Source organism: Aestuariivirga litoralis (assembly GCF_015714715.1).
Classification (GTDB): Bacteria; Pseudomonadota; Alphaproteobacteria; order Rhizobiales; family Aestuariivirgaceae; genus Aestuariivirga; species Aestuariivirga litoralis_A.
The window spans coordinates 391,896-446,865 of record NZ_WAHS01000001.1 but is presented as its reverse complement, the minus strand read 5'-3'; the positions used below and the strand labels follow the sequence as shown (position 1 = coordinate 446,865).

At 58.9% G+C, this 54,970-nt stretch carries 58 protein-coding genes (2 of these 58 only partly in view); 24 read left to right on the top strand and 34 right to left on the bottom strand.

Annotated elements, in window-relative coordinates:
* Positions 1-761, bottom strand: the 5' portion of a protein-coding gene (locus F8B91_RS02340; RefSeq protein WP_196503863.1) for a phytanoyl-CoA dioxygenase family protein. Its footprint begins 172 nt before the window's first position; 761 of the gene's 933 nt are visible here — the first part of the coding sequence; it begins with the start codon at positions 759-761; its stop codon lies off the left edge, out of view.
* Between the two features lie 36 nt (positions 762-797).
* A complete protein-coding gene (locus tag F8B91_RS02335) occupies positions 798-1,748 on the bottom strand; it encodes a phytanoyl-CoA dioxygenase family protein (RefSeq protein ID WP_196502110.1) in 951 nt (316 codons plus the stop codon).
* A 122-nt stretch (positions 1,749-1,870) separates the two neighbouring features.
* Between F8B91_RS02335 and F8B91_RS02330 the strand changes: the two genes are divergently transcribed.
* Positions 1,871-2,731 carry a helix-turn-helix domain-containing protein gene (locus tag F8B91_RS02330; RefSeq protein ID WP_246714939.1) on the top strand — a complete coding sequence of 287 codons (861 nt, stop codon included), beginning with the start codon at positions 1,871-1,873 and terminating at the stop codon, positions 2,729-2,731.
* Positions 2,732-2,734: 3 nt separating this feature from the next.
* Here the strand turns inward: F8B91_RS02330 and F8B91_RS02325 are convergent, their stop codons facing one another.
* Together F8B91_RS02325 and ndk are read right to left on the bottom strand one after the other, a co-directional pair.
* On the bottom strand, positions 2,735-3,274 hold the full coding sequence (locus tag F8B91_RS02325) for a hypothetical protein (protein ID WP_196502109.1): 540 nt from the start codon (positions 3,272-3,274) through the stop codon (positions 2,735-2,737).
* Between the two features lie 3 nt (positions 3,275-3,277).
* Positions 3,278-3,700: a nucleoside-diphosphate kinase gene (ndk, locus tag F8B91_RS02320; protein WP_196502108.1), complete on the bottom strand. Its 423-nt coding sequence runs from the start codon at positions 3,698-3,700 to the stop codon at positions 3,278-3,280.
* Between the two features lie 224 nt (positions 3,701-3,924).
* Between ndk and F8B91_RS02315 the strand changes: the two genes are divergently transcribed.
* On the top strand, positions 3,925-4,155 hold the full coding sequence (locus F8B91_RS02315; RefSeq protein WP_196502107.1) for a hypothetical protein: 231 nt from the start codon (positions 3,925-3,927) through the stop codon (positions 4,153-4,155).
* Between the two features lie 443 nt (positions 4,156-4,598).
* Here F8B91_RS02315 and tcmP read toward each other — a convergent pair whose 3' ends face one another.
* The 5 genes from tcmP to F8B91_RS02290 all read right to left on the bottom strand — a co-directional run bounded on the left by tcmP (position 4,599) and on the right by F8B91_RS02290 (position 10,733).
* Complete coding sequence (gene tcmP, locus F8B91_RS02310; RefSeq protein ID WP_196502106.1) at positions 4,599-5,744, bottom strand: three-Cys-motif partner protein TcmP; 1,146 nt, start codon at positions 5,742-5,744, stop codon at positions 4,599-4,601.
* 9 nt (positions 5,745-5,753) lie between these two features.
* Positions 5,754-6,512 carry a DUF5131 family protein gene (locus tag F8B91_RS02305; protein ID WP_196502105.1) on the bottom strand — a complete coding sequence of 253 codons (759 nt, stop codon included), beginning with the start codon at positions 6,510-6,512 and terminating at the stop codon, positions 5,754-5,756.
* A 127-nt stretch (positions 6,513-6,639) separates the two neighbouring features.
* Complete coding sequence (locus F8B91_RS02300) at positions 6,640-7,038, bottom strand: OsmC family protein (protein WP_196502104.1); 399 nt, start codon at positions 7,036-7,038, stop codon at positions 6,640-6,642.
* Between the two features lie 9 nt (positions 7,039-7,047).
* Entirely contained in the window at positions 7,048-8,529 is a 1,482-nt protein-coding gene (locus F8B91_RS02295; RefSeq protein WP_196502103.1) for an MDR family MFS transporter, read from the bottom strand.
* A 101-nt stretch (positions 8,530-8,630) separates the two neighbouring features.
* Positions 8,631-10,733, bottom strand: coding sequence for a molybdopterin-containing oxidoreductase family protein (locus F8B91_RS02290; RefSeq protein WP_196502102.1), 2,103 nt, complete (start codon positions 10,731-10,733; stop codon positions 8,631-8,633).
* Between the two features lie 125 nt (positions 10,734-10,858).
* On the opposite strand from F8B91_RS02290, the gene F8B91_RS02285 reads away from it, so the two are divergent.
* Positions 10,859-11,620 (top strand): sulfite exporter TauE/SafE family protein, encoded by a 762-nt coding sequence (locus F8B91_RS02285; protein WP_196502101.1) that lies wholly within the window; start codon positions 10,859-10,861, stop codon positions 11,618-11,620.
* An 11-nt stretch (positions 11,621-11,631) separates the two neighbouring features.
* A complete protein-coding gene (locus F8B91_RS02280) occupies positions 11,632-12,567 on the top strand; it encodes an aldo/keto reductase (protein ID WP_196502100.1) in 936 nt (311 codons plus the stop codon).
* Between the two features lie 3 nt (positions 12,568-12,570).
* Here the strand turns inward: F8B91_RS02280 and F8B91_RS02275 are convergent, their stop codons facing one another.
* Positions 12,571-13,488: an RNA polymerase subunit sigma-70 gene (locus F8B91_RS02275; RefSeq protein ID WP_196502099.1), complete on the bottom strand. Its 918-nt coding sequence runs from the start codon at positions 13,486-13,488 to the stop codon at positions 12,571-12,573.
* 5 nt (positions 13,489-13,493) lie between these two features.
* Positions 13,494-14,237 carry an SDR family oxidoreductase gene (locus tag F8B91_RS02270; protein WP_196502098.1) on the bottom strand — a complete coding sequence of 248 codons (744 nt, stop codon included), beginning with the start codon at positions 14,235-14,237 and terminating at the stop codon, positions 13,494-13,496.
* A gap of 144 nt (positions 14,238-14,381) precedes the next feature.
* On the opposite strand from F8B91_RS02270, the gene fumC reads away from it, so the two are divergent.
* From fumC to F8B91_RS02255, 3 genes are read left to right on the top strand one after another with little or no spacing between them, the layout of a single operon-like run.
* Positions 14,382-15,773: a class II fumarate hydratase gene (gene fumC, locus F8B91_RS02265; RefSeq protein ID WP_196502097.1), complete on the top strand. Its 1,392-nt coding sequence runs from the start codon at positions 14,382-14,384 to the stop codon at positions 15,771-15,773.
* Positions 15,773-15,949, top strand: a complete 177-nt coding sequence (locus F8B91_RS02260; RefSeq protein WP_210324317.1) for a DUF4169 family protein — start codon at positions 15,773-15,775, stop codon at positions 15,947-15,949. The genes fumC and F8B91_RS02260 overlap by 1 nt, the downstream gene beginning before the upstream one ends.
* Positions 15,927-16,148, top strand: coding sequence for a ribbon-helix-helix domain-containing protein (locus F8B91_RS02255; protein ID WP_196502096.1), 222 nt, complete (start codon positions 15,927-15,929; stop codon positions 16,146-16,148). The genes F8B91_RS02260 and F8B91_RS02255 overlap by 23 nt, the downstream gene beginning before the upstream one ends.
* A gap of 3 nt (positions 16,149-16,151) precedes the next feature.
* Here F8B91_RS02255 and F8B91_RS02250 read toward each other — a convergent pair whose 3' ends face one another.
* From F8B91_RS02250 to F8B91_RS02240, 3 genes are read right to left on the bottom strand one after another with little or no spacing between them, the layout of a single operon-like run.
* Positions 16,152-16,367, bottom strand: coding sequence for a hypothetical protein (locus F8B91_RS02250; protein ID WP_196502095.1), 216 nt, complete (start codon positions 16,365-16,367; stop codon positions 16,152-16,154).
* Positions 16,368-16,375: 8 nt separating this feature from the next.
* Positions 16,376-19,969 (bottom strand): AsmA family protein, encoded by a 3,594-nt coding sequence (locus tag F8B91_RS02245; protein ID WP_196502094.1) that lies wholly within the window; start codon positions 19,967-19,969, stop codon positions 16,376-16,378.
* Positions 19,970-19,990: 21 nt separating this feature from the next.
* Positions 19,991-21,421 carry an FAD-binding oxidoreductase gene (locus tag F8B91_RS02240; RefSeq protein ID WP_196502093.1) on the bottom strand — a complete coding sequence of 477 codons (1,431 nt, stop codon included), beginning with the start codon at positions 21,419-21,421 and terminating at the stop codon, positions 19,991-19,993.
* Between F8B91_RS02240 and F8B91_RS02235 the strand changes: the two genes are divergently transcribed.
* The 10 genes from F8B91_RS02235 to F8B91_RS02190 all read left to right on the top strand — a co-directional run bounded on the left by F8B91_RS02235 (position 21,420) and on the right by F8B91_RS02190 (position 28,034).
* Positions 21,420-21,908: a thioesterase family protein gene (locus tag F8B91_RS02235; RefSeq protein WP_196502092.1), complete on the top strand. Its 489-nt coding sequence runs from the start codon at positions 21,420-21,422 to the stop codon at positions 21,906-21,908. The two genes, F8B91_RS02240 and F8B91_RS02235, sit on opposite strands and share 2 nt — an antisense overlap.
* Positions 21,909-21,945: 37 nt before the next feature.
* Positions 21,946-22,200: a hypothetical protein gene (locus F8B91_RS02230; protein WP_196502091.1), complete on the top strand. Its 255-nt coding sequence runs from the start codon at positions 21,946-21,948 to the stop codon at positions 22,198-22,200.
* The gene (locus F8B91_RS02225) at positions 22,197-22,601 is read left to right on the top strand and encodes a type II toxin-antitoxin system VapC family toxin (protein ID WP_196502090.1); all 405 of its coding nucleotides are present in this window, start codon (positions 22,197-22,199) and stop codon (positions 22,599-22,601) included. Before F8B91_RS02230 ends, F8B91_RS02225 begins: the two co-directional genes overlap by 4 nt.
* A 69-nt stretch (positions 22,602-22,670) precedes the next feature.
* Entirely contained in the window at positions 22,671-22,865 is a 195-nt protein-coding gene (locus F8B91_RS02220) for a hypothetical protein (RefSeq protein ID WP_196502089.1), read from the top strand.
* A gap of 45 nt (positions 22,866-22,910) precedes the next feature.
* Positions 22,911-23,384 carry a nucleoside deaminase gene (locus F8B91_RS02215; protein WP_196502088.1) on the top strand — a complete coding sequence of 158 codons (474 nt, stop codon included), beginning with the start codon at positions 22,911-22,913 and terminating at the stop codon, positions 23,382-23,384.
* Between the two features lie 59 nt (positions 23,385-23,443).
* On the top strand, positions 23,444-25,786 hold the full coding sequence (locus F8B91_RS02210) for an ATP-dependent helicase (protein WP_196502087.1): 2,343 nt from the start codon (positions 23,444-23,446) through the stop codon (positions 25,784-25,786).
* A 93-nt stretch (positions 25,787-25,879) separates the two neighbouring features.
* A complete protein-coding gene (locus F8B91_RS02205) occupies positions 25,880-26,584 on the top strand; it encodes a phosphatase PAP2 family protein (RefSeq protein ID WP_196502086.1) in 705 nt (234 codons plus the stop codon).
* Between the two features lie 136 nt (positions 26,585-26,720).
* Positions 26,721-27,005: a hypothetical protein gene (locus F8B91_RS02200; protein WP_196502085.1), complete on the top strand. Its 285-nt coding sequence runs from the start codon at positions 26,721-26,723 to the stop codon at positions 27,003-27,005.
* 176 nt (positions 27,006-27,181) lie between these two features.
* Positions 27,182-27,481, top strand: coding sequence for a DUF2934 domain-containing protein (locus F8B91_RS02195; protein ID WP_196502084.1), 300 nt, complete (start codon positions 27,182-27,184; stop codon positions 27,479-27,481).
* Positions 27,482-27,584: 103 nt separating this feature from the next.
* Positions 27,585-28,034 carry an ester cyclase gene (locus tag F8B91_RS02190; RefSeq protein ID WP_196502083.1) on the top strand — a complete coding sequence of 150 codons (450 nt, stop codon included), beginning with the start codon at positions 27,585-27,587 and terminating at the stop codon, positions 28,032-28,034.
* Here the strand turns inward: F8B91_RS02190 and F8B91_RS02185 are convergent.
* The 4 genes from F8B91_RS02185 to F8B91_RS02170 form a co-directional block, all read right to left on the bottom strand.
* Positions 28,021-28,311, bottom strand: coding sequence for a hypothetical protein (locus F8B91_RS02185; RefSeq protein ID WP_196502082.1), 291 nt, complete (start codon positions 28,309-28,311; stop codon positions 28,021-28,023). The two genes, F8B91_RS02190 and F8B91_RS02185, sit on opposite strands and share 14 nt — an antisense overlap.
* Before the next feature lie 118 nt (positions 28,312-28,429).
* Positions 28,430-28,909: a peptide-methionine (R)-S-oxide reductase MsrB gene (gene msrB, locus F8B91_RS02180; protein WP_196502081.1), complete on the bottom strand. Its 480-nt coding sequence runs from the start codon at positions 28,907-28,909 to the stop codon at positions 28,430-28,432.
* 94 nt (positions 28,910-29,003) lie between these two features.
* Complete coding sequence (locus F8B91_RS02175) at positions 29,004-30,422, bottom strand: MFS transporter (protein WP_196502080.1); 1,419 nt, start codon at positions 30,420-30,422, stop codon at positions 29,004-29,006.
* A 99-nt stretch (positions 30,423-30,521) separates the two neighbouring features.
* Positions 30,522-31,412 (bottom strand): SDR family oxidoreductase, encoded by an 891-nt coding sequence (locus tag F8B91_RS02170; RefSeq protein WP_196502079.1) that lies wholly within the window; start codon positions 31,410-31,412, stop codon positions 30,522-30,524.
* Between the two features lie 91 nt (positions 31,413-31,503).
* Here F8B91_RS02170 and F8B91_RS02165 point away from each other — a divergent pair, with 91 nt between their 5' ends.
* Entirely contained in the window at positions 31,504-32,316 is an 813-nt protein-coding gene (locus F8B91_RS02165) for a helix-turn-helix transcriptional regulator (protein WP_246714938.1), read from the top strand.
* Positions 32,309-32,620, top strand: a complete 312-nt coding sequence (locus F8B91_RS02160; RefSeq protein WP_196502077.1) for a putative quinol monooxygenase — start codon at positions 32,309-32,311, stop codon at positions 32,618-32,620. Before F8B91_RS02165 ends, F8B91_RS02160 begins: the two co-directional genes overlap by 8 nt.
* Here the strand turns inward: F8B91_RS02160 and F8B91_RS02155 are convergent.
* Positions 32,617-33,018 (bottom strand): GFA family protein, encoded by a 402-nt coding sequence (locus F8B91_RS02155; RefSeq protein ID WP_196502076.1) that lies wholly within the window; start codon positions 33,016-33,018, stop codon positions 32,617-32,619. The two genes, F8B91_RS02160 and F8B91_RS02155, sit on opposite strands and share 4 nt — an antisense overlap.
* Before the next feature lie 125 nt (positions 33,019-33,143).
* Here F8B91_RS02155 and F8B91_RS02150 point away from each other — a divergent pair, with 125 nt between their 5' ends.
* Positions 33,144-35,027, top strand: coding sequence for an ABC transporter ATP-binding protein (locus tag F8B91_RS02150; RefSeq protein ID WP_196502075.1), 1,884 nt, complete (start codon positions 33,144-33,146; stop codon positions 35,025-35,027).
* Positions 35,028-35,040: 13 nt separating this feature from the next.
* Here F8B91_RS02150 and F8B91_RS02145 read toward each other — a convergent pair whose 3' ends face one another.
* The 4 genes from F8B91_RS02145 to ettA all read right to left on the bottom strand — a co-directional run bounded on the left by F8B91_RS02145 (position 35,041) and on the right by ettA (position 39,077).
* A complete protein-coding gene (locus tag F8B91_RS02145; protein ID WP_196502074.1) occupies positions 35,041-36,087 on the bottom strand; it encodes an extensin-like domain-containing protein in 1,047 nt (348 codons plus the stop codon).
* Between the two features lie 63 nt (positions 36,088-36,150).
* Positions 36,151-36,657: a DinB family protein gene (locus F8B91_RS02140; protein ID WP_196502073.1), complete on the bottom strand. Its 507-nt coding sequence runs from the start codon at positions 36,655-36,657 to the stop codon at positions 36,151-36,153.
* Positions 36,654-37,418 carry a trans-aconitate 2-methyltransferase gene (tam, locus tag F8B91_RS02135; protein WP_196502072.1) on the bottom strand — a complete coding sequence of 255 codons (765 nt, stop codon included), beginning with the start codon at positions 37,416-37,418 and terminating at the stop codon, positions 36,654-36,656. The genes F8B91_RS02140 and tam overlap by 4 nt, the downstream gene beginning before the upstream one ends.
* 3 nt (positions 37,419-37,421) lie before the next feature.
* Entirely contained in the window at positions 37,422-39,077 is a 1,656-nt protein-coding gene (gene ettA, locus F8B91_RS02130; RefSeq protein WP_196502071.1) for an energy-dependent translational throttle protein EttA, read from the bottom strand.
* A gap of 103 nt (positions 39,078-39,180) precedes the next feature.
* Here ettA and F8B91_RS02125 point away from each other — a divergent pair, with 103 nt between their 5' ends.
* Positions 39,181-39,567 carry a VOC family protein gene (locus F8B91_RS02125; protein WP_196502070.1) on the top strand — a complete coding sequence of 129 codons (387 nt, stop codon included), beginning with the start codon at positions 39,181-39,183 and terminating at the stop codon, positions 39,565-39,567.
* A 2-nt stretch (positions 39,568-39,569) separates the two neighbouring features.
* On the opposite strand, the gene F8B91_RS02120 is transcribed toward F8B91_RS02125, so the two are convergent.
* The 6 genes from F8B91_RS02120 to F8B91_RS02095 all read right to left on the bottom strand — a co-directional run bounded on the left by F8B91_RS02120 (position 39,570) and on the right by F8B91_RS02095 (position 46,282).
* Complete coding sequence (locus tag F8B91_RS02120; protein WP_196502069.1) at positions 39,570-40,361, bottom strand: TerC family protein; 792 nt, start codon at positions 40,359-40,361, stop codon at positions 39,570-39,572.
* A 26-nt stretch (positions 40,362-40,387) separates the two neighbouring features.
* Positions 40,388-42,424 (bottom strand): hybrid sensor histidine kinase/response regulator, encoded by a 2,037-nt coding sequence (locus F8B91_RS02115; RefSeq protein ID WP_196502068.1) that lies wholly within the window; start codon positions 42,422-42,424, stop codon positions 40,388-40,390.
* Between the two features lie 100 nt (positions 42,425-42,524).
* Positions 42,525-42,893: a cyclic nucleotide-binding domain-containing protein gene (locus tag F8B91_RS02110; protein WP_196502067.1), complete on the bottom strand. Its 369-nt coding sequence runs from the start codon at positions 42,891-42,893 to the stop codon at positions 42,525-42,527.
* Positions 42,894-42,957: 64 nt separating this feature from the next.
* Complete coding sequence (locus F8B91_RS02105; protein ID WP_196502066.1) at positions 42,958-44,940, bottom strand: hydantoinase/oxoprolinase family protein; 1,983 nt, start codon at positions 44,938-44,940, stop codon at positions 42,958-42,960.
* A 67-nt stretch (positions 44,941-45,007) separates the two neighbouring features.
* The gene (locus F8B91_RS02100) at positions 45,008-45,805 is read right to left on the bottom strand and encodes a DODA-type extradiol aromatic ring-opening family dioxygenase (protein WP_196502065.1); all 798 of its coding nucleotides are present in this window, start codon (positions 45,803-45,805) and stop codon (positions 45,008-45,010) included.
* A gap of 57 nt (positions 45,806-45,862) precedes the next feature.
* Positions 45,863-46,282 carry a secondary thiamine-phosphate synthase enzyme YjbQ gene (locus F8B91_RS02095; RefSeq protein WP_196502064.1) on the bottom strand — a complete coding sequence of 140 codons (420 nt, stop codon included), beginning with the start codon at positions 46,280-46,282 and terminating at the stop codon, positions 45,863-45,865.
* 144 nt (positions 46,283-46,426) lie between these two features.
* On the opposite strand from F8B91_RS02095, the gene F8B91_RS02090 reads away from it, so the two are divergent.
* Entirely contained in the window at positions 46,427-46,732 is a 306-nt protein-coding gene (locus tag F8B91_RS02090; RefSeq protein WP_196502063.1) for a hypothetical protein, read from the top strand.
* Positions 46,733-46,805: 73 nt separating this feature from the next.
* On the opposite strand, the gene rpoD is transcribed toward F8B91_RS02090, so the two are convergent.
* Positions 46,806-48,926 (bottom strand): RNA polymerase sigma factor RpoD, encoded by a 2,121-nt coding sequence (gene rpoD / locus F8B91_RS02085; protein ID WP_196502062.1) that lies wholly within the window; start codon positions 48,924-48,926, stop codon positions 46,806-46,808.
* A gap of 110 nt (positions 48,927-49,036) precedes the next feature.
* Positions 49,037-50,968: a DNA primase gene (gene dnaG, locus F8B91_RS02080; protein ID WP_196502061.1), complete on the bottom strand. Its 1,932-nt coding sequence runs from the start codon at positions 50,966-50,968 to the stop codon at positions 49,037-49,039.
* Between the two features lie 102 nt (positions 50,969-51,070).
* On the opposite strand from dnaG, the gene F8B91_RS02075 reads away from it, so the two are divergent.
* Both F8B91_RS02075 and dps read left to right on the top strand, forming a co-directional pair.
* Positions 51,071-51,622 carry a cytochrome b gene (locus F8B91_RS02075; protein WP_196502060.1) on the top strand — a complete coding sequence of 184 codons (552 nt, stop codon included), beginning with the start codon at positions 51,071-51,073 and terminating at the stop codon, positions 51,620-51,622.
* A gap of 104 nt (positions 51,623-51,726) precedes the next feature.
* A complete protein-coding gene (gene dps, locus F8B91_RS02070) occupies positions 51,727-52,197 on the top strand; it encodes a DNA starvation/stationary phase protection protein Dps (protein ID WP_196502059.1) in 471 nt (156 codons plus the stop codon).
* 160 nt (positions 52,198-52,357) lie between these two features.
* On the opposite strand, the gene F8B91_RS02065 is transcribed toward dps, so the two are convergent.
* The 3 genes in view from F8B91_RS02065 to alr are tightly spaced (each overlapping or abutting the next) and all read right to left on the bottom strand, a layout consistent with a single transcriptional unit that may run on beyond the window.
* A complete protein-coding gene (locus F8B91_RS02065; RefSeq protein ID WP_196502058.1) occupies positions 52,358-53,131 on the bottom strand; it encodes an ABC transporter ATP-binding protein in 774 nt (257 codons plus the stop codon).
* On the bottom strand, positions 53,131-53,922 hold the full coding sequence (locus F8B91_RS02060; RefSeq protein WP_196502057.1) for an MlaE family ABC transporter permease: 792 nt from the start codon (positions 53,920-53,922) through the stop codon (positions 53,131-53,133). Before F8B91_RS02060 ends, F8B91_RS02065 begins: the two co-directional genes overlap by 1 nt.
* Positions 53,919-54,970 carry the 3' portion of an alanine racemase gene (gene alr, locus F8B91_RS02055; protein ID WP_196502056.1) on the bottom strand. 22 nt of this gene lie beyond the right edge of the window, so only the last 1,052 of its 1,074 coding nucleotides appear in the window; its start codon lies beyond the right edge, outside the window — the gene reads right to left on this strand; the stop codon is at positions 53,919-53,921. The genes F8B91_RS02060 and alr overlap by 4 nt, the downstream gene beginning before the upstream one ends.

Here is a 54,970-nt window from a genome sequence, read left to right as displayed (position 1 = left end):
GCCGGGAACATCGAGATGTATTGCGCCATGCGCACCCTGTTATCAGAATGGTTCGGCCGCACGCCATGCGCCAGCAGCGAATTGAAGATCATCAAATCGCCCGGCTCCATATCGACATTGACGCGGCTCAGCCCCGTCATGTCCGGATGCATCGGATCGCGGTCGGCTGGCTGCGTCTTCACCCATTCATTGAAATGCTCAAACAGATAAGGCACGCTCTGGAAGCCACCGACATCGCCATCCTGCTTCTTCAGGCTCAGCACGCCCTGCACGCCAATTGGCGGCGGGGTGATTGAGGTGTCCACATCCCAATGGATGAAGCCATCGGCATTGCCTTTTACCTTTTTGGGCGGGTTGAGATTGGCGCGGTCAATCGCCACCCATAAATCCTCACGGTCCCAAATATCGACGAAGGCATCATAGACGCGCTTCTCCATCCGGTTGTCCCAGAGATATTGGTGGTTATAGATTTCCAGCATGCCGGTGCCGTTCAGCTCCTTCATGATGTGGTCGCGGCGCTGCGGCGCATACCAAGTGGAGCTGTCCGCCGGGTCCTTCTCGTCAAATTTCCAGAGCAGATCGGCCAGCCGCTCGACATTGGCCGCCGGCACCGCTTGGCGCACAATCACATAGCCCTTGGTCGTCCACTGCTTCCAATCCGCTTCCGACAGCACCCGCAGCGGCAGCTTCTTCTTGATGTCCTTGAGCTGCACGGTGGATGATGAGGTCCAGTGCGCGTCGCGCTTCAAGGCGTGGCCCATAGTGGCTGTGTTGGATTGCATGTTTCTCTCCTGAAATTACCAGCGCGCCGAACCCAGCAGCTTTTCGCCCAAGGGCGTAAGCTTCGCTGTGGTGGCGTTCTTCTTTTCCCATTCGCGCGGATCACCCGGCATGGAATCCCGCTGCGGATGGTCCAGCTCGCGCCACAGGCGCACCCGCTCCAGCCGTGTTTCTTCGTCGTCCCAGTTGGCGGGGAACATCGAAATATACTGCGCCATGCGCACGCGGGTGTCGGAATGGTTGGGCCGCACGCCATGCGCCAGAAGCGAATTGAAAATCATCAAATCGCCCGGCTCCATGTCGAGATTGACGCGTGTCAGGCCGGTCATGTCAGGATGCAGCGGATCACGATCAGCCGGCTGCGTTTTCACCCAGTCTTCGAAATGTTCAAACAGATAGGGCACGCATTGAAAGCCGCCAACATCGCCGTCCTGCTTCTTGAGGCTCAGCACGCCTTGCACACCCACCGGCGGCGGCGACAGCGACGTGTCCACGTCCCAGTGAATGAAACCTTCCGGATTGCCCTTTGTTTTTTTCGGCGGGTTGAGATTGGCGCGGTCAATCGCCACCCACAAGTCTTCCTGGTCCCAGATATCCACGAACGCATCATAGACGCGGGCGTTCATCCGGTTGTCCCAGAGCAGCTGGTGGTTATAGATTTCCACCATGCCGGCATTGTTCAATTCCTTGATCGGGTTGGTGCGCCGCATCGGCGCATACCAGGTGGAAGGATCGTTCGGGTCCTTCTCGTCAAAACGCCAGAGCAGCTCGGCAAGGCGCTCCACATTTTCCACAGGCACCGCCTGCCGGACAATCACGTAGCCCTTGGTGATCCAGTGTTGCCAATCGGCCGGCGACAGAACGCGCAGCGGCAGGGTCTTCTTGATATCGCGCAGCTGGGTTGTTGTGGTGGAGATAGGATGGCTGTCCACTTTGGTGGGATTGGCCATGGTCTGAGTGGCTTGCATGTTGAACTCCCATTTTCAGCTCCTGTTGCGCGGGCTTATAGGGAGCAGATTAGCCACGCCGAAAATCGCGTGTTGTCGGCCTTGGGCGAATTCTGATACTATTCTGGCGTATTGGAGAGCATATGAGCCCCAAACGGCCATTTCTGGAGCAATTGCAGCCGCCGCCGGATGCGTCCTGGGCGATGCTGAATCGCCGGCTCGATGACGCCATCCCCTTCCAGTGGCACCACCACCCGGAATTCGAACTCACCCTCACGCTGAACTCGCGCGGCCAGAGATTCATCGGCGACCATGTGGGCCATTACGAACATGGCGACCTGGCGCTGGTGGGGCCCAACCTGCCCCACACCTGGGCCTCGCGCGAAAAGCAGGACGAGGCGAAACCGCATGTGGCCCTCGTCTTCTGGTTCCGCAAGGAGTGGATCGAAAGTCTGACCGCCAGCACGGTGGAGCTGCGCCCCATCGAGCGGCTGATCACGCGCGGGATGAGCGGGCTTTCGTTCGGCTCCAAACTCGGCCTCGAACTCGCGAGCGAGTACCAGGACATCTACACCCGTGATCCCGCACAGCGGCTGATCGGCCTGATCAATATCCTGCTGCGCGTGGCAGCGGCGGAGGCCACACCGCTTTCGATCAACACACCGCGCGAGATGGAGAGCCGCAACAGCCGCATTGACCGCGTGCTCCTGCATCTGCACCAGCATCACAATGAAGTGGTGCGGCTTGAGGAACTTGCTGAGATCGCTTCCTTGAGCGTCTCAGGCCTGCACCGCATGTTCCTCAAACACATGCAGGTGACAATTTCGGATTATCTGATCGGCTTGCGCATCGGCGAAGCCTGCGCGCGTTTATCTGGAACCAGTCAGCCCATCCAGCATATCGCGTCTGATGTGGGCTATGCCTCGCTGGCGAATTTCAACCGGCACTTCAAACGCAGACGGGGCCTATCGCCCCGCCAGTATCGATCGTCCTTTGCGCGGTAAGCCTTAATGGCCAGCCGCGGCAACCTCAGCGTTTCCCACCCGCAGCTTCAGCAGATACCACACCGCCACAACGCCAATCGCTTTCGACACAACTTCTGTCACGAAAGCCGCAGGCGTGAGGTAACCGGCCAGATGCTGGAAGGCCAGCGTATCCACCGGCACGGCAAACAGCGCCGAGATGAAAATGCGGCTCTGCAGCGGGCGCTTGGTGAAAGTGTAAACCGCCCAGTCGGTCATTTCAGACAGCATGAAGGCGATCAGCGATGCCGCCGCCAGTTCAGGCCCGGCAAAGTACCAGACCGGAATGCCGGCCAGCGCCGTGGCGATCAACACCTTGTGGCCGATCTCGCGCTGCGCATAATCACGCAGCACGAAAACGAAACCCACAATCACATTGGCAAGATACAGCGTGCCCATCCAGCTGGTGGTGGTGAACTGCGTCACACCCTCAATCAGATTCTGCGGAATGAACAGCAGGTTCACCAGCACGATGAAGGCGATGTAAGCCCCCACGGCGAGAACGACACGCGCGATCTTGTTCATGCCTTAGCCTACGATTTCTGCATCAGTGAAGTTCTGGCCGATTTCGATCTTGGCGTTGTCGGCACTGTCTGAACCATGCACCGAATTGGCTTCGATTGATTCAGCGAATTCCTTGCGGATGGTGCCCGGCGCAGCATTGGCCGGATTGGTGGCGCCCATCACGTCGCGGTATTTGGCAACGGCGTTCTCACCTTCCAGAACCTGCACGACCACCGGGCCGGAGATCATGAACGAAACGAGATCCTTGAAGAAGGGGCGTTCCTTGTGCACGCCGTAGAAGGCTTCGGCCTGGGCGTTCGACCACTTCACGCGCTTCTGCGCCACGATGCGCAGGCCAGCCTTTTCGATCACGGCATTGATGGCGCCGGTCAGGTTACGCTTGGTGGCATCCGGCTTGATGATGGAGAAAGTGCGTTCGATAGCCATGGTGTTCCTCAAAGGTTTGAATGAATGGCCGGGCTATAGCGGGGCCGATGTTGCAGCGCAAGACCTGCCCGGGAGCAGGCAATTCAGCGAAAAAGCCCAACCAAGGCAGCCGGGCACCCGATCCTGTGCATAACCTGTGGATAACTGCCAGTTCACGCTGTTCCGCAAGGCTCAATGCCATCCAGAGTTGGGGCGCAAGTTAACGGCGAATTGGAGTGGTCCCAATGAAATATGTGATGATTGCGGGTTTCGTAGTGCTGGCCGCGCATGTTGCGGATGCCAAGACTGTTTCTGCATCGGGTGGCACATCTGTGTCTGTCTCGTCGAGCAACGGTCAAACGACCACCTCGGTCACAGTAACGGCGAATGGCCAGGTCGTTTACTCGCAACCACCGACCACGACCAATTCGAACGGCGGGTCTGCCCACGCGTTCGTCTTCGTGCACAAGCCCTGATCCTGCCTGAGTTCAAATCTGTTTGAATTAAGCTGACACCTGCCCTGACATTCGCGCCACTGCGCAAGGGATGAAGGGTGGGTGCCGGCCGCGTCACCTCATGGCGCCGCCGAAGGAAAATGGAGGGGAATGCCCGCTCCTGGCTTCAAGCCCGCATATGCTGAGTGTGGAGTTGTAGATGGCCGAGAGGCCTGAAGCCCGAAGGCAAAACGCAGCGATTTTAAATCCGGGGCTGATATTGGTCAGCCATTGAAGGCGCTTGGGTCTTAGTGCCCAAGGTCCAGAACCGGAGCTCCCGGAGGCATGAAGTGAGTTAGGCTTCACCCTGCAGGCGCTGCACTCTTCTTCACAATGTTGGAACTCTGTGATCAGCATCGTCCCCTCCTTTGAAAAAGACGGGCGGAGCAGTACATAACTTATATTCCTTTGTCAAGGAATATTTTCTATGTACCCTTCTTTATGATCGTGTCTGGCTGTGCTTTGCGCATCCTCGGCGGCAAATGATAAGCAATTTTACCGGCGCCTCGAAGGTCATTCATCAATTCTTTGATCTGCGTAGATCTAATGGGAACAGCATCCATAAGCTTCAATTCAATATCTTTAAAGACTACTGAACCAAAAGTTGCCAGCTCTTCCATCACAATTGCCGTGGCTTCTAGTTTGTATTTTTTACTCCCGACACCTTCATCGTCTTGCTTAATCTTCGCGAGAAAATCGTCTGAGAAAAGAGACGTTTGACCGTCATCTGGTGTGCGAAGTCCGCTGCGCACTTCCATTTCTTCCCGTTCAATTTTATATTGGATGTCCCTGAAAAGTTCGAGGCCATGGGCGCTTTGAGTTCCCAAAATCAACCTCATTTTGACCCGCTCTTTTCGCGGAACCATTATCGGAAAGACTGGCAAAAAGCGCGCGACCCCAGCTTCAAGCATTTTGCGCTTAAGCAATAGTAGAACTCGTTCGTCGTTAGACAAGTCGGATGAAGTTTTCGCAAACTCATCGGCCCAATTGGGATCGGCCAAAAATTGCCCAAAAGATTCGACGACTTTTGAATACTCAGCATGGCGATTGATATGATCGGCCATGAAATTCAGAAGAAATTCTCCCTTGCGCTTCCTAAGAAAATCGAAAATTCTCGCATTCTGAATTTTCCATCCGGTTGGATCGATGAATGTAAAAGTAAATCCGCCCTGTGGAATGGCCGCCGAAATCGCGTCGAGATTATCCTCGAAGGCCCCCTGAAATAAGTTGATATCGAAGCTCTTCTTTTGTTCTGCGTACTCCTTCAATTTTTGAAAGCGATTGGACCGCTTTTCACAAAAGAAAAAACGGATTTTTATGTTCGATTTGCCCATCTCCAGCAATTTCACGCGAACTGCTTCTAAGGTGTTAATCGCCTGGTCAAACGAAGCGTCAGAATATTTTGCTTCATCAGAAATTTTCCACGGCCCAGCAAACGCATCAACAAAATTAAAAACGGGCGAATGACCTTGCAGTGTCTTAAACGCAGCGCTTTCCAAATATTTGGTCAAAAACCTATGCTTGATATAGGACTGTTCACGCTCCTCATATAGGCCAATGTCCAAATCCATTGAGAACTCCTAGGTTCGCAGCTTCGCCATAATTGGAGCAGGCACAATCGTCCATGGAAACCCGTTCCATTCCTTACCTTCAAGCAGCCGCCCGCCAGATTTGGGTCGCGCGCCGCCCCATTGCTTGAAGAAAAAAGCAACGCCAAATTTTTTGCACGCGTCTTTAAGCTCGGTTGCCCATTCAGGCTTCATCGATCGGGCTCTCGGCCCACTTTCTCCGCCGACGATTGCCCAGGCAATCCCAGTCAAGTCAAGTTCGCCGATAGCACCCAGCAGCGGCTCAAATGAAATGAACCGCGCTTCAGAATTTATTTGGCGCAAATGTTCGACACGACTTTTGTGAGCCGCATCTTCCACTGAAACACCCAACCAGATGTGTGATGGTACCTTGCCACCGTCATAGCGTTTCTTGACATAGTTCCTCATCAAAGAGCTTCGCTTGGTGAGAACTTGGAATACATGCCAGTTGGCGTTTTCCATCGTTTCGAAAACCTGATCAATGTACGCGCGATCAATGTCCTTATGAAAAAGATCGCTCATGGAATTCACAAAGATCATGCGTGGCTTTTTCCAAAGAGCCGGCTGTTTCAATCTTTCGGGCCAAAGGCGCAGATCAAAACCCTGCTCATAGGGATGGTTCTCAATGCCTCTCCAGCGCTCCGCAAAACGCGCCGCATAGCAATTGTCACAGCCCGGTCCAATCTTGGTGCAGCCGGTAACTGGGTTCCAAGTGGCGTCGGTCCATTCAATTTCGGTGTTCTGGGCCATGACTGTATCCTAGCATATGTTCTTGGTTTGTTCCAGAGGAAAAGTAACCCCTGCTTGTTCCATATATGAACTTCAGCTTGTGCGAGAGTCGCGCGGAAGAACGACGGGATGCCGACGGGTAGGAACTTTAGCTGAAGCTCACTCCCGCCCCCGCGAGCAGCGTATTCGCCACCATGCAATTTGCTCGTGCAACCTTCAGCAACTCCGCCGGATCGCCTCCGCCCTTAAGCGTGCACTCTGACTTCAGCCTTGCCCGCTTGGCCACCAGGGGCTCGCCTTCGAGATCAAGTTCCACATGGATTTGCAGGCGCTCAATCACCACGCCCATTTTCTCGGCGGTGAAATAGGCCGTGTTGGAAAAGCAGCCGCCCAGCGCCAAAGCCAGCAGCGGCCCGCCGCCGAAGCCCAGCCCCTGCCCGCCTGCTTTGCCTTCGGCGCGGTCGGCAATTAAAGTATGCACACCGTGGCGGCCCAGCGAAGCGGCCGTTCCTGCGATGGTATCGTAGTCGATGGAGATCGTCGGCATGCCGGTTCCCTATTCAATGCTCACAGCGTCGCTCACCCTCACACTCGTCCGCAGCGCCTTCTGCGGCATTTGCTGGAAAGCGATCAGCGCGATGGCCAGCACGAAGGCGGCCAGCGCAAACAGTGGCCGGAAAGCCATGTGGATTTCATCGGCTCCCATGGCGGCCAGCTTGGTGCCGCCGGTTTCCAGCGACGCGATGTCTGGCAATTGCGAGAACAGCACGGCGCCGAACAGCGCCACGATGAGGGCACCGCCCAATGAGCGGAAGAAGCCCATCACGCCTGTGGCCGTGCCCATCTGGTGCGGGCTCACGGCGTTCTGGATCGACACCGTGGTGATCGGGAACACCGTGCCCAGGCCGATGCTGAGGCCCGCCATCAGCACCTCCACTACGGCCAAGCCCAGATTGTGTTTGAATGCGGCGATGAGGCCCAGGCCCACCACCGAGAAAACCAAACCCACAGTGGCCGGCATTTTGTAATTCACCGCATGCGCCATGAAGCGCCCGGCGATCACCGCACCCACCACCGTGCCCGACATGAAGGGAATGAGGCTGAGGCCGGACTGGGAGGCCGAGAGGCCGAAATTCAGCTCCATGTAAATCGGCAGATAAGCGGTGATGCCGATATAAGTGCCCATGATCAGCAGTGCCGTCACCGTGCCCATCGCCACCACGCGGTTCTTCAAAATCTCCGACGGGATGAAAGGCTCGGGCGCCACGCTTAAGCGCCAGATGAAGGCCGCCCACAGCGCCACTGATCCGGCCAGCAGGCCGAGTACCTGCACCGAAATCCACGGATAATGAATGCCGCCCCAGCTGAGCGCCAGCATCAGCGCAATGCTGGCCGCCGCCATCAAAGCAGCACCCAGAAAATCCAGCTTGTGCGGCTTTTCATGGCGCGGCAGTTTCTTCAGCAGGCCATTGGTCATCGCCAGCGCCAGCAGGCCGATCGGCAGGTTGATCCAGAAGATCAGCGACCAGTGCAGATGTTGCGCCATATATCCGCCCAGCAGCGGGCCCGATATGCTGGCGAACATATAGACGCCGGAAATATAAACCATGTAACGCGCGCGTTCCTTCGGCGAGACGATGTCGGCAATGATGGTCTGCGCCAGCGAAATGAGTCCGCCGCCGCCGAGGCCTTGCACGGCGCGGGCGATGATCAGGATCAGCAGATTGGGCGACAGCGCGCAGGCCAGTGAGCCCAGGATGAAAACCGTGATCGCAAACAGCAGAGTCTTGCGGCGGCCCACAATGTCCGACACCTTGCCGTAAAGCGGTGTCACCGCAGTGGAGGACAGCAGATAGGCGGTGACCACCCAAGGCAGATATTCCGGATTGCCCAGATTGCGCCCGATGGTGGGCAGTGCGGTGACTACGATGGTCTGGTCCAGTGTGGCCAGGATCATCGCGACGATGACGCCGAAAATGATCCGCAGAACTTCAGGGTGGGAAAGCGTGGGCGAAGCGGGAGCGGGTGAGGAATCCATGGCGCGGTGATGGTCCCTTGGGCGCGCGCTTGCAAATAACCATTCCGCAAAGCTGCGTTGCGAAATTACTCATATCTCCTCCCCGGAGGGGAGAAGGAAAATTACGCGGCTTTCATCCACACCGCATTGTCATGATATGTTCCACCACCCGCAGGTGCAGGCTGGTCTGAGCCCGTCAGCGTGTTGATGCCCTTGCCGTCTTCGTAAGCGTCGTTGTGCCACACGCCTTCAGCAATCAGCACACCGCGCTGCAAGCCCTCAAAGGCCTTGGCATGCAACGTCACCTGCCCGCGCCGCGAACCGAGTTTCACTTTATCGCCATCGGCAACACCCAGCGCCGCCAGATCTTCCGGATGCACAAACACCGTGGGCCGGCCCTCGCGCTTGCGGCTGGACGGGGTTTCATTGAAGGTCGAGTTCAGGAAGGTGCGCGCTGGGCTGGTGGCGAGGCGGAACGGATAGATCTCATCCGCCTGCTCATGCGCCGGATAATAGCCCGGCCATTCGGGCATGTCGGCAATCGGGCCCAGCACGCCGATCTTCGAGGCGGCCTTTGCCGCCGCCTTCCAGTCGGCGCGGAAATGGAATTTCTTGTCCTCGTGCCCGAAGCCATTGATGAAATGCGCCGTATCGAAATCCGGCCCCACATCAATCCAGGCCTCTGCGTCAAACCTGTCGAGGCGCGGATGCGACGAAAGCCGCAGCGTCTCGTCGATCAGCTCGCGCGGCTCCTTGTGGAACGAGGCATGCTCGGCCCCCAGCCGCTTGGCCAGTTCCTTGTGCACGAAATCATTGGTGCGGCATTCGCCCGGCGCATTGACCAGCTTCGGCCCCACCGACAGATGCGTATGGCCGCTGCCGGTGTAAAGATCATCATGTTCGAGGAACATCGTGGCCGGCATCAGCACATCGGCATATTTCGCGGTCTCGGTGATGAACTGCTCATGCACGCAAGTGAACAGGTCTTCACGCGCGAAACCTTCCTTCACACGGCTCTGGTCAGGTGCAATCGAAACTGGATTGGTGTTCTGGATCAGCAGCGCCTTCACCGGCGGCCCACCCTGCAAGTCTTGCGCGTTGCCGCACAGCACCTCGCCAATGCGGCCCTGGTCCATCACGCGTCCGCGCTTGCCCGGTGCATCACGCGCTTCAATCACATTCTTGTTCAATTTCCAGATGCCACTGTTGGAATGCAGCGCCCCGCCGCCTTCATGCAGCCAGGCCCCCGTCACCACCGGAATGCAATTCACCGCATGCATGCTGGCGGCACCATTGCGCGAGCGGGTGAAGCCATAGCCGAGCCGGAAATAGCTGCGCGGCGTCTTGCCGATCAGATGAGCAAACTCGGTGATCGCTTCCACCGGGCAGCCGCAGATGGAGGATGCCCATTCCGGCGTCTTGTCGGCCAGATGCGCTTCCAGCCCTTTAGGATCATCGGAATACTTGTTAAGGTAATCCCAGTTCGCCAGCCCATCGCGGAACAGCACATGCATGATCGCCGCCGCGAGAGCACCATCAGTGCCCGGCTTGATCAGCAGCTTGATATCGGCCTGCTTCATCGTGCCGGTTTCATAGATATCGATGCAGGCCAGCTTCGCCCCGCGCGTTTTGCGGGCAATGCCCACATGCGTCATCACATTGACCTGGGTGTTCACCGGGTTGCCGCCCCACACCACGATCAGGTCAGACTTCTGCATCTCGCGTGAATCAGCGCCCGACAGGCGCCCCGCCCCCGCCAGATAGCCGGGGAAGGAAAGCGCCACGCAAACGGTGCCATACATCTGCGAATAGCCTTTGACATTGGTGAGCCGCTCGATGCCATCACGCATCACATAGCCCATCGTGCCTGCATAATAATAAGGCCACACGCTTTCCGGCCCATGCTCGGCTTCCGCCTTCAGGAAGGCCGCCGCCGTCAAATCCAGCGCCTCATTCCAACTGATCCGCTCAAACTGGCCGGAGCCTTTCGGCCCTACGCGCTTCATCGGATAAAGCAGCCGGTCCGGATGGTGGATGCGCTCAGCATAGCGCGCTACCTTTTCGCAGATCACGCCCGCTGTATAAGGCTGCGCCTTCGCCCCGCGCACCCGGCCAATCGTATTGTCATCCAGCACCTCAACTTCCAGCGCGCAGGTGGACGGGCAATCATGCGGGCACACGCTGCGCCCGATCTTGATGTTGCTCTTGTCAGTGTGGATGTTCATCGACTCTGTGTATCACCTCCCCACGCCTTCGTCATCTCAGACCCGCCATGCAAGAAACACGCGTGGCGGAATGCCGGGCGGGCGTGCTATCAGCACAAAAAGCAATCCGGAAACGCCCTCCCCCCATGTCCCTCACGTCCCTTCTCCTGCTCTTTGCCGGCGGCGTTCTGGCGGGTTGCATCAATGTCATGGCAGGCGGTGCGGGCTTCATGACTTTCCCGCTGCTGATCGCGGCGGGCCTGTCCGAAATGGAGGCCAATGCCGCCAATTTCGTGGCCCTGCTGCCCGCCAATGTGATGGGCACATTGGTCTATGCCAAAGAACTGAAAGAGGTGCGCCAGAACCTTGTGTTGCGCCTGGTCATCGCTGTGGTCGGCGGTGTGGCCGGTTCATTGTTGTTTCTGCATCTGGGCGAGGCCAATTTCCACCGCGCCATTCCCTGGCTGCTGGTCTTCGCTACGCTTTCCTTTGCATTAGGCCCCACCATTAAGACCTGGCTGGAAAGCCATGGCGATTTTGACGCCTCGCGCTGGCTCTGGCTTTCTTTCGTGCTGGAATTCCTGGTCTATCTCTATGGCGGCTATTTCGGCCTCGGCATGGGCATCATGCTGCTCGCCATCCATTCAATCTTCAGCCATATGAGCGTGCATCACGCGAACGCGCTGCGCAATATAACCATAGGCCTGATGACTTTCTTTTCAATCTTCATCTTCGCCCAAGGCGGCCTGATCCGCTGGCTGCCCTCGCTGGTGATGATGACGGGTGCAGTGGTGGGCGGCTACGGCATGGCCAAGATCGCCCGGCGCGTGCCCGCCGGCAAAGTGCGCATCGGTATTCTGTGCTGGTCCATCGCCCTCACCGCTTTTTCGTTCTGGCGCTATTCTTGAAAGGATAAATCATGAAGAAAATTGCAATTGCCCGCAGCACCCTCAACGTCTCCAGCGTCGTCCTTGGCCTCATGCGTATCGGCGCGATGAAGGACGATGAAATCCGCAAACTGATTGATGCAGCCATGGCCGCCGGCATCAACATGTTGGATCACGCCGATATCTACGGCGACTCTACCCATCAGTGTGAGAAACGCTTCGGCGAAGCAATGAAGCTTTCCGCCGCTGACCGTGAAAAAATCGTCATCCAATCCAAAGCCGGCATCGTGAAAGAAGGCCCGTATTTCGACTTCTCCGAAGCGCATATCCTGCAGGCAGTTGAAGGCTCGCTGAAGGCGCTCAAGACAGACTATCTGGACATCCTGTTGCTGCACCGGCCCGATGCTTTGGTGGAACCCGGAGAAGTCGCCGCCGCCTTCGACAAGCTGCACGCCGCCGGCAAGGTGCGCAATTTCGGCGTCTCCAACCAGACGCCCGGCCAGATCGAACTGCTGAAAACTTCCGTGCGCCAGCCGCTGATCGTCAACCAGGTGCAGCTGTCGATCACCCATGCGCCGCTGATCGCGCAAGGTGTTGCCATCAACATGGCCGGCCTCGAACAGTCAGTGGACCGCACGCTCGGCCTGCTCGATTACAGCCGCAAGGAAGCCATGACGCTGCAAGCCTGGTCGCCCTATCAGAAGGCCTGGTTCGACGGGTCCTTCGTCGGTGACCGCAAGGCCTATCCGGACCTCAACAAAGCGCTGGATGAAATCGCCAGTGCCCATGGCATCACCCCCACTGGCGTGGCCACCGCGTGGATCACCAGGCATCCCGCCAAGATGCAGGTCGTCCTCGGCACCACCAAGCCGGAGCGCGTGCGCGAAGCCGTGGCGGGTGCAGGCGTCACCCTGTCGCGCGAGGAATGGTACCGCCTGTTCCGCACGGCGGGTTATACAATTCCGTGATCCCTATTCGTAAACCGGTGGCAATCCAAACGTGGCCATGAGCTGCGCACCCAATGGCGGCGCGTAGAGCACGATCTCCGAAACCGGGCCGCGCCCGCCCAGCACATGCAGGGAATGCGGCAGGAATTTGCCGCCATCGCGCTTGGCGTAGAGCGCCACGGTTGGTTGACCATTGGCAACGAGCGCGATCGTTCGGAACGCTTCGTAGCGCGGCCACACGCCGGTCATGAAGCGCGCAACCTCATCGCGGCCACGGAATGTGCGCTGCCACGGCGGCATGGTCATCACGATATCCTGATGCAGCAAGCCGATGAGCGCGTTCACGTCTCCGGCGTTCCACGCCTTGATGTAGGACTCTACTGCAACATCATCAGTGGGCGACGCGTCTTGCAACGGCAGCGCCGCACGCGCCCTTTGCAATGCGCTGCGCGCCGCATCCGTGCTGATGCTTAGCGCAGTGCCAACTTCGGCCGCCGTCATGCCCACCAGATCATGCAGCAGCAGAGCGGCCCGCGCACGTGCCGACAGGCCGTGCAACATGGAGACAAAAGCCAGCCGCAAGTTCTGCCCGCGCTCCGGGCCTTCGCTCGGAACGCCACCGGGAAACGGCTCGATCCAAGGTTCAAGCCCAGGTTCGATCTCATCAAGGCTAGGCCCAAACAGCGCCTGCCGCCGCTTGCGCTTGCGCAGCGCATCGAGGCAGACGCGCGTGGCGATGCTGTAGAGCCACGGCCGCGCCATCGCCTCGTCACGCAAACTGGCCAGCTCCCGCCAGCCGCGCAGCAAGGCTTCCTGCACGCAATCCTCGGCATCCTGCACGCCGCCCATCATGCGGTAGCAATGGCGCTTCAACTCGCCGCGCATGGCATCGGCCAAGGCGGAGAATGTTGCTGAAGCGGGTGGTGCTGCGGGCTTATCCATCAGGCTCAAGCTAACGCAGTCACACCATCGAGGGAAACCGCGAAATTCCCACCGGGAGACGCATCCTTCAGCAGGCCCAGCACTGCATCAGCGGCGTTTTGCGTGGTAAGCTTCGGCCCCATCGCCGCGAGGAATTCCGCTTCGGTGGTACCGTTATATTTGGAATAGCTGGACACAGCGATGTTGCCCACATCCGTGCCGGGGATCAGCCGCGCCGGAGAAAGCGTGAGGAACCGCAGATCAAGCCCGGCACGCCCCGCCTCCTTCTGCGCATAGCCCGATAGAAAATGCTGCATCTTCTTGGCACCTGCATAGCCGCCGGAAATCGGCGAGCCATTCAGCATCGCGCCGCTTGTGACCGTCAGCACAGTGGCACCTGCGGGCAATGGCGCTTTCAATGCGGCCTGCAGAAACTGGAAGCTCATGCGCGTGTCAGCATTCCAGTTTGCGCTGAAATCTTCCCAACTCATTTCAGGCAAAGGCGCGCAAGGCGGCACCGTGCCACCGCAAAGGATGAGCACGCGCGGCGTCTGCTTGGCAAAGACGCGCGCGGGCGCATCGGGTGCCGCAGCATCGAGGGCCAGCGTGGCGATGCCGGGGAAATCCTTAGTCAGCGCATCAAGCCCCTTCTGCCCACGCGCCACGGCCAGCACTTGCGCGCCGAGCTCATGAAAGGTCTGCACCAGCGTGCGCCCCAAGCCACGGCTGGCTCCAATGATGGTCACGGGGGTGTTTGAAAAATCGGTCATCTGATCGCTCCATTCTGTTGATGGAGGACAAGACGCCCCGGAACCGGCGAATGCATCGGCGCCCGAAAAGTTTTTCCCGCCCGCCCCCTCGCCTCTGTTCTGCGCCCGTGCTATCGCAGCGCAGCATTCCACAAGGCGTGAATCATGGCGAAAACCACCCGCACCGAAACCGATACCTTTGGCCCGATTGAGGTTGATGCCTCGCGCTATTGGGGCGCGCAGGCGCAGCGCAGCTTGCAGAATTTCAGGATCGGCTGGGAAAAGCAGCCGGCCTCGGTGGTGCGAGCACTGGGCGTGATCAAGCGCGCGGCAGCGGAAACCAACGCCTCGCTCGGCATCCTCGACAAGAAGTTGAGCGAAACGATCGTCAAGGCCGCGCAAGAAGTGATTGACGGCAAACTGAACGAGCACTTCCCCCTCGCCGTATGGCAGACGGGTTCGGGCACGCAATCGAACATGAATGCCAATGAGGTGATTTCCAACCGCGCCATCGAAATGCTGGGCGGCGAGATGGGCACCAAGAAGCCGGTTCATCCGAACGACCACGTCAATATGAGCCAGTCGTCCAACGACACTTATCCCACGGCCATGCACATCGCTTGCGCGGAGGAAATCAGCCGTCATTTGCTGCCCGCGCTGAAGCATTTGCGCGATGCGCTGGAGGTCAAATCCAAGGCCTTCGACAAGATCATCAAGATCGGCCGCACCCATACTCAGGATGCAACGCCGGTGACTTTGGGCCAGGAATTTTCCGGCTACACCCAGCAAGTGACCAACGGCATCGCTCGTATCGAGCAGACGCTGCCGATGCTGATGCAACTCGCACAAGGCGGCACGGCGGTCGGCACTGGGCTTAACGCGCCCAAGGGTTTTGCCGAAATGGTGGCCGGGCACATTGCCAAGATCACTGGACTTCCGTTCACCTCCGCGCCCAATAAATTCGAAGCGTTGGCCGCGCATGACGCGATGGTGATGACGCACGGCGCCATCAACACCGTGGCCGCGGCCCTGTTCAAGATCGCCAATGACATCCGCTTTTTGGGCTCAGGCCCGCGCTCGGGCCTTGGCGAATTGCAATTGCCAGAGAACGAGCCCGGCTCGTCGATCATGCCCGGCAAGGTGAACCCAACGCAGTGCGAAGCGCTCACCCAAGTTTGCGTGCAGATTTTCGGCAATAATGCTGCGCTGACTTTCGCGGACTCTCAGGGCCATTTCGAACTCAACGTGTTCAACCCGGTCATGGCTTACAACTTCCTGCAATCGGTGCAGCTGATGGCCGATGCCGCGGTGAGCTTCACTGACAATTGCGTGGTCGGCATCGTGGCGCGCGAAGACAATATCAAGGCCAACCTGGACCGCTCCCTGATGCTGGTGACGGCGCTGGCTCCGAAATACGGATACGACAAGGCCGCCAAGATCGCCAAGACGGCGCACAAGAACGGCACCACCCTGCGTGAGGAAGCGCTGAAAGAAGGCATTACCCAAGCCGACTTCGACGCCATCGTGCGCCCCGAAAACATGCTGGGCCCGTCATAATGGGTGAAGTGGTCAATCTGCGCCTCAAGCGAAAGGCAAAGAACCGCGAGGAAGCCGCTGATAAGGCGGCTGAGAACCGCGTTCAGTTTGGCCGCTCCAAGACTGAGAAGGAACTGACTTCAGCGTTGAATGACAAGGCCGGAAAATCGCTCGATGACCACAAGCGCGAAGACTGACTTGAAGCGCTCGCTCACGATAGCGGGCCATCGTACATCCTTGTCGCTGGAGGTGGAATTCTGGGACGCGCTGAAAGCTGCCGCTGAGCAAGAAGGCAAATCACTGGCCGGACTGGTCGGCGAAATTGACCTCGCCCGCGAGGGCCGCAACCTGTCCAGCGCCATCCGCGTCTGGGTGCTGAAGCGGGCTCAGGGCTGAAGCTTACTTCTTCTTCGCCCGCATCCAGTCCAGCAAGATGCCAGCCACCACGCCGAAGGCGATGCAGGCAACTATTGTAAGCCAGATCACCGTACTGCTTTGCGCATCAAGATAGATCAGGAACCCCATGCCCAGGATCAGCAATTGCAGCGCCTGGATGAGCAGCTTGCCCATGTCCTGCGGTGGTTTGGGCTCATCACCGCGGGGCCTGTTGAACATCGACCACATCACGGCACCGCCGGTCTTGGTTTGAGGCGCTTGATTTCATCCTTCTGGATCGACAGCCCGTAATTCACCGCCGCGTCCAGCACCGCCTTGGCGCGCGCGGCATCCGTGGCGCGTTGTTGCGCGAAAACTTTTATCATGCGCTGCTGCAGGCGCAGTTCGACGCGTTGGGTCTGGAAGGCATCATACTTGGCCTTGTCCGCTTCCGCTTGTGTGGCGGCATCGGCTTCGGCCTTTTTCTGTTCTTCGGCCAAGCGATCAAGCTCAGCCATGTCCTTGTTGATGAGCACGGTGCCAAGTTTGGACGACAGCGCGGCTACATCGCTGCGCATCATCATCTTGCCCGGCACACCCTGATAGATGATCCTCATCTCCGGCAAGTCTGGCTGTGCCTTGGAATGCAGCGCTACTGTGGTGACGAATTCACCAGCTGAAAGATCCACCATCGCCGTCACTGTGCCTTGCGACTCCATCGTTTCCAACGGCAGTGGTGTGATTGAAATCGTGCCGTCCTTGGCGCTGAGTTCAACTTTGCTTTCCGGCAGGACGAGCCCGTCACCACTCATCAGCGTAGCAAAGGCGGCGGCGATTTCGTCATGGCTTTTCACATCATGAATGGCCGAGAAGAACGGATCGGGTGCCAGCCCGTAAAGCCGGGCCTGCTGCAGATCCAGCGTGCCGCTGCCCGCCATCGCACTCAGCATGGTGGCCAGGCTGCGGCCCTGCGAAGTGAAATTGGCATCAATCGTGGCCGGCCCGGCAAAGCCGATGGGCTTGTCGGCCCCAGCGTAAAGCTGCTCCAGCATCAGCGGATAATGCACACCGCCGCTCAGCGTGTAGGTGCCGTCCTTTGGCACCAGGCTGCCGTCAATTTTCAGTTGCCGCCCGTCCGGCTCGCGCGCATTCACACTGAAATTGCGGCCCTCCTTCGAGGATGAAAGCCCGATGATCGGCTCGCCCAAAGGCACGCCCACCAGCGTGGCGAGGCCATTGGGCTTCAGCCAGATTTCGCCCGACAGTCCAAACGGCCATCCGGCATCGAAGGAGCCATTGCCGAATGCGCCCTCGCCATTCCACGGCGCCACATGGAAGGCCAGAACATCAATCAGACGGTAGCTGCCGCCATCCACTTCAAGCTGCACCACCCCGCCGGGCTGCAGGCTGCCGGAGCCTTTGAATTCCTGCCGCCCGGATTTGAGCGTGAAACTCTTGATGCCCAGCGCCTTCTCCACCGGCTCGACAATGGCGCGGCCAGACAGGCCGCCTGTGGCATCCACCACGAAGGGAAAGCCCAGTGCGTTGAACACCGGGGCCGCATTCTGCGCATCGAGCTTCAGGTCACCCGCAATCCCGATCCCGTCCTTGATGGGCTTATATGAGCCGCTGAAGCCCAGCGCCGCGCCATAGCCATGCAGATCAAGATTGGTGGTGAACCCCTTCCTGCGATTGCCCTTGAGGTTGAAAGAAAGCTGGCCTTCGCCGCCAGATGTTGTCCGCGGCTGGAAGCCGATCAGCTTCACAATGTCCTGCGCATCCGGCGATGAAATCGCGCCAGAAAGACTGATCACTGCACCATCCGGAGCGGCCAGCGATGTCACGTCGCCCGTGCTGACAATCTTGTAGGGGCCCGATCCGCCGGTGATGCTGTAGTTCACCTCAGGCTCATCCTTGCCGGGCTTCACATTCAGCTCGGCCTTTAAATCCGTTTGCCCCAGGCCCAAGCTCCATTGCGGGTCTGGCCCCGTGGGCAACATGCCAAGCAAGCGCATCAGGCCTTGCGGGCGCTGCGCACCCACCGCAAATTTCACCTGGCCGGAGGGGCCGTTCTTGTCCACCAGCACCAGCCCCGTGCCGCGCAGTTCGGCCCCCTGCACCGAGCCGATATGGAAATCCTTGATCTCGAATCCGGAAGCCGACGAATTCACATCCACCGCCACTTGCTGCGCATCAACGCCATTCACCGTGAGTTTGCCGAAATCAAATTGCAGCCGCTTGTCAAAGCTCCCCTCGGCCGGCATCAGATTGAACAGGCCGTCAGAGGTCGCCAGCGCTGCCAGCCCACCGGAGAAATACGAACCGAGATCAAATTCCCCGGCATTGAGTTTCAAATCCAGCGCGGGCACTTCACCCAGTGTCACCGCCATGGCCGCCTGGCCCTGCAGGCCATCGAGTTCATATTTCATGTTCTGAAAACCGAAGCGCTTGCCGCCCCAGGTCACATCGCTTTGCGCTTTCAAGCGTCCGCGCGCACCAGTCCAGGTCTTCTCGATGTTGTCCTTGCCCTCGGGCCACAGCCACTCGCTGAAAGCGCGCGCATCATTGGTTTCAAACGACAGCGAGCCGCCCAGTTCGGCAGCGCCCTCGCCCGGAAACACAATGCCGGCAAATTTCATCCGCGACCGGCCGGGAAGATCGGAGGTTAAATCCTGAATGCGGATCGCACCCGCCGAAGCGGAAGCTTTCAGACTCACATTCTCCAGATTCTGCGCTGCCGCCGTGAGTGTCGCCGCATCAAAGTTGAGATTGAAATCCAGCGAATCCGGAAACGCCGCGATCACGCCATTAGCCGAACCCATCAACCCCGCCGCCTGCCACACGCGCGTGGTCTGCTCGCTGGCCAGTTGATCGAGATCGATATGCGGCGAATGCAGATTGAAATCGGCCTTCAAACCCTTGGAAAGATCAAACACGCCGTCGCCTTCGATCAGCGTGCCATTGTCCTTGGGGTCCGCCGCCACGATGTGAATTTCAGTGAGCTTGGCAACATCGCCAGACGCAGCCAGCTTGGCCTGATAGGCCAGCGGCTTGAAGGCACCAGGTAAGCTGCTGCGCCCGTCCGAGGTGACGACAGGATCAAGCGAGACTTTGCCGTTGAGATCAGTGCCGCCCGTCTCGCCATCAAAATTCAGCGCCGGAAATGATCCATCCTGCGGCGCCAGCCGGAAGCCGAACCTGAAAGGCTGGCCAGTTTTATAGGTGGCGCTGGTGAAGGAAAGCTCCAGCGGCGTGTCATGCGCAAAACCTTGCGCCTTCACTTTCCAAGGGCCCTCCAGCGCGGCCCCCGACACGGTGCCGTCCAGGCTTTCCAGGCTGCGATTGAATCCATGCCGTTCATCCTTGAGGAAGAACGTACCATTGCTCACATTGATCTCGTCGAGCTGCACATTGCCCAGCAGGCTGTTCTGCACCAGCGCCTTGTCGGGCGCGAAATGCCAATTGCCCAGGCCGCTGGGATTGAGCGTGAGATTGAGCACCGGCCGGTCAAGGTCAATGCTCTCCACCCTGATCTGGCCCGAGAACAGCGAAGCCAGCGACAGATGCACTGTGGCCTTGCCGACGCTGGCCATTTGCGCCGGCGCAAAGCCCGGCGCATTGGCAATCGAAACATCCTGCATTTCGAGCCGTGGGAACGGATAAAGCCGCACAGCGATGGGGCCGTTGATGGTGACGGCGCGGCCCGTGATCTTGGCACCGTAATCCTGCAGCGATCCCTTGTAGCCGTTCCAGTTCACCACGAAAGGTGCCGCCAGCGCGCCGCCGACGACCAGCACAATGAACAGACCGAGATAGAGAATGGGCGACTTCCAGACACTCATGCTGAGACCCGCAACACTATCTCACGGCCCGGCATTCTTGCCGGGATTCATCAGATTGTCCGGGTCCAGCGCCAGCTTCAGCGCGCGCATTACGCCCACTGCTTCGCCATGTTCCTTCAACAGATAATCGCGTTTGCCTGCCCCAATGCCATGCTCGCCCGTGCAGGTACCGCCCATCGCCAAAGCGCGGTCAATCATCCGGCCATAAGCCCCCTTCACATGCTTCAATTCTTCAGGATCATCGCGGTTGCAATAGAGCGTGACATGGAAATTACCATCACCGACATGGCCCACAATCGGCCCATAGATGTTGTGTTCAGCCAAATCTTTCTGCGTTTCCACAACGCATTCCGCCAGCCGTGAAATCGGCACGCACACATCAGTGGCCAGAGCCTCTTTGCCCGGCATCAGCGATTTGGTGGCCCAGAAAGCATCATGCCGCGCCTGCCACAGCTTAGCACGGTCTTCCTCCTGCGTGGCCCAGTTGATCGCACTGCCGCCATTGCCTTGAGCGATCTCGCCAAACATCTGCGACTGCTCTGCGACCCCAGCCGGCGTGCCATGGAATTCTACAAACAGCGTAGGTCCGACCGGCATGTCGAGTTTCGAATAGGCGTTGAGCGCCTTCACCAGTTCCGCATCCAGCAACTCGATGCGCGCCACTGGAATGCCCAGCTGAATGGTCTCAATCGTGGTGCGGCAGCAGGCTTCCACCGAGGGGAACGAACAGATGCCAGCAGCGATCCCTTCCGGAATCCCGTAGAGCTTGAGCTGCACTTCGGTAATGATGCCCAGCGTGCCTTCCGAGCCCACGAACAGCCGTGTGAGGTCATAACCGGCGGAAGATTTGCGCGCCCTTGTGCCGGTGCGGATCACCTTGCCATCGGCCATCACGACTGTGAGGCCCATCACATTCTCGCGCATCGTGCCATAGCGCACCGCATTGGTGCCGGACGCGCGCGTGGCCGCCATGCCACCCAGCGAGGCATCAGCCCCCGGATCAATCGGGAAGAACAGGCCTTGGTCGCGCAGCGCGGTGTTGAGCGTCTTGCGGGTGACGCCGGCCTGAACGCGGCAATCCTGATCTTCAGGATTGACTTCAAGGATGTTATTCATCCCACTGACATCAATGCAAATTCCGCCCTTGGGAGCGGAGAAATGCCCCTCCAGCGACGTGCCCGTGCCATAGGCAATCACCGGCACTTTCTCGTCGGCGCAAATCTTCACGATGGCCTGCACATCATCCGTGCTCAGAGCAAAAGCCACCGCATCGGGTGCTGCGCCCACATTCCACGTCTGGTCCTTGCCATGCTGTTCGCGCACTGATGCGGCGGTCGAAACCCGATTGTCGCCCAACAAAGCCCGAACGGCGTCTATGGCGCGATTGACATTGGCTCCGGGTGCGACTTTATCCATCGACTCAACGGTATCACACGAGACGGATTTTTCCATGACAAATGCCAAACCTTTCATCAGCTCACTGCAGACCGTCGAAAGCCAGTGGACTGATTATAACGGCCACCTGAACATGGCCTATTACGCCGTGCTGTTTGACCGGGGGGCCGAGGAAATGTTCGAAGGCTTTGGCCTCGGCGCCGACTATGTGAAGCGCACCAATTGCACCACCTTCACACTTGAAACCCACACAACGTACGCCAATGAGCTGAAGGAAGGCGAACAGGTGCGCGTTGAGACCCAGATCATCGGCGCGGATGCGAAGCGCGTGCATTATGTGCAGCAGATGTTCCGTGGCGACACATCCTATCTTGCCTCAGTGCTGGAAGTGATGATCAGCCATGTGGACATGAACATCCACCGCACCGCCCCCTGGCCCGCCGACATCCAGCAGAAGATCGATGCGATGGCCGAACAGCACAAGGCTGTGCCGCTGCCCTATCAAGTGGGCCACAAGATCGGCCTGCCACCGCCGAAAAAGTGATTTGACACTGCATGCAATCTGCATGCACAATGCATGCATGAACAAGCAATTCCATATCCGGGACGTGAATCCCAAGACGCACAAGGTTTTGACCAAATTGGCAGAAGACAAGGGCCTTTCTGTCACGCAGTATCTCAACCGCGTGCTTGATGACCTTGCCGCGCAGGAAAGCGCTGCGGACACTCCCGATCAAATCAGGATGAAAGAATTCTGGGATGCCGTGCGCAATCTTCCGGATGCGAAAACTTCAATGTCCGGCGCAGAATTGGTACGGGAAGACCGTGACCGATGATCGTTGTGGATGCGTCTGCGATTGTTGAAATCCTGCTACGCCCACAAATCAATGCTGCGCTCGCCCGAAAAATTGCGAGTTTCACTGAAATCCATGCCCCTGCTTTGCTCGATCTCGAAGTCGTCAACGCCATAAGAAAGCCCTATCTGCGGAAAGAAATTTCCATTGAAATCGCAGACGCCGTAATTGACGCTTATTCAAAGCTGAAAATTCACCGCCACATCCTGAGCCACATAGATATGACTGGGATATGGGCGTTGCGTGACATGATGACACCTTATGATGCAGCCTATGCGGTCCTTGCAAAGCGGCTGAAACTGCCATTGCTGACGACAGACCAACGCTTCGCCCGCGCGGCGCAATCATTAAACATCCCCGCCGCCCCGGAACTGTCACAATAAAGCAAAACTTCCGGCCTACTCCCGGGTCAATCAGTGCTGCGTTAGATAGCCGACCCAAGGGAGAGACCCATGCTGAACAACGGATTTTCGCATTTCGCCGATGCGCTGGTTTTCGTTCATGGCCGTCATGCCGCCGGTGAAGCCGCGCGCCATGCCCTGCTCTGCGAAAAATCGGGCGATACTGAAACAGCTGCCTATTGGCGCAAGCTGCAGCGGCAGCTTGCCATCCGCCAGGAAAAGCAGGCCAGTTCGCTTTACTGCTGATCTTCCCCGCCTCCTGCCCTATGAACAGGGCGTGGAGGAACGGGAATGCAGCCGGATCATCAATCGTTTTTGAGAGTGGCGATCGCTGAATCGAAAGCCGCCCGCACCGCCGGGCACCACCCCTTCGCCGCTATTCTGGTGGATGGTGACGGCAAGGTGCTGATGACGCAGCATAACGCGTTCATGCCCGACCATGACATGACCGGCCACGCCGAACGCGTGCTGATGACCCGCGCTTCGGTCACTTATTCGCCAGAAATTCTGAAGGGTTGCACCATTTATTCCTCCGCTGAACCCTGCGCGATGTGTGCAGGTGCGATCTACTGGACGGGCCTCAAGCGCGTGGTTTACGGCCTCTCGGAAAAGCGCCTGAAAACCATCACCGGCAACCACCCCGAAAACCCGACTTTGGACCTGCCCTGCGAAGTTGTTTTCGAAGCGGGCCAGCGCAAAGTGGAGGTGATTGGACCGCTGCTGGAAGATGAGGCTGCCGAAGTCCACAACGGCGCTTGGGACTGAAAATTCTCGCCGAAGTGCCTATATAGTGCTTCGAGAATCGCACCTTTCAAAAGTTGTCCATGCCCATTGACCTGAATGATTTTGACGATGCCCCGCCCCCGCCGAAACCCGGCGGGCTGGCGGCGCGTGCCATGGGCGGATCAGCAGCTGCACCCGCTTATCTCGACGGCCTGAACCCCGAACAGAAAGACGCCGTGCTCAGCATTGATGGACCGCTGCTTGTGCTGGCCGGTGCCGGCACCGGCAAGACGCGCGTGTTGACCACGCGCCTCGCTCACGTGCTCACCACCAAGCGCGCCTGGCCGTCGCAGATTCTGGCCGTCACCTTCACCAACAAGGCGGCGCGCGAAATGAAGGAGCGCATCGGCCATCTGATCGGCGGCGCCGTTGAAGGCATGACCTGGCTGGGCACTTTTCACGCCATCGGTGTCAAAATCCTGCGCGCCCATGCGGAACTGGCGGGCCTCAAATCCGGCTTCACCATTCTCGATGATGACGACCAGCTGCGCCTGCTCAAGCAATTGCTGGTGGCCGAACATGTTGACGAAAAGCGCTGGCCCGCCCGGCAATTGGCCAATCTGATAGACAGCTGGAAAAACCGCGGCCTCACGCCAGACAAGGTGCCGGCCGGCGAAGCGTTCTCATACGCCAACGGCCTCGGCGGCAAGCTCTATGCCGATTATCAGGCGCGCCTCAAGACCGTAAACGCAGCCGACTTCGGCGACCTGCTGCTGGAAGTCCTCAACATTTTCCAGAACCATCCGGACGTGCTGGCCTCCTATCAGCAGCGTTTCAAATATATGCTGGTGGATGAGTATCAGGACACCAACATCGCGCAATATCTGTGGCTGAAGCTTCTGGCCCAGGGCCACAAGAACATCTGCTGCGTGGGTGATGATGACCAGTCGATCTATGGCTGGCGTGGCGCAGAGGTCGATAACATCCTGCGCTTCGAGAAGGATTTCCCCGGCGCCAAGATCATCCGGCTGGAACGCAATTACCGCTCCACCCCCGATATTCTGGGCGCGGCTTCGGGCCTGATCGCCAAGAACGAAGCGCGGCTCGGCAAGACGTTGCACACTGACAAGGAAGCCGAAAACCCAGTCGTGGTGCGCGGCCATTGGGACGGCGAGGAAGAAGCCCGCCAGATCAGCGACGACATCGAAAGCCTGCAGCGGAAAAAAGTGAAGCTGAATGACATGGCCATTCTGGTGCGTGCCTCGTTCCAGATGCGCCTGTTTGAAGACCGCTTCATCCGCGCCGGCATCCCCTACCGTGTCATCGGCGGCCCGCGCTTTTATGAGCGCGCCGAAATTCGCGATGCGCTGGCCTATCTCAAGGTCGTCGCCTCGCCGGATAATGATCTGGCTTTCGAGCGCATCATCAACACGCCCAAGCGTGGCCTGGGCGATGGCGCGATGAAGAAGCTCTATGATCACGCCCGCGCCGCCCGCATTCCGCTCTATGCCGCGGCTGATGCGATGAGCCTCAGCAATGAATTGCAGAACAAGGCGCGCACGGGCTTGCGCCAGTTGATTGACGGTTTCACCCGCTGGCGCGGCCAGATGAGCCAGCTGCCACATACCGAGCTGGCTGAAATCGTGCTCGACGAGTCCGGCTATACCGGAATGTGGCAGGCCGACAAAAGCCCGGAGGCCGAGGGCCGCCTTGATAACTTGAAGGAACTCATTCGTTCGATGAGCGACTTTGAAAACCTCACGGGCTTTCTGGAGCATGTGGCTTTGGTGATGGACCGTGACCAGGGCGGCGATGAAGACCGCGTGAACATCATGACCATGCATTCCGCCAAGGGGCTGGAATTTGCACAAGTGTTTTTGCCCGGTTGGGAAGAAGGCCTGTTCCCCTCGCAGCGCTCGCTGGATGAAAAAGGCCGCAGCGGCTTGGAAGAAGAACGCCGCCTTGCCTATGTCGGCATCACCCGCGCCAAGCGCGATCTCACCATTTCATTCGCACAGAACCGCCAGGTGCATGGCTCGTGGCAATCGTCCCTGCCCTCGCGCTTCATTGATGAACTGCCGGAAAAACACGTCGAGGTCGCCGCCATGACGACGAGCTATGGTGGCCACGGCCTCGGTTCCTTCGGCACCAGCCGCTTCGACAATGCGCAAGCCTTCGGCCAGGGCTCATACCAGACGCCCGGCTGGCAACGCGCCCAAGCCAACCGCCAGGCGGGCACCGCTGCCCGCCACACGCCGAAATTCATCGAGGGCGAATTGGTGATCGATGGCAACGCGCCTTCAGCTTACGCACTCGGCGACCGCGTCTTCCATCAGAAATTCGGCTATGGCCGCGTCACTGAAATCGAAGGCAACAAGCTGACAGTGGATTTCGAAAAAGCCGGCGAAAAGCGCGTGCTGGATAGCTTTGTGGAGCGCGGCTGAGCGCCCTTCAATAATTCCCGGCACGATCAGCTTGCCGTCATGCAACCGCAATCTCTGAGTCCGAAATCGATTTCCCTAAAGAGGGAGTCCATCATGAATCTTTCACGCCGCGCTCTTGCGCTCGCATTTGTTTCCACCCTGGCCTTTGCTGCATCTGCCTATGCTGAAGATGCCAAGCCCTTCGTTACCGATGCCGAAGTGCCGCTGACCAAGATCATGCCGCCCCCGCCCGCCAAAGACGGGGAATATTCCAAGAAGGAAATCGCTGACTACAAGGCCTTCATCACCTCTGTGCCGAAGGACCGTGCTGACAAGGCGATTGCCGATGATGAAGAAACCATCACGCGTTTCCTCGCTGGCATGGACATCAATATCGACATCACCAAGCTGCCCGCCAGCCAAGCTTTGTTCGACCGGATCGGCGCCACCGAAGGTGCCGTGGTTGATCCCGCCAAGAAGGAATGGGGCCGCCCGCGCCCGTTCATCGCCGATGAATCTGTGCAGCCGCTGCTGAAGAAGAAAGATAGCGGCGCCTATCCGTCAGGCCACACCACGCTCGGCGAAATCTACGCTTTCACCCTGACGCAGATCGCCCCCGAAAAGCAGGCCGACTGGTATGCCCGCGCCAATGATTTCGGCTACAGCCGCTACATTGCTGGCATGCATTATCTGACCGACATCGAAGCCTCCAAGATGGCGGGCGCTGCGATTGCCAATGTCTTGCGTCAAACCCCGGATTTCGTCAAAGCCGTGGATGACGCCAAGCCGGAAATGCGCGCCGCTTTGGGCCTGAAATAACGCCAGAAACTGCTTTGGTAACACCAAACATTACAAATGCAGTCTGGGCGACGGAATGCATGGAACTTTGGGTCTTCTGAATGCTTGCGGTGTTGAAGCCGCAGCGCTCTCCGGAGCGCGCACAAGGATATCCATCATGTTCCGCATTTCATATGTCATCATCGCCCAGCTTATCATTGCCACCTGTATTCTGGTGCTGCCCAACGCTCAGGCAGCACCAGCCGCCGGCAAGGCCTGCACAGAATCCATTCACGTCATGCGGGCTGCAGGTGCGGGGCCGCAGACTGGCCCTGGCAATGTGTCCCGCAAGGTTGCGGGTTTTGGCCGCAATGATCCCGGCTTCGTGCGCCTGGACGATGGCTGCCATCCGCTGAACACGCCGCTGCCGCCGCAGGGCGCTGGCAAGACCTTCTCGCCCTGATCGCATCCGTGAATTTTCAGACAGAGAGGAACTGGCCCGCACATGCGGGCCTTAAGCTGTTGGGCAACACAATTTTGTCACCCATTTGTAAGTAGCTCCACACAAGCAACCAGTATTATTGTGGGATTGTGAGTCGTCCTTCGCCCATCACGGGCAGCCAAGAAAGGGAGTCCACCATGTCTGAGGAAACAACCCCACGCACCGAAGCGCCGTCCCGCGAAGATCGCATAGGCCAAATGGCCTATCAGATCTGGGAAGAGGAAGGCCGCCCTGACGGCAAGAGCGAAGAACACTGGTTCCGCGCTTGCGCCATGGTTGATGCTGAAGAGCAGATCCAGAGCGAGCCGCTTCCCACCTGGCTGAAAGCCAGCGAGGAACAGGCTGAAGCCAAGACGGTAGCGATCACTCCTAAGGCCGAGGAAAAACCCTCGCTGGAAGAGCTGACGCGCCGCATGAAGTCACGCTCCGCCGCTTAAGCGCCCACATTAGGCCGTCCCGGCGCAGCGCCGGGACACCGGGGAACGATGAAACGAATTTTCAAGCTTCCGCCGCAATGGCGCGCAGGCCTATATGTGGTTCATGCCCAACACACATGACGCCGCAAGCAACAAGGCCCTGATCCTCTCGTTCTATGAAGAAGTCTGGAACAAGGGCAATGTGGCCTTCGCCCATCAGGTTTTCGCTGAAGACTATCAGCGCCATGATTTGCGCCCCACGCAGGCTTTACCCGGTCCGTCCGGCCAGGAGAAAGTGGCCAGTGATTTCCGCCAGGCTTTCCCCGATATTCATTACCGCATCGATCTCGCCATCGCCGAGGATGATCTGGTCTGCCTGCGCTGGACGGCGACGGGCACCATGATGGGCGATTGGGCCAATGTGAAAGCCACCGGCAAAAAGCTGGAATATTCCGGCGTGAACATCTTCCGTTTCAAGAACGGCAAGGTGGTGGAAATCTGGAACCACCGCGATGACCTGGGCGTGGCCCAGCAGATGGGCGCACCCGTCTATGCCGGCGCTACTGGCCGCTGAGATGCTGCTCTAGCTGTTTCCACTCTTGGGGAATGGTGTTGGCGCGTGTCCAAGGCTGGATGCGGCGGTACCAATAATCGCGGTTGGCCATGTCGCCCTCAATCCAATGAGCCAGCGCATGCACCATGTCATGCGTGCGCTCACCCTCATCCTCTTGGCAGAGCTGATGGGCTTGCTCCCATTCAGCACCCATTTTGAAATCGCCCTTCTTCAGCCACCACATGGCTTGCAAAGGGCGTGACAAAGTTTGGGGTGGTTGAGCAGCGGAGAAATCCATGCCAGATCATAACGCGGCCGCGCGCAAAGAAAAGCCTCCACCCCTGTCGCTAAGGGCGGAGGCTCATTCTGGGCGCGAGAATTGGGGACCCTGGGCGCCCAGGAGAAACGAAGTGGAACTAGGCCGAGGCCGGCGTGAATTTCATCGCCACGCCATTCATGCAATAGCGCAGGCCGGTGGGCTTCGGGCCATCGTCGAACACATGGCCGAGATGCCCGCCGCAGCGATGGCAATGCACTTCGGTGCGCTCAGTGAACAGGCTGTTGTCGTCCTTGTTGCCGATGGCATCAGGCAGATGGTCGTAAAAGCTGGGCCAACCGGTGCCGCTGTCGAATTTGGTTTCAGACGCATAAAGCGGCAGGTCACAACCGGCACAAATGAAAGTGCCCTTGCGGTGCTCATCCAGCAGCTTCGACGAGAAGGGTCGTTCGGTGGCTTCGTGGCGCAGGGTTTCATAGGCCTCGCGCGGCAGCATGGCTTTCCAATCCGCGTCTGACTTGGTCACTTCAAATTTTTCATCCGCACGCGCCCAGCCAGCACCCAGGCCCAAGGCGGCCAGGGAAAATCCGGTTCTCTTCAAGGCATCTCTCCGATTCATGGCTCTATCAACTCCTCTGATGGTCCCAAGATAGGGGTCTCTGGCTGTGAAAACGAGTAACAAGCGACCCCGGATCAGTCAAACAATCGTGAAGTCAGGGCGCGGACTTCACCGGCGCTGGCACCACCGCATGTCCCGAAAGCGCGGCACCCGCGGCAGGTGCTAGCTTCAGGAATTCCGGGATGGCAATCAGGCCACCCAGCGCCACCACGATAAAGGCGGTGGAGAAATCAGCCTGGCCCAATTCAGCTGCGCCCCGGAGCCATTGCGAGCTTTCCAGAATGATGGCCGCCACCGCAACGCCCAGCGCCAGCGAAAGCTGTTGTGCCACCGTGTAAAGCCCGTTGGCGCGGGCAATATCCGGCGTCGACACATCGGCATAGGCAATGGAATTGAGCGAGGTGAATTGCAGGGAGCGCGCCAGCCCGCCAAACAGCAGCACAGCATAGATGATTGCCAGCGGCGTGGTTTCACGGAACAACCCCATCGCCGCCATGAAGGCGCAGGAGATGATGCCGTTGAAAATCAGCAGTTGCCGGTAGCCGAAGGCTTTCAACGCACGCGCCGCGAGGAACTTCATCATCAGGGCACCGGCGGCTGACATGCAGGTGATCAAGCCTGATTGAAACGGCGTGAGGTTGAAGGCCAGTTGCAGCAGCAGTGGCATCAGGAACGGAATGGCCCCCGCCGCGATCCGGTAGAATGATCCGGCCATGATGGAAACCCGTAGCGTATCAATGCTGAGCAGGCTGAGATCAAGGATCGGATGCGGCACCTTCTGGGCGTGCCGCACATAGGCATAAATCAGCCCCAGCCCGGCGATCACCAGAAGAGCCGTTTCCGGCCCAGTGAAAAGGCCGCGCCCGATAATGGTCATGCCGAACACGGTGAGCGAAAGGCCCAGCCCCGACAGGATGAAACCCTTCACATCCAGCGCCGCCACTTTCTCGGGCGGGAAATCCGGCATGAATAATGTGGCCATGGTGATGCCCAAAATGCCGATCGGCAGATGCATCCAGAAGATCCAGTGCCAGGAGAAATAGGTGGTGATGAAGCCGCCAATCGGCGGGCCCACCAATGGCCCCACCAAAGCCGGCACCGTAAGCCAGGCCATGGCATTCACCAGCTCGGCCTTGGGAACACCGCGCAGCACGATGATGCGGCCGACAGGCACCATCATCGCGCCTCCGAGGCCCTGCACCGCGCGCGCCGCCACCAGCCAGCCCAGCGAGGGCGCCATGGCGCAGCACAGCGAAGCCAGGGTGAAAACCACCATGGCGATGCGGAACACTTTCTTGGCGCCAAACTTGTCAGACACCCAGGCCGAGATCGGCAAAAACACTGTCAGCGTAATCAGATAGGTGGTGAAGGCCAGCTTCAGCGAAACCGGGCTTGTTCCCAAATCGCGCGCCATGGCGGGCAGCGACGTCGCAATGATCGTCGAGTCCATGTTTTCCATGAACAAAGCCGAAGCGACGACGAGGGGAAGAATGCGGCTATTCGAAAGGGCCATTGCAGCTTCGCTGTATCACACCAAATTGTGGCGAAGCTTGAATTTTCTGCAGAGGAGCAATGCCGACGGATGAGCATCTGCATTGCAGTCTTCTGGGTGTCAGCCTGCGAAGTAATGTTGCGAAGTTTTAAGGTCTTCGATCAGGCCAATCTCCTTTGGCGCCCAACCCAGTTCGCTTCGCGTCTTGGCGCTTGAGGCCTTCATGTTCATCTGCGCGAAATGCGCAAACCAGGTGAAATGCGCGGCAATCGCATCGCCAGTCAGGCTCTGCTGCGGCAAGTTCAGTCGTTCGGCCAGAATGTCGGCCAGCGCCTTGATGGTCACACCCTGCTCCGCCACCGGATGATAGCGGGCACCGGATGCACCCTTTTCCAGTGCCAACCGGTAAGCCTTAGCCGCGTCAAAGCGGTGCACCGAGGCCCAGGTGTTCTGCCCGTCACCGGCATAGGCCACAGCGCCTTTCTCTTTTGCAAGATTGATCATCATCGCAATGAAGCCATGGTCACCATCACCATGCACGATGGGCAGGCGCACCGCCCGCACATCAACGCCCTGTGCGATCATTTCATTTGAGGTGATCTCCGTCACCTTGCGCGGATTGTGCGAGGCCGGATCAACCGGAATGTCCTCAGTGACCAACTGCCCCGGCAATACGCCCACGCCCGAAGTCACGATCAATGGCTTTGCCGTGCCCTTGTAAGCGCCAGCCATCGCTGTGATCACCCGGCCTTCCTGCGCGCAGTTTTCAGCAAAGCGGGTGAAGTCATGATTGAAGCCGCAATGAATGGTGGCATCGGCTGCAACGGCAGCAGAGGCCAGCTTGTCGAGTTCTTCCAGCGTGCCGGAAAGCACCTCTGCCCCCTGCGCCGCCAAAGCCCTGCCCTTGTCCGGATTGCGCGAAAGCCCGACCACCTTGTGGCCATTGCGGATCAGTTCATCCACCACCGCAGCGCCGACAAAGCCCGTGGCACCCGTTACAAACACTTTCATTAGAAAATCTCCTGTTTGACTTGAGGTGCAATATGCGCCACTTTTCATCCTATTAAAGTAGTAACTTTATCCTATTATAATGGGTACCAGCATGAGCAACGCATTTGGCACTTTCCTGAAAGATCGGCGCACCCGAATTGATCCCATTGCTTTGGGCATGGACATGGCCCGCCGCCGCACGCCCGGCCTTCGCCGTGAGGAAGTGGCCAGCCGCGCCAGCGTCAGCCCCACCTGGTACACCTGGCTGGAGCAAGGCCGCGGCGGCGCCCCCTCGCCCACCGTGCTGGACCGCATTGCCCGCGCCCTTCTGCTCACCGAGGCTGAGCGCGAACATCTCTTCCTGCTGGGCCTCGGCCGCCCGCCGGAGCGCCAAGCCACGCTGACTGGCCATGTCACCCCGCGCCTGCAGCGCATCCTCGATGCCTTCACGTTAGCCCCCGCCTTCCTGCGCACGCCCACATGGGATGTCGTGGCGTGGAACGCCGTGGCCGCCAAGGTGCTGCATGATTATGGCCTGATGCCGCCGGATAAGCGCAACATCATCCGCATGCTGTTCACCAACCCGGCGATGAAAAAGAAAAACCCGAACTGGGCGCGTGATGCGCGCTTCGTCGTGGCCACCTTTCGCGCCGATGTCACCCGTGCCGGCGCCACGCGGGCGATGGAAGGCTTCATCGATGAACTCTCGCGCGAAAGCGCTGACTTCGCCAAGATTTGGCAGGAGAATGATGTGCAGGTCACTTATGGAGAAACGCCAAAGCTGATCCAGCATCCTGAACTCGGCAAGCTGGAGCTGGAATATTCCGCCTTCGCTGTCGAAGGCCGGCCTGATCTCATCATGGTCGTGTACAATCCCGCCACCGAAGCAGATGCCGCCAAGGTGAGAAAGGCCGTCCATGGCTGAACACTTGTTCCGCATTGCTGAAATCGAAATCGATCCCGCACAGATCGAGCAATACAAAGCGCTGCTGAAGGAAGAGGTCGAAGCTTCACTGCAGCTGGAACCCGGTGTTCTATTTCTTCAGGCCGTGGCTTTGAAGGACGCCCCCAATAACATCCGCGTTTTCGAATGTTACGCCGACGAAGCGGCCTACCAGCATCACATCACCACGCCGCATTTCCTGAAATACAAAATGGCGACATCACACATGGTCAAACTATTACGGCTGATGGAAGCTAACCCCATCGCCGTGCAGGCGAAGGCCTAGTACCACATATCCCGCACGCAGCGTCCATCCGGCGCGCGGTCCTTGAACGTCACCAGCCCGTCGAAATGATCAATCGGCTGGGCCGCCACCGCTTCCGGATCGTCCGCCAGCCTCACATTCACCGCGATGCGCTGACGCGTTTCGTTCGGGGACATGATCGCCAGCCAATAGGCCATGCCGCCACAATGCAGGCAGAAGTGAAAACCGAGATCACCATCGGCATTCTTGCGCACATAGCTACGCGTCTCGCCGAAGACACGAATGCGGTCATTCAGATAATCATAAGCCCACAGCGCGCCATAGCGCCGGCAGGCCGTGCAATTGCACGCCGTCACCGCGCCAATATCTCCGTCCAATTCCCAATGCACCGCGCCACAATGGCAAGACCCTGTGATCATTTCTGGATCCCTGTTTGCAGGATAGCCTAGCACCTTTGACCTTTCTGCAAATCGCCTTATAATGAAGGGCTGTGCGACTTTCCGCACGGAGCCGCCGCGCTGGCTGTTCGCGCAAAGCCAAATCCATGCTCAATCGATTTTTCAATTGGCTCGAACGCAAAGTCGAGTCCTTCCCCACTTCGGCACCCGCCATGCCACAGGCCAACACCTGGGGTTTCATCCGCTTTTATTCGCGGCCGTTTCTACCGCTGATCTTTGTAGGCCTGGCACTCTCGGTGGCCATCGCCATCATTGAAGTGCGCGTCTATGCCTATGTCGGCACGCTGATCGACCTGTTGGGCAAGGCTGACCGCTCCACCTTCTTTGCGGAACATGGCAGCACCATGCTGATCTATGCGGGCCTCGCACTGCTCATTCAGCCCGGCCTGTCGATGATCGCCGATGCGGTGGAAAACCAGGGCCTGCGCGGCAATTTCGCCATGCGCATCCGCTGGCTGGCGCATCGCTACATGCTGCGCCAGTCGATGGAATTCTTCCACAATGAATTCGCCGGGCGCGTCGCCACCAAGGTGATGCAGGCCGCACTTGGCGTGCGCGATGTGGTGATGAAGTTGACGCAGGTGATCTCCTGGGTCGTGGTCTTCGTGATCACTGCGCTTGCCTCCTTCATCGCCAATGACTGGCGCCTCGCCATACCGATGGTCGTCTGGATCGCGGCTTACGGCGTGGTCATGCGCCATTTCGTGCCGCAGATGGGCAAGCTGTCGGAACGCCAGGCCGACATGCGCTCGCTGGTCACCGGCCGCATCGTTGATACCTATACCAATATCCCCACGGTGAAGCTTTTCGCCCATGCCGCGCGCGAGGATGACTATGCCCGCGAAGGCATGGGGTGGATGCTGCAGAGCGTTTATGACTCAATGCGCGTCTCCACCAAGATGAACATGGCGCTCAATGCCCTGAATGGCTCGGTGTTGACGGCAACGGCAGGCATCGCACTGTGGCTGTGGAGCAAGGATGCCATCACCGTTGGCGCCATCGCCTTCTCGGTGGGCCTGGTTTACCGCATGCTCGGCATGGCGCATTGGATGCTGTGGGAAGTGGCAGGGCTATTTGAAGATTTCGGCGTGGTGAAAGACGGGATCGACGTCATCGCCCGCCAGCATATTGTGGTGGACGCAGCCGGCGCCAAGCCGCTCGACGTGCCCAAGGGCAAGATCGCCTTCAGCAATCTCCATTTCAACTATGGCAAACCGGTGGAAAATGACCGCGAGATCATTGCGGGCCTCGATCTTGTCATCAAGCCCGGCGAAAAAGTGGGCCTTGTGGGCCGTTCCGGTGCCGGCAAATCCACCCTCGCCTCCCTGCTCCTGCGCTTCTACGATGTGGGCAGCGGCACGATCACCATTGATGATCAGGACATTTCCAAGGTGAAGCAGGAAAGCCTGCGCGCCGCCATCGGCGTGGTCACCCAGGATACCTCGCTGATGCATCGCTCCGTGCATGACAATATCCGCTATGGCCGGCCTGACTCGACGGAGGCAGAAATCGCCGCCGCCGCGGAACAGGCGCATGCGTCAGAATTCATCGCCACTCTGGTAGACCCGAATGGTCGCCGCGGCATGGACGCCCATGTAGGCGAGCGCGGCGTGAAGCTCTCCGGCGGCCAGCGCCAGCGCGTGGCCATCGCCCGCGTACTGCTGAAGAATGCGCCGATCCTCATTCTCGATGAGGCCACGTCCGCACTCGATTCAGAAGTCGAAGCGGCGATCCAGGAAAACCTCAATACCCTGATGGAAGGCAAGACCGTCATCGCCGTGGCACATCGTCTTTCCACCATCGCCGCCATGGACAGGCTGGTGGTGATGGACAAGGGCCGCATCGTCGAGGAAGGCACGCATGCCCAGCTGGTCAAGAAGCGCGGCGGCATCTATGCCGCCCTCTGGGCCAGGCAATCTGGCGGCTTCCTCATTCCGGAGGACATCAAGAAGCCAGAGGCAGCGGAATAGTCTTCAATTTCGCCTACTGGCAGATCCGGTAGCCGCCCTTGCGGAATTCCAGGTCGATATGGAAATGCTCTTGATGTGCGGAATTGGCACCCGGCCCCAGCACAGTGGTGAAATCCTTGCAGGCTGCGGCGCGCACGTCACGCAGGAAGGCAAAGCCCTTGGCTTCTTCATTCAGCGCATCCTTGACCAGCACGCCTGACTTGTCGGCGAAGTTGAAGAACACAATATCCACGGCATTGCCCTTGGCATGTTCGCTGATCTTGGCGGAGGAATCGCCATTGCGTCCGCGGCAATCAAAGCCAGGCCCCGTGCCCATCGCCATGATGGGACTGCTCATCTCGCTCTGCGCCAAGGGCTGCGCCTTGTTCGATACGAAAGATTCGAGCTGCAACGCATAGGCGCAATTGAGGGTGGGTTGATCCGGCAGCTTCACCATTCCAGCAGCGGTTTTCAACGCCGTTACTTTCACCGGGCTCGGCACGTCGCATTCCGCCGAACTGCTCGGCTGCGGCACGGGTGAGAAATTGGCGCCCGTCGCTGCCAGCTGCTGCAGGCAATTATCGGCGGCACCTGAAGCAGGCGGCTGGGAAACCGGCGGCGCTGGCGCAGGTACTGGCACCGGCACCGGCGGTTTCGGCACGGGCTTGGGCGCAACAGGCGCAGTCACGACCGGTGGCGCAGGTTTGACTTCGGGCTTGGGCACAGGGGCCTTGGTAGGCGGTGCAGGCACTGGCTTGGGCGCAACCACAACCGGCACAGCGGGCTTCATCTCAGGTTTCGGCACAGGCTTGGCAACGGGTGCAGACTGAGGCTGAGGCACAGGCTTCGCAATCAGTGGGGGCGGCGGTGTTGGCGCGGGTGCTGGCTTGGCCACCGGAGCCTTGGGCTTCACGTACTTCTTGCGCGTGGTTTTGCACTTGGATGAAGGGCTGGCCTTGCACAGGCTCTGTTCCACCTTGTGCAAATTGCGCTCGATGCTCTTGAGAATTGAACGCGACTGCGCCTCAGGTGAAACCACCAGAAAACCAAACCCCAACAGAATTGCGAAAAGCTGCCTCAAACCAGATCTCCCTCGCCGCACTTTAAGGAAATGAAAACAAGCCGCAAGAGTTCCCTGCGCGGCCTATGCGTCCGGCATGAAGGCAATATCCGTCGCATCGGGCTTGGCGCCGAAGGATGTCAGCAAAGCATGCACCTGGCCGCGATGATGGGTCTGATGGTTGAAGATGTGAGTGATCGCCACCCAGCGCGGCCGTTTGAATTCACCCTTTGCAATGCGCGATGTCCAGACGAGATCACCTTCCAGATCAGCAGGTGTGAGATGCGCGGCCCAGTTGCTGATGAAGGCATCATGCTTGAACCGGTCGGCCTGCAATTCAGCAAAGTCAGTGTAGATGGTGAGCGCTTCCACGTTGCTGGGCGCGCGTGGATGCGTGTCAAAACCAAAGCGCGTCATCCACAATTGGTCCGCCCACAATAAATGGCTCAGCGTGCCATGGATGGATTTCCAGAACGCGCCCTTATCTTCGCGCCGCTGCGCATCGCTCAGCGTTGTCGCCGCACCATACAGGCTCTGGTTCTGCCACGCATTATAGCGTGCCATCAGCTTCACATAATCGGTCGAGATCATTTCTGGGCCACCATGAAAATGCGCGGAAAGCGCAGGAGCACCTTGCCGTCCTCCTGCTCAGGATAATGCATCGCAATCAGCCGCTGATAGCGCGACAGATAGTCAGCCTGTTCTTCAGCGGTGAGCGCTTCAACAAAGGGCCGCAGGCCTGTGCCCTTTACCCATTCCACCACCGCAGCCGCACCGGCCAGCGGGAAGTTATAGATGATGTGAAAAATATCGAGCTTCTCGCAAGCCGGCTTCAATGCAGCATAATACTGGGCAGGTGTCGGGATATCGCCGCGTGCCTTGCCGGCCAGCTTTGCGGCATAGGGCCTGCCCTCGCTGGCCTGCTCCATCGCCACATGCGAAGGCTCACGTCTGTTGTCGGGCATCTGCACCGCCAGCACCGCACCGGGTTTCATTCTGGAAAGCAGGCGCTGCAACACGCCCACATGATCCGGCACCCACTGAAAGGTCGCGTTGGAATAAAGCAGATCAGCCTGCGCACTGGGCTGCCACGCCGCCAGATCACCCTGCTCGAACGTCACCTGCGGCAGCGCCTTGCGCGCCTGCGCCAGCATGTCGGGCGATGAATCCATCCCGACGATCCGCGCTGCCGGGTAAGCCTCCACCAACAGTTCAGTGGAGTTGCCAGGCCCGCAGCCCAGATCATAAACCAGTGCCGGATCCTTCAGCGGCACCTGTGCCAGCAAATCCCGCGCTGCCCGCGTCCGCTCATCGGCGAATTTGAGATATTGCGCGGGGTTCCAGCTGGGCACGTTTTACCTGGCGAACTTCTTGTACTTGATGCGCTTCGGCATCAGCGAGTCCTCGCCAAGCCTGCGCTTCTTGTCTTCTTCGTAATCCTGGAAGTTGCCTTCAAACCATTCCACATGGCTGTCGCCCTCGAAGGCCAGGATATGCGTGGCCAACCGGTCGAGGAACATGCGGTCATGGCTGATGATGACGGCGCAGCCGGCAAAATCTTCCAGCGCTTCTTCCAAGGCCGCCAGCGTTTCGGTGTCGAGATCGTTGGTCGGTTCATCGAGCAGCAGAACGTTGGCGCCAGACTTCAGCATCTTGGCCAGATGCACGCGGTTGCGCTGGCCGCCTGAAAGTGTTCCCACTTTCTGCTGCTGGTCGCCGCCCTTGAAGTTGAACGCGCCCGTATAAGCGCGTGAATTCATCTCGCGCTTGCCCAGATAGATCACATCAAGCCCGCCGGAGATTTCTTCCCACACGGTCTTGTTGGAACCCAGTGCGTCGCGGCTCTGGTCCACATAACCCAGATGCACGCTGTCGCCCACCTTGATGGTGCCGCTGTCAGGCTTTTCCTGCCCCGTAATCATGCGGAACAACGTGGTCTTGCCGGAACCGTTGGCCCCTATAATGCCGACAATGCCGCCCGGCGGCAGCTTGAAAGACAGGTTCTCGATTAGCAGCCGGTCGCCATAGGCCTTATTCAGGCCCTCCACTTCGATCACCGTATCACCCAGGCGTTCGCCCGGCGGAATGATGATCTGTGCGGTGTGGGATTTCAGGCGTTCATCATTTTTCTTGAGCAACTCGTCATAGGCCGAGATACGCGCTTTGCTCTTGGCCTGGCGGGCCTTGGGCGAGGCGCTGATCCATTCCGTTTCGCGCTCGATGGCCTTCTGGCGCGCCACGTCTTCGCGCTGCTCCTGCGCAAAGCGCTTGGCCTTGGCCTTGAGATACGCCGTGTAATTGCCCTCGTAGGGAATGCCGCGGCCGCGGTCCAATTCCAGAATCCAGCCCGTCACATTGTCGAGGAAGTAGCGGTCATGGGTCACGATCAGGATCGCACCCGGATAATCGCGCAAATGATGCTCCAGCCAGTTCACTGATTCAGCATCAAGATGGTTGGTCGGTTCGTCGAGCAGGATGAGATCGGGCTTCGACAGCAGCAACTTGGTCAGCGCCACGCGGCGCTTTTCACCGCCGGAGAGATTTTCCACCGACGAGTCACCCGGCGGGCAGCGCAGCGCATCCATCGCCACTTCGACTTGCGATTCGAGGTCCCACAGATTCTGCGCGTCGATCTGGTCCTGCAGAACGGAAGCCTTCTCGGCGTTCTCGTCATTGTAGTCGGCCATGAGCGCATTGTACTGGTCGAGAATGGCCTTCTTCTTGGCCACCCCTTCCATCACATTTTCCAGCACGTTCTTGGTGGGATCAAGCTGCGGCTCCTGCTCGAGGTAACCCACGGTCGCACCCTCGGCGACCCATGCCTCGCCGTTGAATTCTTTGTCGCGCCCCGCCATTATTTTCAGCAGTGTGGATTTGCCCGAGCCGTTTGGCCCCAGCACGCCGATCTTGGCATCCGGATAGAAGGACAGATGCACATTATCGAGAACCTTTTTCCCCCCGGCATAGGACTTTGAAAGCCCGTCCATGTGATAGATAAATTGGCGCGCCATGATATTCCTGTCAAAATTGGGTTTGGCGGCGGTTTAAAGTGTCACTGTGGCAGTGTAAACTGCCAAGAACATCTAAAAACGCCACGCAGGAAAGGATATTCGCATGCTGGACCATATCGGAATTCCCGTGACTGATTTCACCGCCGCAAAGGCGTTTTACGGCAAGGCGCTCGCACCTTTGGGGATCACCATGCAGATGGACTTGGCCCCCGAAATCACCGGCGACGGCCATGCCGCAGCGGGCTTTGGAAAGGAGCGTCCGCAATTCTGGATCGGCGAGAGCAGCAAGAAGGGCGGCACCGGCCACGTGGCCTTCACCGCCGATAGCCGAGCCATCGTGGATGAATTCTACAAGGCGGCCATCGCCGCCGGCGGCAAGGATAATGGCGCGCCGGGCCTGCGCCCGCATTACCACGAAAATTACTACGGCGCCTTTGTGCTGGATCCCGACGGCCACAATATTGAGGCCGTCTGCCACAAGCCGGAGTAAAGCTAGTGTAGCCGCGCCTTCTGCTTTTCCTTGTCCAGCTTCTTCTGATACTGGCCCTGCAGCACATCCACAATCACCAGTGCGGCGAGGATGAAGTAGAACGTGGTCTTGGAAAGCTCCTGCACTTCCAGGCCGAAGAAATGCAGCTCGGCAATGTGCCCGCCTTCCGCAGTCAGCATGGCGCCGACCAGCAGCAGCACGAACAGACCCAACACTTCGTACAGGCGGTTCTTCTCAAGGAAGCGCGCCACGTGATCGGCCAGCCACACCATCAAGATGCCTGACAGAACAATTGCTAGCGCCATCACGACGAAATGGTCGGTCAGCGCCACTGCGGAAAGCACAGTATCAAACGAGAAGACGATATTCATGATGCCGATCCAGAACAGCGCGTTGGCCACGCTGCGATGCGCAGGCCCGCCGTCTGGGCCATGATCCAGATCATCCACCCGCAGCATGTGGTGGATTTCCTTCAGCGCCGTGCGGATCAGGAACAGGCCGCCGAACAGAACAATGATGCTGTGCCCATTGAATTTGCCCGATGCATAGCCGATGTCGAAGCTGAACCACGGGTTCTGGAAGGCCGCGATCAATTGCAGCACCACAAACAGCAACACCAGGCGCAATCCGATGGCGATGAACGTGCCCAGCTTGCGCACATAGGCCTGGTGCGCCGGGTCCACCCGCTTCGATTCAATCGAGATGTAAAGCAGGTTGTCGAAACCCAATACGGTTTCCAGCGCAGTCAATATGACCAGCGTGACAAGATTTTGCGCCGTGAAAAAGTCAGCCATCCAGAGCCCCTGTGAGATGCGCTGCTTTAGCCTGCTTCGACTTCCTTTTCCAGAGCACGCTCAATCATCGCCTTCAGGTCGTCACGGCGGTAGGGCTTCATGATGATGAAGCCGTTCTTCAGGCGCGGCTCGTCCTGGTGCACTACGGCCCCCTTCGGGTAACCGGTGGTGTGCACGATCTTCAGTTCCGGACGCAGCGTGCGTGCCGCTTGCGCAAGGTCAAACCCGTTCAAGCCACCCGGCATCACCACGTCGGTGAACATCAAGTCGATGCCCGGGTCTTCCTGCAATTTCGCCAGCGCCTGCAAGCCGTCTCCGGCCTCCACGATCTCGTAGCCGAAATCTTCGAGGAAGCTTGAAGCCACGGCGCGCACGGCTTCCTGATCTTCCACCACCAGAATTTTCTTGGGCCGCCCGGTCGCGGGCAGCGCATCGCCCTCCAGCGAAACAATATTGGATGGCTTGGCCACGCGCGGCTCTTCGCGCAGCGGTGCCGCAACCTTGCGCGGCAGATACATCTTCACCGAGGTGCCATGCCCCACTTCCGAATAGATATTGATGTGACCGCCGGACTGCTTGATGAAACCGTAGACCATTGAAAGCCCCAGCCCCGTGCCCTCGCCCTCCGGCTTGGTGGTGAAGAACGGCTGGAACACTTTTTCCAGAATCTCGGGCGGCATGCCTGTGCCGCTGTCGCTTACCGCCACCATCACATAAGGGCCCGGCGTCACTTCGGCATGGCTGCGCGCGTAGTAATGATCGAGTTCAACGGCCACCGTTTCAATCACGATCTGCCCACCCTGAGGCATCGCGTCGCGCGCATTGATCGTCAGGTTGAGGATGGCATTTTCGAGTAGCGATGCGTCGATCAAAGCGGTGGGCTCGCCCGTCATGGTGGTGACCTTGAGTTCGATCTGTTCACCCAGGCTGCGCGCCAGCAGCGGCGCCATGCCCTTGACCAGCGCGTTGATTTCCACATCCTTCGGCGCCAATTCCTGCTTGCGGGCCACGGCCAGCAATTGCTTGCTGAGTTCCGAGCCGCGCCTAGCGGCTTCCAGCGATTCCTGCAGACGGCGCGCCGACACTTCATCGAGCCCGCTCTTGCTTTCAATCAATTGCAGATTGCCGGTCATGATGGTGAGCAGATTGTTGAAATCATGCGCCAGGCCGCCCGTGAGCTGGCCAATGGCTTCCATCTTCTGCGCGCGCTGCAAGCGGCGTTCAGTCTCGCGCTTTTCCTGCGTCTCGGTCACTTCCACGATCAGGCTTTTCGGCCAGCCCGCCTGGTTGCGCACCAGCACCAAGCGGCAAGATGCAAGGAAGCTGCGCCCACGCGGCGTGATGAAATTGAGATTGCGCTGCAGAAGATTGATTTCGCCATCCAGCAGGCGGCGCATCGATTCATGGAAGCTGGCGCGTTCCTTGTCATTGAGCAAAGCGTCAAAGCTGCCCTTCACGCTCTGCGCTGGCGGCACTTCGAGCAGCCGCAGAAATGCAGGGTTGGCACTCTCAACATTGCCTTCGGGAGATACAACGGCGATGCCCAGCGAGGCATGCTCAAACGCCAGCTGGTGCTGCGCGCCTTCGGCATGCGCGGCGCTGCGGGTGGGCTGGCCTTCCGGCAATTCCTCCAACAGGCAGACCGAGCGGTCAATGCGGCCACGATCACCACGATAAGCGGTCATCGACAACAACATCGGCACAATGGCGCCGTCCTTGCGGCGCATGGTGACGGGCGTTTTGCGGACGGAACCAGACATCAGATATTTCGGATAAATATCGGTGATCAAAACACTGCGCGATTGCGTGGCAAGGAATTCACTGAACGAACGGCCATGCACTTCATCAGCTGTGTAGCCAAGCGTCTCCAGCCAGGCCGCATTGCCGGAAATCATTCGCCCTGCCCCATCCATGCAATGCAGCATGGAAGGCAGCGTGTTCAACAGCGTTTCATAAACGCCACCATTCTGGTCAGGGAAAAACGGCATGCCAGGTTGCGGCGTGAATGGGAGTTCCACGCGGCCAGCCACATGTGTTGCACCCAAATTCAAAGGCAATGCCATGGTTCATCTTCCCTTATCACAATCGGGAAGATTTTAGGTTTATTGAGGTTAATACCGCGTTAGGGAAATGCCGCCTTTAACACTTTCTAAACGCCAGAGCCTAAGGCAGCGCTTTCGAAACGCCGCGCACCACGCGGGCCATTTCTTCCAGCACATAGCGCGAGAAATTTGGCACCTCATCAAGCATGTAGCGGAATTTGCGTTCATCGATCACTGAGATTTCGGTCTGCTCGAGTGCCTTGGCGGTGGCATTGCGCGGGCCTTTGTCCACAACCGACAGAACCCCAATCGCCTTGTTAGCGCCCACCACAGCGGTCACCTTGCCCCGCGTGCTCATCTCCACGCTGCCGCTTTGCACGATGTAAAATACATCGCCCGGATCGCCTTCCTTGAAGATCACGTTGCCGGCCGGAATTGTCATGTTGCTGCCCACGCTGCGGGCGAACATCTGCATGTTGATCTCTGCCACGGCCATCCTCCCCAGGATTTTTCACTAGTGTTAAGTCCGGGAATTTTGTGCGGCAAGGAAATTTTCAGGCCGGCAGCCCGCGCGCCTCAGCCGTCACATGCGCCGTGAGCAGCCCGTCATCATCACGCGCCTCCGGCATGTAATGCTTCTTGACGCTAAGCTTGACGCGCGCTTTCGCAGTGCCCTGCGCCTTGGCCAGCGCCAGAGCCGCTGCCTCCGCCAGTTCCGACGCCTTGGCCAAAGCCGCCGCACCTGAAGCCAGCGTGATCACCGGGCCCTGCCCCGTGACCCGGAACACGCCGCTGCCATCGCCTTCCACCTGTGCCACCGCGTGGCACGCAACGAGACCTGCAGCAGCCCCGATGGCATTGGCCACGTCGCAATGCGGCGTGAAGATCACCTCGCAGCCCAAACGCTTGCCCAATTCCGGATAATAGATTTTGACCGGGCCGCCCACCGCGACCACCGGTACCTTCGGCGTCAGCGAAACATTCACATGCCCCAGCTTACCGGCACCGCGCGCCACGACGTCCACCAGCGCATTGTGCTGCGGCAGGCCGAAGGCCAGATCCAGCACCACGCGGATGGATTTATCAACAGCCTTCTCCCACACCGCGCGCGACAAGGCAGCAATCAAGGCATCATCACCCAGCTTCATGTCACGGAAGCGCACCAGCAGCCTGGCCGCCAGCACTGCGGCATCGCGAGACCAGTTGTCCTGAAGGTTCAACACATGCGCCGCATCAGATGGCGTGAAGGAGCAATATTGAATGAGCCCGCGCCGCCGCAGGCTGGACACGGCACGCATCGCTGCAGAGCCCATCGCCACTTTTCTGTAAGGTAAGGGATGATGCGTCACTTGCTTGAAGACGCTGCGCTCCACTTCGGTGAGTGATGTCACCTCGCGCCCCAGTTCAGCGCCAAAGGGCAGCACCAGGAATTTGCCCAGCATGGAGCCGCCGGTATTTTCGGAGAGATCAGCTTCCAGCATTTCCACCAGTGCCGGTACGCGCGCCGCCAGCAGCGAAATCGGCACGGCACGTTCCGGCCCCAGGCCAATCGCGCCATCCGGTTCCAGCTTCACTTCACTGTCGCCACCCAGCGCAATCGTCTTCACATCGATGGCCTTCACCATGGTGCGCCAGCCGCCCACTTCCGAGCCCTGCTCGGCCACCAAGGGCGCGCCATCAATCAGCAAGCCCACGTCGGTCGTGGTGCCGCCCATATCCGACATGATGAAATCATCGCGGCCCGAAAGCCATTGCGCGCCAATGAGCGAAGCGGCAGGCCCGGACAACACCGTCTCAATCGGCCGCTTGGCAATCGCTTCCGCCAGCGCCAGCGAGCCATCGCCCTTCACCAGCATCAGCGGGCAGGAAAAACCATGTTCCTGCATCGCCTTTTCAACCGCACTCACCAGATCAGTGATGCGTGAAACCAGCCGCGCATTCAGCACCGCCGTCTGCGCCCGGCGCGGCGCATCGAGCGCACTGGCCAGATCATGCGACATGGTCACGGGCTTGTCTGTGGTCTGGGTGATCACTTCGGCAATCGCCAGTTCATGCGCCGGATTGCGCACTGCGAAGGATGCTGCCACCGCAAAGGCCGAAACCTCCTGCGCCGGCCCCGCCAGCCAGGCGCGCAACGCATCGAGATCAAGCTTGGCCACTTGGGCACCCGTATGGTCATGCCCGCCCGCCATCCGCAAAATCGGCATGCCCGGAAAAGCCTTGGCCAATCCGCTGCGCTCTTCCATGCGTGCGTCAAAGCCCACCAGCACCAGGCCCACGGCCCCGCCATGGCCTTCGACCACCGCATTGGTGGCCAGCGTGGTGGAAACCGAAACCATCTTCACCATCGCGGCCGAGAAGCCTGCGACTTGCGCCATCGCCGCCGCCATCGCCTCGATCACGCCGACCGAAAGGTCGCCCTTGGTGGTGAGCGCCTTGGCCGATGCCAGAATGAGGTGCTTGGCACTGTCGATCACCACGGCATCCGTATAGGTGCCGCCGGTATCAATGCCGATAATGTAGGAAGGTGAGCTCATGGCCTCATCTGACGGGTTCCACAGAACCCGTCAATGGAGCAAGAATGCACGTGTGGTTGAATTGCGTTCAACCAAACCGGTAGCTCGAAGCGGTCACCGCGCCGAACACTTTGGTGTCATGATAAACGCGCGTGGCCTTCTCGTTCTCGGCCGCACCCACCGCCGCAAACAGCGGCACCAGGTGATCTTCCTGCGGATGGCAGACGCGCGCGTAAGGAGCGGCCTCCCACTTCAGCAGCTCGGCCTCGCGAGTTTTGGGATCAGCCATCACCGCATCATTCAGCCACTTGTCGAATTCCGCCGAAGGCACGCGCCCCGGCTCTCCAAACAGGCGCAGATTGTGATACGACAAGCCGCTGCCCACGATCAGCACGCCCTCGTCCCGCAGCGGCGCCAGCGCGCGCCCCAAAGCGAAATGCGCCGCCGGATCATAATTCTCATTGATCGCCACCTGCAGCAAAGGCACGTCGGCATCCGGATACATAACTTGCATTGGCGCAAATACGCCATGGTCAAAGCCGCGCACGGAATCGAGATGCGTGGGCAGGCCAGCCTTCTTCAAAAGTTCTTCCACGCGCTTCGCCACTTCCGGCGCGCCGGGTGCGGAATATTTGATCTGATAGGTGAAGGCCGGAAAGCCACCATAATCATAAACCATCGGCGGTTGGGCGGAGGACATGACCGCAAAATCCGGCCCTTCCCAATGCCCCGACACCATCAGGATGGCCTTGGGTTTCACGCCAATCTCAGCCGGCATATGCGCCAGCGAAGTCTCCAGCGAAGCCATGGCCTTGCGCATATCGGGTAGCCAGGGCCAAGGGCCGCCGCCATGCGAGATGAAATAGGTGGGGAGACGGTTCGACATGATGAAATCCTCAAAAATCAGCTTCTGGGACTAAATATAACAACATTTGTTACAGTTTCAAGAGCCGATGACATGCACGATAATATCCCGCCGGTGCGGTGCTACGCGATGCTCAAACAGATAGATCCCCTGCCAGGTGCCCAGCGCCATGTGCCCACCGGCAATAGGAATGGAAAGTGAAGTCGCCGTCAGCGCCGTCTTGATATGGGCGGGCATGTCATCCGGCCCTTCCAGCGTGTGGATGAAGGCCGGATCACCGTCCGGCACCAGCCGCTTGAGGAAAGCCTCAAGATCAACCCGCACCTCGGGATCGGCATTCTCGTTGATCAGCAGCGAACACGATGTGTGCTGGCAAAACACCGTCACCACGCCCTCACTCACCCGCGCATCGCGCACAATGTCGATCACCTCACGGGTGAATTCAAACAGCCCCTGCCGCCGCGTCGCAATCTCTATCTGGCGCTGATATTGATGCATGGGAGCAATCTGCACCCGATTCTAGCCGGCACGCAAAAGAAAATGCCGAACTCAAAGGCCAGAACAGAGCAAACCAATTTTGGCGACTCGCATCCTTTTAGCTTTTGAGGTTAGATGGACAAGCGCATCTAAGGGAGATTGCGAATGAAACGATATGTGTTGACGGCAATTCTGGGAATGCTTGTTCTTTCGCCAACTGAAGTCTTTGCCTATTGCGGCGTCCTCGAGCAGCAGGCGTCCGCCAAGACGACCGAAAGAGCAGTTCAAAAAGCTGAAAGGCGGATCAACGACCAGGTCAGACAGTTGAAGCGAAAATCCAAGAACAAGCTTGTGTTGAGCGAACCAGCAACCAGCTGCCTCGGCGGCGCACTCGCGGTCGATGCCAACGGCAATCAGATTGAAGGGCAACCTTCATGCACCGTCACACAGCCGTTTTGCGTCAATCCATAATGCAATGACGCGAACGCCACAGAGGAAAATTTCCTCTGTGGCGCACGGCAAGCCTGACGGCAGCGGATGGCTACTAGTTATCGAGGAACGAACGCAGCTTCCTCGAGCGTGAAGGATGCTTCAGCTTCCGCAGCGCCTTGGCTTCGATCTGGCGAATACGTTCACGCGTCACTGAAAACTGCTGGCCCACTTCTTCCAGCGTGTGATCGGTATTCATGCCGATGCCGAAGCGCATGCGCAGCACGCGCTCTTCGCGCGGCGTGAGCGAGGCCAGCACGCGCGTGGTGGTTTCGCGCAGATTGGCCTGAATGGCGCTGTCGATCGGCAGGATCGCGTTCTTGTCTTCGATGAAGTCACCGAGATGTGAATCTTCTTCGTCACCCACCGGTGTTTCGAGAGACACTGGTTCCTTGGCGATCTTCATCACCTTGCGCACTTTTTCGAGCGGCATGGAGAGCTTCTCGGCCATCTCCTCGGGCGTCGGCTCGCGGCCGATTTCATGCATCATCTGGCGCGAGGTGCGCACGATCTTGTTGATCGTTTCGATCATATGCACGGGAATACGGATGGTGCGCGCTTGGTCGGCAATCGAACGGGTGATCGCCTGGCGGATCCACCAGGTGGCGTAAGTCGAGAACTTGTAGCCGCGGCGATATTCAAACTTATCAACCGCCTTCATCAGGCCGATATTGCCTTCCTGAATCAGGTCAAGGAATTGCAGGCCACGGTTGGTGTATTTTTTGGCGATGGAAATAACGAGGCGCAGATTGGCCTCGACCATTTCCTTCTTGGCGATGCGCGCCTCGCGCTCGCCCTTCTGCACCATGCCGACGATCTTGCGGTATTCCTGGATCTGCAAGCCGGTAGCGGAAGCGAGTTCAAAGATTTCGTCGCGGATAACCTTGATCGAATCCTTCTCGTCATTGACCCACTTCTTCCAGCCATGCTTGGAGAGGCGGCCCACGCGCTTCAGCCATTCGGCATCCAGCTCGTTGCCGGCATATTCACGCACGAATTCATCACGCGGAATCTTGTAAGTCTCGGCCAGGCGCACCAGGCGGCCTTCCAGAACATTCAGGCGCTTGGCAATGTCATAGAGCTGCTCGACCAGCGCTTCGATACGCGCATTGTTGAGCGACAGCGATTTGACGTTCGCAATAATGTCTTCGCGCAGCTTGCGGTAGCGGCGTTCCTGGCTCGGCGAAAGGCCCTCGCCTTCCGTCACTTCCTGGTCCATCAGCTTGCGCAGCGACTTATAAGTGCGTGCGATCTCGTCGAAAACTTCGAGGACCTTGGGCTTCAGCTCCGCTTCCATCGCAGAGAGCGAAACGCCGAGATCATCACCCTCGTCGTCCTCATCATCATCGGCAGCGCTCGGCTTGTCGAAATCTTCCGGGCTCAGCACGTCGGAATAATCATCGTCGTCAGCCACGCGGCGCATCGGCTGCGGGCGCTTTTCAGCCTTGGCGGCAGCTTCGGCGCGCTTGGCCTCGGCCTGCTTGCGCACTTCTTCTTTCGGCGGAACGTAAGGGGCTGGTGTTGCCACCGACTGGTTCTGCTTGGCATCGGGGCCAGCATAGGTGGCTTCCAGATCGATGATGTCACGCAGCAAAATCTTGCCTTCGTTCAATTCATCGCGCCAGATGATGATCGCTTGAAACGTCAGCGGGCTTTCGCACAGGCCGGAAATCATCGCTTCGCGGCCGGCTTCGATGCGCTTGGCAATGGCGATTTCGCCTTCGCGGCTGAGCAATTCGACAGCGCCCATTTCGCGCAGATACATGCGCACCGGGTCGTCGGTGCGGTCGGTCGGTGTCTTCGGCGCTTCGACCTTCATGAGGGCGGTTTCGGATGAAACCTCGCCCTCTTCCGCCTTGGCGACAACTTCAGTTTCTTCTTCGCTCTCGACAACCGTGATGCCCATTTCGGCAAACATGGCGTAGACGTCTTCGATCTGGTCCGAGGTCACTTCATCGGACGGCAGAACGGCATTGATTTCATCAAGGGTCACATAGCCGCGTGCCTTGGCCGATTTGATCAGGCGTTTGACGGCGGCATCATTGAGGTCAATGATCGGGCCATCGGCCACGTCATCGCCACCCGGCTGTTCCGACGGTTCGGTTTCTTCGGCCGGAGGTGCGAGGTCCTTCGACGGCTTGGCGGCAACGGCTTGTTTGGCTGGCGGACGGGCCATGTTGTATCCTTCACGAGGCACGCAGATGAAAGCGCGCCCTAAAAACTGATTCGCTCGGAACCTATTCAGTCGCTCTTAATCACTGCTTAACCATGGCCGTGGCGTGGCGCCTAAACCACCTCGCCGGATTTCCGCCCTGAGGCTGCCCCGAAACCATCGATCATGGCTTCCCGGCCCTCCAGGGAGGATAGCTGGTCCCGCAGCGCCTGAACGGTGCTGAAGTTTTCCTCTGTCATATCGCCAGCAAAAGCAGCTTCCGCCGCCTTTAACTCGCGATCGAGTGTTATGGCTTTGTGATGCAATGCGATCATCTGGCGGAGGCCGGTCCGGGCATCATCTGCAGCTGCCGCGGGACTCAAGTGCCACTCATTCAAACTTTTCGCTTGCGCTTCGAGGCGGGCCAGTTGAGGGCCGAAACCTCTGGTCGAGAGATGGGTCCGCAGAGAAGCGGTTTCAAGGCTTTCTTCGGAAGATGCGCTATCTAGAATCTGTGTACGGAGCGAGTCAAGCTCCCGCGAAATCAAATCTACGCCCGAAAAATCGGCCCAAAACTCGTGCATCAGGTCCGGGTGGTTGATGAAGGTCAGTACGATCTGTCTCGCCCGGCGCTCGGCCCCATCGGTCTGCGAGGGCTTCGATGCCAGCGCCTTGAGCTGCGGCGAGACTGGAAGCTGCTGTTCCCAGGGCTTTTGGCCGAACCGGAGGCGTGGATTGCGCGGTGTAAAAGCCCCACCGGATCGGCGCTGATTGGCGGGGCCTCCGCCGAATAGTTCCGCCAGCCGCGTCTGCACATCGGCAAGATAATGTTTCTTCACAACATCGTCTTGTATAGTATTGATAATGCTTCTTAAATCGCGCTCGAAAGCAGCCCGTCTTTCCGGCGTCGCACGGTCATTTTCATTGAGGGCGCGGCGCCATAAAACCTGCGCCAAAGGCTCGGAAGCAGCCACCACCTGACGCACGCTTTCCGGCCCCTCGGCCTTCAGCAGGTCATCCGGGTCCTGCCCCTCCGGCAGGAAGGCGAATTTGAGCGAATGACCGGCTTTGAGCAGCGGCAAGGCGAGGTCCAGCGCCCGGTAGGCGGCCTTGAGGCCGGCACCATCCCCGTCAAAACATAAAGTCGGCTCGGAAACAGTTTTCCACAGCAAATTGAGCTGGTTTTCGGTGAGTGCAGTGCCCAGGGGTGCGACAGCATGGCTCAGCCCCGCCCGACTCATGGCGATCACATCGACATAGCCCTCAACAACGATGATTTCGCTCTTTTCGTGGGCCACTGCCCGCGCCTTGTCGAAATTGTAGAGATTGTCGCCCTTGTGAAACAGCGGCGTTTCGGGGGAATTGAGATATTTGGCCGGAACGTCAGGCCGCAACGCGCGCCCGCCGAATGCGATCACGCGCCCGCGCGCATCGCGGATCGGGAACATCACCCGGTCGCGGAACCGGTCATAGGCCACCGGAATGTCATCGCCCGCAATCACCAGCCCGGCTTCCGCCATCTGTTCAACGGTCACATTCTTTTCGGCCAGATGGGTGCGTAAAGCGCTGCGGTCATCAGGCGCATAACCCAGCCCGAATTGTTGCTGAATCTGGGCTGACAAGCCACGGTCAGAAAGATAGCCGCGCGCCTTCGCCCCGCGCGCCGATTGCAACTCGGCCTGGAAAAACTTGGCCGATATTTCCATGATTTCATAAAGGCTTGTGCGTTGTTGCTCACGCTTTGCATCAGCTTCCGAAAATTCCGGCATTGGCAGCCCGGCTTCTTGCGCCAACTGTGAAACCGCCTCCGGAAAAGGCACGCCCTCCTTTTCCACCAGGTAAGTGAAAATGTCGCCGCTCTGCTTGCAGCCAAAGCAATAATACCGCCCCTTGCGGTCATCAGCATGGAAGCTTGGGCTTTTCTCGCCGTGGAACGGGCAACAGGCCCAAAAGTCGCCCTTGCCCGGATTGCTCTTGCGCCTGTCCCAAGCGACTTTGCGCCCGATGACGGAAGAAATCGTCACCCGGGCGCGAATGTCATCAAGGAAGGAAGGCGGGAAGCGCATGGAGAAGAGATAGTCGCTTTTTCCGGGCAGACAAACCGGCAATCCACATGATTGCAAATCACCTGCGCCTGCGTTCAATATGCAAAAAAGACGAGGAACATCATGCCAGCCCAAGCGCCAGCCAAACTGCCCGTCCGCCGCTATCATCCTGTGCTCGTCGCCCTGCACTGGCTGCTCGCCTTCCTGATCATCGCGCAACTGGCCGGCGGATACTTCGTCGTCTCGCGCATGCCCAACACCGACCCTGCCAAGCTCGACACGCTGAAGATCCACATGATGCTGGGCATGCTGGTCTTCCTGCTCATGCTGATCCGTTTCATTGTACGCCTGTTCACCGCCCATCCCGGCCCGACCGAGGACCAGACCCACGGCCTCGGTCGCCTGCGCACGCCGGTGCATCTCGGCCTCTATCTTGTGGTGTTGCTGATGGTCAGCAGCGGCTGGGCTACCGGCTATCTGATCAGCGAAGCCTATGCCACGCCCGGCGCCACTTTGCCCGCCGATCTGCCCATGCTGCCCTCGCGCGTTTTCCACGCCTGGACAGCGCTGGTGCTGTTCCTCGTCATCGTTCTGCATATCGCTGCTGCGGTGAAGGAGCGCATCTCAGGCGACAAGTCGATCCTCGCACGCATGGGTCTCGGTGCCCGCCGCTAACCAATTCCAGAGACTCAATTTTTTTGAAAAACCATGGAACTAACCATCGGCCTCGGGCGTTATCCACTAATAGCAGATGCCCGAGTGCACCAGGGGAGCCAAGGATGAAAACCAACAACACGTTGCAATCCAACGCGAAAAAGGTTTCGATCGAAGTTTTGAACGCCAATTTGGCAGACGGTATTGATCTCGCCCTCATCACCAAGCAGGCCCATTGGAACATTAAGGGCCCATCATTTATCGGCATCCACGAATTGCTGGATCAATTCCGCAATCAGCTCGACACCCACAACGACACCATGGCCGAGCGTGTGGTGCAGCTGGGTGGCACGGCCCTGGGGACGACGCAGACAACTGCAAAATCCACCCATCTGAAGCCCTACCCCACAGACATTCACGAAAGTGTCGATCACCTCAACGCATTGGTCGAACGCTACAGTGAAGTGGCGGACCATGCGCGCAAGGCCATCGATCAAACCGATGAGGCTGGAGACAAGGGCACCGCCGATATTTTCACCGCTTATTCCCGCGCTCTGGATAAGGCGCTGTGGTTTCTGGAAAGCCATTTGCAATAGTTGAAATGCTGTCCGGCTAGAACCGGGCTTGGCGCGCGCCCCCAAGGTGAGCCAAGCATTGGGCCCCTCTCCCACCCAGGTATGTGGCCGGACAGATTACTTGCCTTCTCTCGCGTTTCCCCAAGCGCGGGGGAAGGCAAGGTGCTTTTGGAGAGACGAATTAGCCCTTCAGCACGTCCATCTGAATCGGGCCGTCGGCACGACCGTGGATGAATTGCTCCACATAGGGATTGCCGGAATGATCAACCGATTGCGCCGGGCCATGCCAGATGATCTGGCCTTTATAGATCATCGCAATGTCATCGGCGATCTTGCGGGCCGAGGCCATGTCATGGGTGATCGAAATGGTGGTCGCCCCCAGCCGCTTCACCGAATCCACAATCAGATTGTTGATCACGTCCGCCATGATCGGGTCGAGCCCGGTCGTGGGCTCATCGAAGAAAATGATTTCGGGTTCCGCTGCAATGGCTCGCGCCAGGCCAACACGCTTCTGCATGCCGCCGGAAAGTTCAGCCGGATAAAGCTTGCCCACATCCGGCGTCAGGCCCACGAGGCCCAGCTTCTCCAAAGCGATCTCGCGCGCCTTGGCACGTGCCACGCCACGGCCCTGAATGAGGCCAAAGGCCACGTTTTCCCAAACCGAAAGCGAGTCAAACAGCGCCCCGCCCTGGAAAAGCATGCCGAACCGGTGCAGGTTCTCATCCAGCGCCTTGCCCTTCAGGCCCACCACATTCCGGGCCCCGACTTCAATCGTTCCGGCATCTGCGCGCAGGATGCCGAGAATGCATTTCAGCATCACCGATTTGCCGGTCCCCGACCCGCCGATCACCACCAGCGAGCGGCCGCGCTCCACCGCAATGTCGATACCGCGTAACACCTGCTTGGGCCCGAACGCCTTGGTCACGCCGGAAAGCTTGATGAAAGGTTCAGCCATCAGTTCTTCCCGAACAGGATGGAGGTGAGTGCGAAGTTCGCGGCAAGAATGAGGATGGCAGAAGACACCACCGCATTGGTCGTGGCCCGGCCCACACCCTGTGCGCCACCCTTCGAATTGAAGCCGTGATAGCAGCCCATCAGCGCGATGATAAAACCAAACACCGCCGCCTTGATCAGACCCGAGCCCACGTCATCGAAATGAAGCTGGTTGGCGGTCACCTTGATATAGCTGGCGCCATTGAAGCCGAGTACGCGGGTGCCCACCGCATAACCGCCCAACACGCCAATCGTGTCACCAATGGCCACCAGCAGTGGCAGTGAAATCACCGCTGCCAAGATGCGCGGGCCTACCAGATATTTAATCGGATTGGTTGAGAGTGTGACCAGCGCATCCGTCTGCTCCGTCACTTTCATCGTGCCAAGTTCGGCGGCGATCGATGCGCCCACGCGGCCTGAAACCATCAGGCCGGCCAGAACCGGCCCCAGCTCCCGCGTGATGCCGATGGCCACGATGGAAGGCACCAGTGTTGCCGCCGTTGTGGGTGATGAACCTGTATAAATTTGCAGCGCCAGCGCACCGCCGGTGAAGAAAGCCGTCATCGCCACCACCGGCAGCGACGTATAGCCCACGCGAAACAGCTGCAGAAGAATTTGCCCGCCGAAATAGCGCGGCGTGAGGCCCACCAGAACCGCGTCCTTGGTGAACAGCACGATCCGGCCAAGCTCAGCGCAAAAGGTCAGGACCAGACGGCCCACGGCAGCAAATATATTGAGGCTTTCGATTCTCATGTCAGGTAATGCCGAGCATAGCGGCTGCCCAGATGGGTGAGAAGCTCCCACGAAATCGTGCCGGCAAAACCCGCCGCCTCGTCGAGCGAGATGTTGTGACCAAAGAATTCTGCATAATCGCCACGCTTCACAGGTGCATCCGTCACGTCAATCGCAGTCATGTCCATCGACACGCGCCCGACGATCGGGCAGCGCTTGCCACCGACAAAAACACAAGACGTGCCATACATTGAACTCATGCGCCGGGGGATGCCATCACGATAGCCTGCGCCTATCAGCGCAATGCGGCTATCACGTGGCGCCGTCCAAGTGGTGTTGTAGCCAATCACTTCGCCTTTGCCCATGTCACGCACCTGCAACACGCGGGCTTCCAGCGTGGCCACCGGTTTCATTGGGTTGGGCTGGCCGGGCTTCGGGTTGCCGCCATAAAGCGCAATGCCGGGCCGCGTCAGGTCCAGCGTGAAAGCCTCGCTGTGAAACACGCCGGATGAATTCGCAAACGAAGCCCGCACGCCGGGGAACAGTTTCCGCACCGCCTCGAAGCGCACGCGCTGGGTTTCATTGAACGGGTTGTCGAACTCTTCGGAAGAAGCCAGATGGCTCAACACCAGGGTGATATGCAGCGGCAGTTTCGCCGCAACCAGCTTTGCAATTTCCGTTGCCGAAAAGCTCAGCCGGTTGATGCCGCTATCCACATGGATGCAGCAGGCCGCCCCCTGCCCGTCGCGTGCCCATTCCTGCGCTTCCTCAAACGAGATCAGCGCGGGGGTCAGCCGGTGCTGCAGATAATAACCTGCCTCCCCGGCATAAAGCCCATCCAGCACATAGATCGTGGCTTCGGGTAGAACAGCCCGCAGTTCCTCGCCCTCCTTGGGCCGCGCCACGAAGAACGAGCGGCAGCCCGCCTCCCACAGCGCGCGCCCGCAGGCGGCAGCACCCAAACCGTAAGCCTCGCCCTTGATTGCAGCGCCGGTTTCGGCCTTGGGGGCCAGTGCCGCCAGGGTCTTCCAATTGGCCTTGAGCGCGGAAAGATCGATCGTCACGCGCG

Excerpts from the sequence above, each read along its gene's own strand:
- F8B91_RS02250 (WP_196502095.1), bottom strand. The coding sequence starts at position 16,367 with ATGTTCAACAGGCCCCGCGGTGATGAGCCCAAACCACCGCAGGACATG.
- F8B91_RS02200 (WP_196502085.1), top strand. The coding sequence starts at position 26,721 with ATGTTCCGCATTTCATATGTCATCATCGCCCAGCTTATCATTGCCACC.
- F8B91_RS02065 (WP_196502058.1), bottom strand. The coding sequence starts at position 53,131 with ATGGCTGAACCTTTCATCAAGCTTTCCGGCGTGACCAAGGCGTTCGGG.
- F8B91_RS02185 (WP_196502082.1), bottom strand. The coding sequence starts at position 28,311 with ATGGATTTCTCCGCTGCTCAACCACCCCAAACTTTGTCACGCCCTTTG.
- F8B91_RS02260 (WP_210324317.1), top strand. The coding sequence starts at position 15,773 with ATGGGTGAAGTGGTCAATCTGCGCCTCAAGCGAAAGGCAAAGAACCGC.
- ndk (WP_196502108.1), bottom strand. The coding sequence starts at position 3,700 with ATGGCTATCGAACGCACTTTCTCCATCATCAAGCCGGATGCCACCAAG.
- F8B91_RS02235 (WP_196502092.1), top strand. The coding sequence starts at position 21,420 with ATGACAAATGCCAAACCTTTCATCAGCTCACTGCAGACCGTCGAAAGC.
- F8B91_RS02335 (WP_196502110.1), bottom strand. The coding sequence starts at position 1,748 with ATGCAAGCCACTCAGACCATGGCCAATCCCACCAAAGTGGACAGCCAT.
- F8B91_RS02210 (WP_196502087.1), top strand. The coding sequence starts at position 23,444 with ATGCCCATTGACCTGAATGATTTTGACGATGCCCCGCCCCCGCCGAAA.
- F8B91_RS02315 (WP_196502107.1), top strand. The coding sequence starts at position 3,925 with ATGAAATATGTGATGATTGCGGGTTTCGTAGTGCTGGCCGCGCATGTT.
- F8B91_RS02205 (WP_196502086.1), top strand. The coding sequence starts at position 25,880 with ATGAATCTTTCACGCCGCGCTCTTGCGCTCGCATTTGTTTCCACCCTG.
- F8B91_RS02300 (WP_196502104.1), bottom strand. The coding sequence starts at position 7,038 with ATGCCGACGATCTCCATCGACTACGATACCATCGCAGGAACGGCCGCT.
- F8B91_RS02095 (WP_196502064.1), bottom strand. The coding sequence starts at position 46,282 with ATGCATCAATATCAGCGCCAGATAGAGATTGCGACGCGGCGGCAGGGG.
- F8B91_RS02255 (WP_196502096.1), top strand. The coding sequence starts at position 15,927 with ATGACCACAAGCGCGAAGACTGACTTGAAGCGCTCGCTCACGATAGCG.
- F8B91_RS02100 (WP_196502065.1), bottom strand. The coding sequence starts at position 45,805 with ATGTCGAACCGTCTCCCCACCTATTTCATCTCGCATGGCGGCGGCCCT.
- F8B91_RS02275 (WP_196502099.1), bottom strand. The coding sequence starts at position 13,488 with ATGGATAAGCCCGCAGCACCACCCGCTTCAGCAACATTCTCCGCCTTG.
- F8B91_RS02090 (WP_196502063.1), top strand. The coding sequence starts at position 46,427 with ATGAAACGATATGTGTTGACGGCAATTCTGGGAATGCTTGTTCTTTCG.
- F8B91_RS02220 (WP_196502089.1), top strand. The coding sequence starts at position 22,671 with ATGCTGAACAACGGATTTTCGCATTTCGCCGATGCGCTGGTTTTCGTT.
- F8B91_RS02175 (WP_196502080.1), bottom strand. The coding sequence starts at position 30,422 with ATGGCCCTTTCGAATAGCCGCATTCTTCCCCTCGTCGTCGCTTCGGCT.
- F8B91_RS02270 (WP_196502098.1), bottom strand. The coding sequence starts at position 14,237 with ATGACCGATTTTTCAAACACCCCCGTGACCATCATTGGAGCCAGCCGT.
- F8B91_RS02325 (WP_196502109.1), bottom strand. The coding sequence starts at position 3,274 with ATGAACAAGATCGCGCGTGTCGTTCTCGCCGTGGGGGCTTACATCGCC.
- F8B91_RS02060 (WP_196502057.1), bottom strand. The coding sequence starts at position 53,922 with ATGAGAATCGAAAGCCTCAATATATTTGCTGCCGTGGGCCGTCTGGTC.
- F8B91_RS02190 (WP_196502083.1), top strand. The coding sequence starts at position 27,585 with ATGCCCAACACACATGACGCCGCAAGCAACAAGGCCCTGATCCTCTCG.
- F8B91_RS02290 (WP_196502102.1), bottom strand. The coding sequence starts at position 10,733 with ATGAACATCCACACTGACAAGAGCAACATCAAGATCGGGCGCAGCGTG.
- dnaG (WP_196502061.1), bottom strand. The coding sequence starts at position 50,968 with ATGCGCTTCCCGCCTTCCTTCCTTGATGACATTCGCGCCCGGGTGACG.
- F8B91_RS02140 (WP_196502073.1), bottom strand. The coding sequence starts at position 36,657 with ATGATCTCGACCGATTATGTGAAGCTGATGGCACGCTATAATGCGTGG.
- F8B91_RS02245 (WP_196502094.1), bottom strand. The coding sequence starts at position 19,969 with ATGAGTGTCTGGAAGTCGCCCATTCTCTATCTCGGTCTGTTCATTGTG.
- F8B91_RS02165 (WP_246714938.1), top strand. The coding sequence starts at position 31,504 with ATGAGCAACGCATTTGGCACTTTCCTGAAAGATCGGCGCACCCGAATT.
- F8B91_RS02105 (WP_196502066.1), bottom strand. The coding sequence starts at position 44,940 with ATGAGCTCACCTTCCTACATTATCGGCATTGATACCGGCGGCACCTAT.
- F8B91_RS02155 (WP_196502076.1), bottom strand. The coding sequence starts at position 33,018 with ATGATCACAGGGTCTTGCCATTGTGGCGCGGTGCATTGGGAATTGGAC.
- F8B91_RS02285 (WP_196502101.1), top strand. The coding sequence starts at position 10,859 with ATGTCCCTCACGTCCCTTCTCCTGCTCTTTGCCGGCGGCGTTCTGGCG.
- F8B91_RS02150 (WP_196502075.1), top strand. The coding sequence starts at position 33,144 with ATGCTCAATCGATTTTTCAATTGGCTCGAACGCAAAGTCGAGTCCTTC.
- F8B91_RS02170 (WP_196502079.1), bottom strand. The coding sequence starts at position 31,412 with ATGAAAGTGTTTGTAACGGGTGCCACGGGCTTTGTCGGCGCTGCGGTG.
- dps (WP_196502059.1), top strand. The coding sequence starts at position 51,727 with ATGAAAACCAACAACACGTTGCAATCCAACGCGAAAAAGGTTTCGATC.
- F8B91_RS02305 (WP_196502105.1), bottom strand. The coding sequence starts at position 6,512 with ATGGCCCAGAACACCGAAATTGAATGGACCGACGCCACTTGGAACCCA.
- ettA (WP_196502071.1), bottom strand. The coding sequence starts at position 39,077 with ATGGCGCGCCAATTTATCTATCACATGGACGGGCTTTCAAAGTCCTAT.
- F8B91_RS02215 (WP_196502088.1), top strand. The coding sequence starts at position 22,911 with ATGCAGCCGGATCATCAATCGTTTTTGAGAGTGGCGATCGCTGAATCG.
- F8B91_RS02120 (WP_196502069.1), bottom strand. The coding sequence starts at position 40,361 with ATGGCTGACTTTTTCACGGCGCAAAATCTTGTCACGCTGGTCATATTG.
- F8B91_RS02115 (WP_196502068.1), bottom strand. The coding sequence starts at position 42,424 with ATGGCATTGCCTTTGAATTTGGGTGCAACACATGTGGCTGGCCGCGTG.
- fumC (WP_196502097.1), top strand. The coding sequence starts at position 14,382 with ATGGCGAAAACCACCCGCACCGAAACCGATACCTTTGGCCCGATTGAG.
- tcmP (WP_196502106.1), bottom strand. The coding sequence starts at position 5,744 with ATGGATTTGGACATTGGCCTATATGAGGAGCGTGAACAGTCCTATATC.
- F8B91_RS02230 (WP_196502091.1), top strand. The coding sequence starts at position 21,946 with ATGAACAAGCAATTCCATATCCGGGACGTGAATCCCAAGACGCACAAG.
- F8B91_RS02160 (WP_196502077.1), top strand. The coding sequence starts at position 32,309 with ATGGCTGAACACTTGTTCCGCATTGCTGAAATCGAAATCGATCCCGCA.
- F8B91_RS02330 (WP_246714939.1), top strand. The coding sequence starts at position 1,871 with ATGAGCCCCAAACGGCCATTTCTGGAGCAATTGCAGCCGCCGCCGGAT.
- F8B91_RS02280 (WP_196502100.1), top strand. The coding sequence starts at position 11,632 with ATGAAGAAAATTGCAATTGCCCGCAGCACCCTCAACGTCTCCAGCGTC.
- F8B91_RS02125 (WP_196502070.1), top strand. The coding sequence starts at position 39,181 with ATGCTGGACCATATCGGAATTCCCGTGACTGATTTCACCGCCGCAAAG.
- F8B91_RS02225 (WP_196502090.1), top strand. The coding sequence starts at position 22,197 with ATGATCGTTGTGGATGCGTCTGCGATTGTTGAAATCCTGCTACGCCCA.
- rpoD (WP_196502062.1), bottom strand. The coding sequence starts at position 48,926 with ATGGCCCGTCCGCCAGCCAAACAAGCCGTTGCCGCCAAGCCGTCGAAG.
- F8B91_RS02295 (WP_196502103.1), bottom strand. The coding sequence starts at position 8,529 with ATGGATTCCTCACCCGCTCCCGCTTCGCCCACGCTTTCCCACCCTGAA.
- msrB (WP_196502081.1), bottom strand. The coding sequence starts at position 28,909 with ATGAATCGGAGAGATGCCTTGAAGAGAACCGGATTTTCCCTGGCCGCC.
- F8B91_RS02240 (WP_196502093.1), bottom strand. The coding sequence starts at position 21,421 with ATGGAAAAATCCGTCTCGTGTGATACCGTTGAGTCGATGGATAAAGTC.
- F8B91_RS02075 (WP_196502060.1), top strand. The coding sequence starts at position 51,071 with ATGCCAGCCCAAGCGCCAGCCAAACTGCCCGTCCGCCGCTATCATCCT.
- F8B91_RS02195 (WP_196502084.1), top strand. The coding sequence starts at position 27,182 with ATGTCTGAGGAAACAACCCCACGCACCGAAGCGCCGTCCCGCGAAGAT.